Origin of the sequence: Nocardia sp. NPDC058705 (assembly GCF_042749305.1) — a bacterium.
GTDB lineage: Bacteria > Actinomycetota > Actinomycetes > Mycobacteriales > Mycobacteriaceae > Nocardia.
Genome location: NZ_JBHYRN010000033.1, coordinates 1 through 57671 on the forward strand (window position 1 = coordinate 1; position 57671 = coordinate 57671).

Annotated in this window: 50 protein-coding genes, 1 tRNA gene, 1 pseudogene and 1 CRISPR repeat array (1 of these 53 running past the window's edge); of the genes and pseudogenes, 21 read left to right on the forward strand and 31 right to left on the reverse strand. The window is 65.5% G+C overall.

The annotated features are described in order from the left end of the window. The coding region (locus tag ACFW6D_RS27830; protein ID WP_379332906.1) for a transposase family protein at positions 1-213 on the forward strand (213 nt) is incomplete at its 5' end. Positions 214-719: 506 nt separating this feature from the next. Beyond that, positions 720-875: pseudogene (locus ACFW6D_RS27835) on the forward strand (ATP-binding protein); the annotation flags it as partial. Between the two features lie 802 nt (positions 876-1677). Here the strand turns inward: ACFW6D_RS27835 and ACFW6D_RS27840 are convergent. Genes ACFW6D_RS27840 through ACFW6D_RS27855 form a run of 4 tightly spaced genes read right to left on the reverse strand, consistent with a single transcriptional unit; the run spans position 1678 to position 5435 of the window. Continuing rightward, positions 1678-2577, reverse strand: a complete 900-nt coding sequence (locus ACFW6D_RS27840) for an NmrA family NAD(P)-binding protein (protein WP_379332908.1) — start codon at positions 2575-2577, stop codon at positions 1678-1680. Next, the gene (locus ACFW6D_RS27845) at positions 2574-2849 is read right to left on the reverse strand and encodes an acyl carrier protein (RefSeq protein ID WP_379332910.1); all 276 of its coding nucleotides are present in this window, start codon (positions 2847-2849) and stop codon (positions 2574-2576) included. The genes ACFW6D_RS27840 and ACFW6D_RS27845 overlap by 4 nt, the downstream gene beginning before the upstream one ends. A gap of 43 nt (positions 2850-2892) precedes the next feature. Continuing rightward, entirely contained in the window at positions 2893-4167 is a 1275-nt protein-coding gene (locus ACFW6D_RS27850) for a ketosynthase chain-length factor (RefSeq protein ID WP_379332912.1), read from the reverse strand. After that, entirely contained in the window at positions 4164-5435 is a 1272-nt protein-coding gene (locus ACFW6D_RS27855) for a beta-ketoacyl-[acyl-carrier-protein] synthase family protein (protein ID WP_379332914.1), read from the reverse strand. Before ACFW6D_RS27855 ends, ACFW6D_RS27850 begins: the two co-directional genes overlap by 4 nt. A gap of 362 nt (positions 5436-5797) precedes the next feature. Between ACFW6D_RS27855 and ACFW6D_RS27860 the strand changes: the two genes are divergently transcribed. Then, a complete protein-coding gene (locus tag ACFW6D_RS27860) occupies positions 5798-6256 on the forward strand; it encodes a MarR family winged helix-turn-helix transcriptional regulator (protein WP_379332916.1) in 459 nt (152 codons plus the stop codon). 87 nt (positions 6257-6343) lie between these two features. Next, complete coding sequence (locus ACFW6D_RS27865) at positions 6344-6787, forward strand: nuclear transport factor 2 family protein (RefSeq protein ID WP_379332918.1); 444 nt, start codon at positions 6344-6346, stop codon at positions 6785-6787. A 43-nt stretch (positions 6788-6830) separates the two neighbouring features. On the opposite strand, the gene ACFW6D_RS27870 is transcribed toward ACFW6D_RS27865, so the two are convergent. The 10 genes from ACFW6D_RS27870 to ACFW6D_RS27915 form a co-directional block, all read right to left on the reverse strand. Then, positions 6831-7712: a BTAD domain-containing putative transcriptional regulator gene (locus tag ACFW6D_RS27870; RefSeq protein ID WP_379332920.1), complete on the reverse strand. Its 882-nt coding sequence runs from the start codon at positions 7710-7712 to the stop codon at positions 6831-6833. 1059 nt (positions 7713-8771) lie between these two features. After that, on the reverse strand, positions 8772-9014 hold the full coding sequence (locus ACFW6D_RS27875; RefSeq protein ID WP_379333015.1) for a VOC family protein: 243 nt from the start codon (positions 9012-9014) through the stop codon (positions 8772-8774). A 693-nt stretch (positions 9015-9707) separates the two neighbouring features. Further along, positions 9708-10151 carry an ESX secretion-associated protein EspG gene (locus ACFW6D_RS27880; protein WP_379332922.1) on the reverse strand — a complete coding sequence of 148 codons (444 nt, stop codon included), beginning with the start codon at positions 10149-10151 and terminating at the stop codon, positions 9708-9710. Next, positions 10148-10333, reverse strand: coding sequence for a hypothetical protein (locus ACFW6D_RS27885; protein WP_379332924.1), 186 nt, complete (start codon positions 10331-10333; stop codon positions 10148-10150). The genes ACFW6D_RS27880 and ACFW6D_RS27885 overlap by 4 nt, the downstream gene beginning before the upstream one ends. A gap of 988 nt (positions 10334-11321) precedes the next feature. Further along, positions 11322-11735 carry a hypothetical protein gene (locus tag ACFW6D_RS27890; protein ID WP_379332926.1) on the reverse strand — a complete coding sequence of 138 codons (414 nt, stop codon included), beginning with the start codon at positions 11733-11735 and terminating at the stop codon, positions 11322-11324. Then, positions 11736-12296, reverse strand: a complete 561-nt coding sequence (locus tag ACFW6D_RS27895) for a DUF3558 family protein (RefSeq protein ID WP_379332928.1) — start codon at positions 12294-12296, stop codon at positions 11736-11738. A gap of 88 nt (positions 12297-12384) precedes the next feature. Then, the gene (locus tag ACFW6D_RS27900) at positions 12385-12753 is read right to left on the reverse strand and encodes a hypothetical protein (protein ID WP_379332930.1); all 369 of its coding nucleotides are present in this window, start codon (positions 12751-12753) and stop codon (positions 12385-12387) included. Between the two features lie 87 nt (positions 12754-12840). Then, on the reverse strand, positions 12841-14127 hold the full coding sequence (locus tag ACFW6D_RS27905; RefSeq protein WP_379332932.1) for an alpha/beta hydrolase: 1287 nt from the start codon (positions 14125-14127) through the stop codon (positions 12841-12843). A 54-nt stretch (positions 14128-14181) separates the two neighbouring features. Then, positions 14182-14709, reverse strand: a complete 528-nt coding sequence (locus tag ACFW6D_RS27910) for a hypothetical protein (protein WP_379332934.1) — start codon at positions 14707-14709, stop codon at positions 14182-14184. After that, positions 14706-15011 (reverse strand): hypothetical protein, encoded by a 306-nt coding sequence (locus tag ACFW6D_RS27915; RefSeq protein WP_379332936.1) that lies wholly within the window; start codon positions 15009-15011, stop codon positions 14706-14708. The genes ACFW6D_RS27910 and ACFW6D_RS27915 overlap by 4 nt, the downstream gene beginning before the upstream one ends. Before the next feature lie 100 nt (positions 15012-15111). Here ACFW6D_RS27915 and ACFW6D_RS27920 point away from each other — a divergent pair, with 100 nt between their 5' ends. From ACFW6D_RS27920 to ACFW6D_RS27940, 5 genes are all read left to right on the forward strand, one after another. Then, positions 15112-15726: a hypothetical protein gene (locus ACFW6D_RS27920; RefSeq protein WP_379332938.1), complete on the forward strand. Its 615-nt coding sequence runs from the start codon at positions 15112-15114 to the stop codon at positions 15724-15726. Between the two features lie 72 nt (positions 15727-15798). Further along, a complete protein-coding gene (locus ACFW6D_RS27925) occupies positions 15799-16212 on the forward strand; it encodes a hypothetical protein (protein ID WP_379332940.1) in 414 nt (137 codons plus the stop codon). Between the two features lie 134 nt (positions 16213-16346). Further along, a complete protein-coding gene (locus ACFW6D_RS27930) occupies positions 16347-17036 on the forward strand; it encodes an ESX secretion-associated protein EspG (protein ID WP_379332942.1) in 690 nt (229 codons plus the stop codon). Between the two features lie 92 nt (positions 17037-17128). Continuing rightward, complete coding sequence (locus tag ACFW6D_RS27935; RefSeq protein ID WP_379332944.1) at positions 17129-17293, forward strand: hypothetical protein; 165 nt, start codon at positions 17129-17131, stop codon at positions 17291-17293. Positions 17294-18759: 1466 nt separating this feature from the next. Beyond that, a complete protein-coding gene (locus tag ACFW6D_RS27940; protein ID WP_379332946.1) occupies positions 18760-19290 on the forward strand; it encodes a cytochrome P450 in 531 nt (176 codons plus the stop codon). A 1205-nt stretch (positions 19291-20495) separates the two neighbouring features. Here ACFW6D_RS27940 and ACFW6D_RS27945 read toward each other — a convergent pair. The 7 genes from ACFW6D_RS27945 to ACFW6D_RS27975 form a co-directional block, all read right to left on the reverse strand. Further along, positions 20496-21530 carry a hypothetical protein gene (locus ACFW6D_RS27945; protein ID WP_379332948.1) on the reverse strand — a complete coding sequence of 345 codons (1035 nt, stop codon included), beginning with the start codon at positions 21528-21530 and terminating at the stop codon, positions 20496-20498. After that, positions 21530-24334 (reverse strand): type I-U CRISPR-associated helicase/endonuclease Cas3, encoded by a 2805-nt coding sequence (cas3u, locus tag ACFW6D_RS27950; protein ID WP_379332950.1) that lies wholly within the window; start codon positions 24332-24334, stop codon positions 21530-21532. The genes ACFW6D_RS27945 and cas3u overlap by 1 nt, the downstream gene beginning before the upstream one ends. Beyond that, positions 24327-25877 (reverse strand): type I-U CRISPR-associated protein Csb2, encoded by a 1551-nt coding sequence (gene csb2, locus ACFW6D_RS27955; RefSeq protein WP_379333017.1) that lies wholly within the window; start codon positions 25875-25877, stop codon positions 24327-24329. The genes cas3u and csb2 overlap by 8 nt, the downstream gene beginning before the upstream one ends. Continuing rightward, the gene (cas7u, locus tag ACFW6D_RS27960; RefSeq protein WP_379332952.1) at positions 25874-27064 is read right to left on the reverse strand and encodes a type I-U CRISPR-associated RAMP protein Csb1/Cas7u; all 1191 of its coding nucleotides are present in this window, start codon (positions 27062-27064) and stop codon (positions 25874-25876) included. Before cas7u ends, csb2 begins: the two co-directional genes overlap by 4 nt. Positions 27065-27244: 180 nt before the next feature. Then, a complete protein-coding gene (locus tag ACFW6D_RS27965; RefSeq protein ID WP_379332954.1) occupies positions 27245-29050 on the reverse strand; it encodes an IS481 family transposase in 1806 nt (601 codons plus the stop codon). Positions 29051-29687: 637 nt separating this feature from the next. Beyond that, positions 29688-31252: direct repeats of the CRISPR family, unit length 36 nt; unit sequence CCCGCAACGCCTTCGGGCGCTGCACTTCATTGAGGC. 179 nt (positions 31253-31431) lie between these two features. Continuing rightward, positions 31432-31791 (reverse strand): hypothetical protein, encoded by a 360-nt coding sequence (locus ACFW6D_RS27970; protein WP_379332956.1) that lies wholly within the window; start codon positions 31789-31791, stop codon positions 31432-31434. A 44-nt stretch (positions 31792-31835) separates the two neighbouring features. Then, positions 31836-32501, reverse strand: a complete 666-nt coding sequence (locus ACFW6D_RS27975) for a helix-turn-helix domain-containing protein (protein WP_379332958.1) — start codon at positions 32499-32501, stop codon at positions 31836-31838. Positions 32502-32830: 329 nt separating this feature from the next. On the opposite strand from ACFW6D_RS27975, the gene ACFW6D_RS27980 reads away from it, so the two are divergent. Together ACFW6D_RS27980 and ACFW6D_RS27985 are read left to right on the forward strand one after the other, a co-directional pair. Beyond that, positions 32831-33067: a helix-turn-helix transcriptional regulator gene (locus ACFW6D_RS27980; RefSeq protein WP_379332960.1), complete on the forward strand. Its 237-nt coding sequence runs from the start codon at positions 32831-32833 to the stop codon at positions 33065-33067. 338 nt (positions 33068-33405) lie between these two features. Then, complete coding sequence (locus ACFW6D_RS27985; RefSeq protein WP_379332962.1) at positions 33406-34737, forward strand: hypothetical protein; 1332 nt, start codon at positions 33406-33408, stop codon at positions 34735-34737. A 104-nt stretch (positions 34738-34841) separates the two neighbouring features. Here ACFW6D_RS27985 and ACFW6D_RS27990 read toward each other — a convergent pair. Further along, a tRNA-Lys gene (locus ACFW6D_RS27990) sits at positions 34842-34914 on the reverse strand. Between the two features lie 314 nt (positions 34915-35228). On the opposite strand from ACFW6D_RS27990, the gene ACFW6D_RS27995 reads away from it, so the two are divergent. After that, positions 35229-36437: an Ig-like domain-containing protein gene (locus tag ACFW6D_RS27995; RefSeq protein ID WP_379332964.1), complete on the forward strand. Its 1209-nt coding sequence runs from the start codon at positions 35229-35231 to the stop codon at positions 36435-36437. 70 nt (positions 36438-36507) lie between these two features. Here ACFW6D_RS27995 and ACFW6D_RS28000 read toward each other — a convergent pair whose 3' ends face one another. Both ACFW6D_RS28000 and ACFW6D_RS28005 read right to left on the reverse strand, forming a co-directional pair. Next, the gene (locus ACFW6D_RS28000) at positions 36508-36840 is read right to left on the reverse strand and encodes a hypothetical protein (RefSeq protein WP_379332966.1); all 333 of its coding nucleotides are present in this window, start codon (positions 36838-36840) and stop codon (positions 36508-36510) included. Between the two features lie 110 nt (positions 36841-36950). After that, positions 36951-37121, reverse strand: coding sequence for a hypothetical protein (locus ACFW6D_RS28005; RefSeq protein WP_379332968.1), 171 nt, complete (start codon positions 37119-37121; stop codon positions 36951-36953). 25 nt (positions 37122-37146) lie between these two features. On the opposite strand from ACFW6D_RS28005, the gene ACFW6D_RS28010 reads away from it, so the two are divergent. From ACFW6D_RS28010 to ACFW6D_RS28025, 4 genes are all read left to right on the forward strand, one after another. Beyond that, complete coding sequence (locus ACFW6D_RS28010; protein WP_379332969.1) at positions 37147-37683, forward strand: CGNR zinc finger domain-containing protein; 537 nt, start codon at positions 37147-37149, stop codon at positions 37681-37683. A 168-nt stretch (positions 37684-37851) separates the two neighbouring features. Further along, positions 37852-38238, forward strand: a complete 387-nt coding sequence (locus ACFW6D_RS28015; RefSeq protein WP_379332970.1) for a hypothetical protein — start codon at positions 37852-37854, stop codon at positions 38236-38238. Further along, a complete protein-coding gene (locus ACFW6D_RS28020; RefSeq protein WP_379332972.1) occupies positions 38239-39177 on the forward strand; it encodes a hypothetical protein in 939 nt (312 codons plus the stop codon). Then, positions 39174-43943: a tetratricopeptide repeat protein gene (locus ACFW6D_RS28025; protein WP_379332974.1), complete on the forward strand. Its 4770-nt coding sequence runs from the start codon at positions 39174-39176 to the stop codon at positions 43941-43943. Before ACFW6D_RS28020 ends, ACFW6D_RS28025 begins: the two co-directional genes overlap by 4 nt. A gap of 73 nt (positions 43944-44016) precedes the next feature. On the opposite strand, the gene ACFW6D_RS28030 is transcribed toward ACFW6D_RS28025, so the two are convergent. Beyond that, a complete protein-coding gene (locus ACFW6D_RS28030) occupies positions 44017-46755 on the reverse strand; it encodes an AAA family ATPase (RefSeq protein WP_379332976.1) in 2739 nt (912 codons plus the stop codon). A 162-nt stretch (positions 46756-46917) separates the two neighbouring features. Here ACFW6D_RS28030 and ACFW6D_RS28035 point away from each other — a divergent pair, with 162 nt between their 5' ends. From ACFW6D_RS28035 to ACFW6D_RS28050, 4 genes are all read left to right on the forward strand, one after another. Continuing rightward, positions 46918-47742 (forward strand): alpha/beta fold hydrolase, encoded by an 825-nt coding sequence (locus ACFW6D_RS28035; RefSeq protein ID WP_379332978.1) that lies wholly within the window; start codon positions 46918-46920, stop codon positions 47740-47742. A 31-nt stretch (positions 47743-47773) separates the two neighbouring features. Further along, entirely contained in the window at positions 47774-48478 is a 705-nt protein-coding gene (locus tag ACFW6D_RS28040; RefSeq protein ID WP_379332980.1) for an alpha/beta fold hydrolase, read from the forward strand. Positions 48479-48526: 48 nt separating this feature from the next. Next, positions 48527-49327 carry an alpha/beta fold hydrolase gene (locus ACFW6D_RS28045; RefSeq protein ID WP_379332982.1) on the forward strand — a complete coding sequence of 267 codons (801 nt, stop codon included), beginning with the start codon at positions 48527-48529 and terminating at the stop codon, positions 49325-49327. 145 nt (positions 49328-49472) lie between these two features. Beyond that, a complete protein-coding gene (locus ACFW6D_RS28050) occupies positions 49473-50231 on the forward strand; it encodes an alpha/beta fold hydrolase (RefSeq protein ID WP_379332984.1) in 759 nt (252 codons plus the stop codon). On the opposite strand, the gene ACFW6D_RS28055 is transcribed toward ACFW6D_RS28050, so the two are convergent. From ACFW6D_RS28055 to ACFW6D_RS28075, 5 genes are all read right to left on the reverse strand, one after another. Then, a complete protein-coding gene (locus tag ACFW6D_RS28055) occupies positions 50210-52237 on the reverse strand; it encodes an ATP-binding protein (protein ID WP_379332986.1) in 2028 nt (675 codons plus the stop codon). The two genes, ACFW6D_RS28050 and ACFW6D_RS28055, sit on opposite strands and share 22 nt — an antisense overlap. Before the next feature lie 70 nt (positions 52238-52307). Then, positions 52308-53138 carry a BTAD domain-containing putative transcriptional regulator gene (locus tag ACFW6D_RS28060; protein WP_379332988.1) on the reverse strand — a complete coding sequence of 277 codons (831 nt, stop codon included), beginning with the start codon at positions 53136-53138 and terminating at the stop codon, positions 52308-52310. A gap of 4 nt (positions 53139-53142) precedes the next feature. Beyond that, entirely contained in the window at positions 53143-53958 is an 816-nt protein-coding gene (locus tag ACFW6D_RS28065; protein ID WP_379332990.1) for an alpha/beta fold hydrolase, read from the reverse strand. Then, complete coding sequence (locus tag ACFW6D_RS28070) at positions 53958-55367, reverse strand: NAD(P)/FAD-dependent oxidoreductase (protein WP_379332993.1); 1410 nt, start codon at positions 55365-55367, stop codon at positions 53958-53960. The genes ACFW6D_RS28065 and ACFW6D_RS28070 overlap by 1 nt, the downstream gene beginning before the upstream one ends. 114 nt (positions 55368-55481) lie before the next feature. After that, a complete protein-coding gene (locus ACFW6D_RS28075; RefSeq protein ID WP_379332995.1) occupies positions 55482-56009 on the reverse strand; it encodes a MarR family winged helix-turn-helix transcriptional regulator in 528 nt (175 codons plus the stop codon). A 133-nt stretch (positions 56010-56142) separates the two neighbouring features. Between ACFW6D_RS28075 and ACFW6D_RS28080 the strand changes: the two genes are divergently transcribed. Continuing rightward, positions 56143-57075 carry an NADP-dependent oxidoreductase gene (locus ACFW6D_RS28080; RefSeq protein ID WP_379332997.1) on the forward strand — a complete coding sequence of 311 codons (933 nt, stop codon included), beginning with the start codon at positions 56143-56145 and terminating at the stop codon, positions 57073-57075. A gap of 106 nt (positions 57076-57181) precedes the next feature. On the opposite strand, the gene ACFW6D_RS28085 is transcribed toward ACFW6D_RS28080, so the two are convergent. Continuing rightward, a protein-coding gene (locus ACFW6D_RS28085; RefSeq protein ID WP_379332999.1) for a LysE family translocator crosses the window boundary here: on the reverse strand, positions 57182-57671 show its 3' portion. 140 nt of this gene lie beyond the right edge of the window; only the last 490 of its 630 coding nucleotides appear in the window; its start codon lies beyond the right edge, outside the window; it ends in the stop codon at positions 57182-57184.

Below are 57671 nucleotides of genomic sequence, written 5' to 3' on the forward strand. Positions count from 1 at the left end.
ATTATCCCGCACCGCCGATCACCGGGTGTCGAGCTGGCGGAATGGAAACAGGCCCACAACAAGTCCCACCGCAAGGTTCGTGCCCGTGTCGAGCACGCTTTCGCTCGAATGAAGACGTGGAAGATTCTGCGGGACTGCCGTTTGCGTGGCGGCGGGGTGGGTGTCGCGATGGCTGGGGTAGCGACGCTGGCCAACCTCGCCCACGCTTACTGATTCCTGGCGGGTGGATCGCTCGCCGTCGCTAATTCAGACTTACGGGACATCCCTTAGGTTGACACCACGCCGGGCCGGGGAGTTTAGCTGCGAAACAACCTATTTCCCGCTCGGGCATATCTGCACAATTCATCGTGTTGCTCGATCACGGCCGCGGATTCTCCCGAACTCGGTGGTGGTTGTGCCAGTGAATTCTGACGCCGTTTGTCGATGATTCTGCCGTCGCGTGTTGGCGAATCGCGACGATCGTGACGGTGAAATTCGACGTCACTGCCGGGTGGTTCTGATCGCGAACCTCGGCGTCGCCTGATCGCGAATCTTGAGACCACCTGCGAAGCAAGGAACTTCGGGTCGCGAATTTCGGCACCACCACCGAGGCCGCGGTGGCACACCATGGTTGTGCGTCACCGCGCAGACCGCCCGGCTGAGCGGAGGAACCTCAGAATGAGGAATCCCGATGGCGGTGGTGTCGCGAGCTGAGCTGTTCGCCGCGATTGGTCGCGACGCTGCTCTGCATCGACGAACTCGGCTACATGGAACTCGACCGCCGCGGCGCTGAGCTGTTGTTCCAGGTCCTCACCGAACGGGAGGAGAAGAACTCGGTCGCGATCGCGTCCAACGACAGCTACTCGGGTTGGACGAAAACCTTCACCGACCCGCGGTCAGTCCCACCAAACGACCGAAATGAGCGGACCGAACCCACAGGGTTTGACGGGGAGGACGACAACATGGCTCAAGACGCGGAGCAGTTCCGCCGCAAGGTCAACCACTTCAACAAGGTGATCATCAGACTGCACAAGATCGGCATCGCGTTCGGACCGCAGCACCTGCTCACCACGACCGGACATCGATCAGGGCAACAACGAATCGCGCCGATCGCGGTAATCCCGATTGCTGGACATCGCTACATCTTCCAGGCATATCCGAAGGCCGCCTGGGTCGCGAACGCTCGCGCGTCGCATACCGCCACACTGACTCGGGGGCGCCGGTCCAGCGCAGTGGCGTTGATCGAGCTACCAGTTGAAGAACGCCGACCATCGCTGCGGGAGCACATCGCGAACAGTCCCGAACGCGTCGGCAAGATGCTCATCACAACTGGCTTGGTTCCCGAGCCGACCCCACAAGCCGTCGCCGATGCTGCAGATCGGATAGCGGTGTTCCGCATCGAGACCCAGCCCTAACCCATCCAACGCCCGGCCGAGGCCAAGCCATGTCGAACACCGCTCGACCGACACGCCGGTCGAGCGGTGTTCCTTTTCGCGACCAGAATCCGACCGCGACACATCGAGCTGATGCCCAGATTCGCGATCAACGGCACCCGAATTCACGACTGAAGCCAGTCGGTGAACGTGGAGCTCGCCGCTCAAGAGTTTCGGCGCAGAAAACAACGAGGTTCGTGTGGCTGCTGGTCAGGCGATGTCCTCACCGCCGACGATGCCGTACGGATACGCTTCCAGCAGCCAATCACAGCAGGTGCGCGAACTGACCGCGCGCCGACTCTGCCCAGTCGCCGAAGGTCCGCATCCCGCGGTGCAAAGTCCTTGCATGGGCCACGTCGGCGGGGGTGACGTCAGGATGGCGACGCGTGAACTCCAACATGTCCGCGATGGCGTGGGCGTGGGGCAGCGGCAGCTCCCGGTATGTGTCGTAGGGCACGTGCCGGTAGACGACCGGGACGCCGAGCACTCGCGTGAGGTCGGCGGCGTAGGCGGCTGCCGGTCGCAGGTCGCCGACGACCTTGACTACTTCTCCGTGCAACGTGTGTCCGGCAGCCATTACAGCAGCGACCACCGGCCCGAGGTCTGCGACCGAAACGGCGGGCAGCGGGGCATCCCCGTGTGGCAGCGCGAAGGCCAGCGAGCCGTCCGGCTCTCTGCGCAGCCGGCGGGTGGGCCAGTTCTCGTAGTAGGTGGACAGGTGGACCGTGACGACCGGCGCGCCACGCCCGCGCAGCTCCGCCTCCAACCGAGCCTTGCCGTCATGGTGCGGCAGGGACAGCGCACCGCCACTGCGGTGGTGCGCCTCGGGGAGACTGCTGTGCACCAGCGTCTCGGCACCGGCGGACAGCACGGCGTCGGCCACCGTCCACGCCACCTCGTACTCGCGCTCCTTGAGGGACCAATAGTCGGTCACCAGGAACGCGGCCCGGACACCCGCCGCCGCCCGGCGCACTTGTCGGCCGTCGGTCAGGTCACAGGCGACGACGTCGGCCCCCAGGGCGGCCAGGGCGCCAGCGGCCGCCGACCGCGGATCACGGGTCACGGCCCGCACCGCCCAGCGACCGGAGCGCAGCAGGTGGCGGGCGACGGACCCGCCCTGGGCCCCGGTGGCTCCGGTGACCAGGACGAGAGGTCGGTCGGTCATCGTTCCTCACTTACAGTCGGCTCACCGTGCGCGGGGGAGTTGACGATGTCCAGCAGCATCCGGGGGGTCTTCGCCTCGATCAGCATTTCCTCCGGCACGCTCAGACCGCGTTCCCGCTCGATCCGGGTCGCCGTTTCGAGAAGTGCGAGCGAGTCGTAGCCGAGGTCCTCGAATGGCGCGTCCAGAATGTCGCCGTTTAGATCGACACTCTCGTCCTCCCCGGCACACTCCCGCATCACGCGCTTCAGGTCGTCAAGGGTGAAATCAGTCATGGTGGTCACCTTCCGGTGGGGTCGTGGGAGATGGGAATGGTGGTCACGGCTTGGCGCGGCGGACCACGACGGCGCTGTTGAAGCCTCCGTGCCCGCGGGCAAGCACCAGTGCCGCGGTGCTAGCGAGCGGACGCGGCCGTCCTGTCACCAGGTCGATCCTGTAGGAAGCTGGTATCCGGCCCACGTCCGCAGTCGGGGGGATCAACCCGTCCCGGACCGCGAGCAGCGCTGCCGCCAAGTCGAGCGCGGAGGCCCCCGCGCCGGGTCGGCCGGTCAGGGAAGTGATCGCGGTGACCGGGACAGCGTGTGCACCGAAGATCTCGGTGATCGCCGCAGCCTCCTGAGCGTCCAGTTCCGGTAGGGCCGCGCCCTCGGCGAACACCGCGCCGATCGCCGCCGGCTCGATGCCCGCGTCCATCAGCGCAGCCCGTGCGGCCCGGACCAGTCCACCGCGATGCCTGGAGCCGGGCGGGGGGTCGAAGCAGGCCGCATAACCGGCCAGTTCGCCGTAATTGCGGGTGCGGCCCCGGTCGCTGGCCGACGCTGCGCTCTCCAGAATCAGCAACGCGCCGCCCTCGGCAGCGACCTGTCCGGTGGCGCGCTCCCCGAAGGACAGGCACGCATCCTCGGGGCGATCGGCAGCGCTCAGCCGGCTGCCGGTCAGTTCCGCCACGTGCCCCCACGGGCACAGCGCCGATTCCATCGCCCCGGTGAGGACAGCAGGCGTCCCCTTGCGCAGCATCCTGCGCGCGTGTCCGACCGCGTCCAGCCCGCCGGTCTGACCGGTCACCAGAACTCCGCTGGGGCCGCGCAGGCCGTGCCGAATGGAGATCTGGCCGGTGTTGACGGCATAGAACCAGGCGAAGGACTGGTACGCGCTGACATACCGCGGCCCTTTCGACCACAAGCTCTCCAGCTCCCGTTGGCCGAACTCGAACCCCCCAGCGGAATTGGCGGTGACCACACCGACGCCGTACTCCGGGAGCACGGCCGGATCCAGACCGGCATCCTGCAGCACCTCGGTCGCGGATGCCAGGGCGAGTTGGGTGACGCGGTCGGTCTGCGGCAGCAGTCGGCTGGGCAGGCTGGCGACCGGATCAAAGGCGTCGATCTCGCCGGCCAAACGGCTCGGGTAGCCGGAAGCGTCGAAGCGGGTGATCGGGCCGATGCCGCTTCGCCCTTCCAGGGCGCTCTGCCAAAAGGCCTCGGTTCCGCTGCCGTTGGCAGCCCGTACATCGAGGCCCGTGACCAGGGCCGTGTCCCTACGGCCGTCAGTTGGTCCGGCCGGTGAGTCGGTCAGGGGGGCGTGGGTTGTCATCGGCAGGTCCCTTCGGGCCGGATGAGCACCATGGCGCTCTGGAAGCCGCCGAAACCGCTGCCCACTGTCAGGACCGCGTCGAGGTGCTGCTCCCTGGCGGTGAGCGGTACGTAGTCGAGCGGACATTCCGGATCCGCGTCGTGCAGGTTGGCGGTGGGCGGAACGACGCCATGCTCCAGGGCGAGGGCGCAGGCGGCGATCTCGATGGCCCCGATGGCCCCCAGCGAATGGCCGATCATGGACTTGATCGAGCTGACCGGGATGGTCCGGGCATGCTCGCCGAGAGCGCGCAGGAAGGCGGCGGACTCGTGCCGGTCGTTCTGTTTGGTGCCGGAGCCGTGCGCGTTGACGTAGTCGACGGCGGTTGCGTCGAGCCGGGCCTCGTCCAGCGCGCGGGCGATCGCCTCCGCCATCTCCTTGCCGTCTGGACGCAGTCCCGTCATGTGGTACGCGTTGCTACGCGCTGCATGACCGCCGATCTCGGCGTACACGTGGGCACCCCGGGACCGGGCGTGTTCCCACTCCTCCAGTACCAGCACGGCGGCGCCCTCGCCGAGAACGAAGCCATCTCGGGTCCGGTCGAAGGGCCTGGAAGCGGTGGCCGGGTCGTCGTTGCGCGGTGAGGTCGCGCGGATAGCGTCGAAGGAGGCCACCGTGATCGGCGAGATCGGCGCGTCGCTGCCGCCGGTGAGCATGATGTCTGCGGTGCCCTCACGGATGAGTTCGCAGGCATGCCCTACGGCGTCGAGACCGGAGGTGCAGCCGGCCGAGATCACTGCGGCCGGCCCGAGGGCGTTCGCCGTCCACGCCACCTCGCGGGCCAGGCTGCTTGGTACCAGGTAGTCCAGAAGCTGCGGTACGGCGAGCCGGTGGTCGACGAGCCAGTCCTGGCCCCCGTTGCTGACGACGGTGTACTCCTTCTCCAGGCTCATCGTGCAGCCGACGGCGGTGCCCATGGACACGCCGGTCCGCTCGGGCACTGGGGTCGTGCCTGAGGCAAACCCGGCATCAGCCAGCGCCTCCCGCGCGCAGGTCACGGCGAACTGTGTGGCTCGGTCCAGGCGTTCGGCCTCCTGCGGTGAGAAGCCGGCGGTCAACGGGTCGAAGGCGCACTGTGCGGCGATGCGCGAGCGGTAGGGCGTGGCGTCGAAGAACGTGAGGGGTCCGGTCGCGGTCCGCCCGGAGGTAATCAGTGACCAGAACTCCTTCGTTCCGTTGCCGCCCGGCGCGACGACGCCGATGCCCGTGACGGCGACCCTGCGACTCATCGGAACCCGCCCGTGGTCCGGGCGGTGGAATGGCGGGATCCACACGTGTCGAGAGACCCCGACAGCGGGAGCTCCGGCCGGTTCCGTGGGGGTGCCGCCTCGTTGCGGAACGTCCCTGTCAAACGCTGTGCGCTGTCCATTGAATCGACCCTTTCCCGGGCTCGGCCGGTGGCGTAACGCGTCACCCGTGGATGGCCAGGGGGACGTGGATCATCCTTGGCCGCGTCGCTGGAGCGGGACTAGGAAGCCGGTGGAGCAGGGGCCGGACCGGGCTGCGGGACGCCGCGTATCATGGCCGCTGGCGACCGGTCCGCCGCGTCGTCGCCCTGGTATACCCTCAGCGACCCGAAGGTCATAGCCGCATGACCACTCAGCCCGCCCTGTCTTTGGCGGACTTCAGCACCCTTTTCGCGCTGGCGGGGCGTTCCGCACGTATCCGCGCGGAACGCGTGCTCAACGATTTCGGCCTGCATGCCGGCCAGCAGTTCTTCCTGCGCTGCCTGTGGGAGATGGACGGGAGCACGATCGGAGATCTCGCCCGCTATGTACGGGTCGAGGCACCCACGGCGACTCAAGCCGTTAAGCGCCTGGAGGTCGCTGGCATGGTGCGCCGCACCCCGGACGATCAGGACGCCCGGCGCAGCCGGGTCTGGCTGACCTCGGCTGGTCGACGCACCTGGCCGCAGGTGAGCGCCGCTCTCGCAAAGCTGGAGCAGGAACTGCTCGCCCCGTTCTCACCGGAGGAACGCGAACAGCTCATGTCCCTCCTACTGCGGCTGTATGAGACCTCCCTGGCGACGGACAGGTCCGGGGGCGGCTGAGGAGCCGTCCCACGGTTCCAGTGCGATTCGAGCCGCACTCCAGACGGGGGCGACAGGCTGAGGATCCCTACGCGCAAAGGAGATCCGATGTCGCACACCGGTACCGCATCGCTCGATATGGAGCGTCTGTACAACGAGGTCTTACACTTCTACGCACGGCAGATGCAGGCGCTCGACGATGGGCGGACCGAGGACTGGGCGCAGACCTTCACCGAGGACGGGGTCTTCGTCCTGCACGGCGGACACGATCGGGCCGTCGGTCGGCAAGCCCTCGCCGCGAGCAGCTCCAAGGCCTGCGCCGCGCTCGACGAGCAGGGCATCAAGCATCGGCACTGGCTCGGCATGCTGACAGTGGATTCCAGACCGGACGGCAGCGTGGCGGCCCGGTGCTACGCGCTGGTCGTCGCTACTGCCCTCGGCGGTACTCCCTCGGTGCACCGCAGCACGGTCTGCGAGGACGTGCTGGTGCGCGAGGGCACTGGGCCGTGGCTGGTGAAGCACCGTCAAGTCAGCAGGGACGACCTGAACTGACCCGACGCCGGTCAGTCGGGGGACAGCTCGTACAGGCCGCGGCTCATAGGCTGGTGTTGGGGTGCGGTGTGCCGTAGGTCCTGGTACTCGCAGGTCGAGCGGCTGTGGCATCGGCGGCGCTCCGAGTGCACCCACCGGTATCTGGGAGTTCCTGACAGTCAAAGGATTCCGGGTCTGAGGGGGAAAGTATCGCGCTCTGCAACTCTTGGACGAACCAGGCAGGTTCCATGCCGAGTTCCGTGGCGAGGGACCGGCGCAGCCGCTGGTATACGTCCAGCGCGCAGGAGCGCCGCCCAGACCGCCACAGCGCCCGCATGTATTGGGCGTGCAGATTCTCGTGGAAGCGGTGGTGGGCAGCGAGGGTGCCGAGTTCTCCGAGCAGCTCCTGGTGCCGGCCGAGCCTCATCTCGGCGTCGATGCACATCTCGAGGGTGGTCAGCCGGGTTTCCTCCAGCCTGGTCACGTGAGCGGTGACCAGATGGCCGGCGTCCACATCTACGAGAGCCTGCCCCCGATACAGGTCCAGTGCCTGGCGCAGCGCGATTACGCCCTTCTCGTCGTCGCCCTGACCGATCGCCTCCCTGCCCTGTTTGGCGAGCTGGTCGAAGCGATACAGGTCGAAGGCCACCTCGGGCACCTTGAGGATGTACCCGGACCCGACCGTCACCAGGTGCTCACCGCCCCCGCTCTTCGCGCACTGCAGCAGTTTTCGGAGCGTCAGGATGTATGTCTGGAGCGTCGTCCTGGCACTTGCTGGCGGCCGGTTGCCCCACAGCTCCTCCACTAGGACAGACACCGGGACAATCTGGTTTCGATAGAGAAGAAGAAGGGCCAATATCTTCTTCGGTTTCGGAGCACTGGGAACGCAAGATATCGAATCTATGCGGAATTCCAATGCCCCCAGTAAAACCACGAAAATATCCATTATTTCCCCCAAATCTACCTCGCCGTGTGCCGATGGCGACACACCCCCGCCTTGGTCGGGGTTATTTCACGATTCCCCCAGTCCACGGGGGCTCCCCGAATAGCGCCCCGTGGACTGGGGGACTTCGAACCACTCGCTGAGATGCGCAGTGATCAACGAATCATGTTGAATGCTAACCGGTTTCGGACATTTCCGCTAGCGCTGAGACCGCCTGCGGCAGGTCGTTATCGATCACGAAACCCGCCGTTAACCGTCGTGCTGACATCAAACTCGCTTGCTCGGAAACTCAACAGTTGCGTGCTCGCGATATCCATCTCGGCAGCGAATTAGCCAGGAAATACAGTGCGGAGGCGGTGGCGATGCGGGTGGGCTTCGAACCATGCCCTGTCCATTGCAGATGCTTCTTCGACGGTTCCCATATCGGCTTGGCTGCGCCCACGGGCAGCTCCGAAAGCTAGGTGTGTTCCGCCACTATTTCGCCTTCCCATGTTTGTGATCGATACAGGTCTCCCGGGAACGTTGCGGTTAGGCGCGCCCCGCGTCCCATTCCACTGCTGGCGACGGGACGGGCCATGGCGACTTCCGGCCGCGATGGCTGGCGCTGGCCTTACCAGCTCTGCTCCGCAGCAGGACAGCAGTGCCGCCTGTGGAGGTCGGATTCGATGTGGAGGGGCTCCTCATAGTTCTCCGGATCGACGAGGACGGTCCGAGCGCGAAAATCGACGCTGACCGGCAACCAGAGACCGTCCTGACCGCCGCGCCCGAGATCGTGGTCGGCTACGTTGCCGGTGCCCACTCAGAGGACGAGGCCCTCGCGCGGGGGGACCCTTCTCGGTAACGCTGATGTTCTCCGCCGAGCGTTTCCGTTAGGGAGTCAGCCACAAAACCTGCGGCCGGTTGCCAGTCGGTAGCTCCTCAGACCTACAGCCTAGGTCCGGCGTTCGGTGTATCCTGTGGTGTGATACGAAGTCGGCATCCAGTTGGTAGGCGAACACCATAGTGTCCGACGAAGGCGACATCCGATGTCGAACGAGACCGGCACAATCAAGCCTCCTGCCGTCAGCCGACGACCAGGCAGAAGGGGTGACCGGCCGGATCCAGCAGTACTCGCCATCGGTCGCCGCCCGGCTGGTGGTCCGGCCTGACCACGCCGAACCTCAGTGCCATCTTCTCCGCCGCGTCGAGGTCCTCGACCCTGAGGTCCAGGTGCAACTGCTGCGGTGCGTCCTGACCTGGCCACCGCGGGGCCCGGTATCCGTCGACCTGTTGGAAGCCCAGGTCGCAACCCGAACCACCGGTCAGGGCGACGAACTCGTCAGCGGCTTAGCCGAGCCGCATGCCTGACAACTCTCGGTAGTACCGGGCCAGAGCCCGGGGATCGGCGCAGTCCAGAGTCACGCCTCGCCGCACGGCGATCGGCATCGTCCACTCCTCGGTCATCCATGTTCGCGGACCACGCGACGGCCCGCCGCGGACTGTCATCCGACCGCACTGTCGTGGCCCGGCTCCACTCCCTATTCGGGCCGCCGACGGCACGCGTCTCGGGTTCGGTCGTGTGCGCCGTTGCGTCACCACCCCGACAGGGACAACCTGGTCCGGTTCGCGGGCGACGGCGAGCGGGACGCGCGTGGAGCCGAGGTTGGATATCCGTGTTGGACAGGGTGTTTCATCGAGCGAACTCGCCCAAATCCTCGAGGTGTTCACGGTATTCCTCGAGCGCCTTACTAACTTCGCGGGCAATGAGACGCGCTAGCGTCGCGGTGTTGGCGGGGGCCACTGTTCGGGCGCGGGTTCCGGTCTCTAGATAGCGGCCATCGGGGCGGTCGTGCCATTGGATCGCAGCGATGCGGCGCGGTGGTTTGCCCTGAGTAGTGCGAGGTCCGCGAAAGACCTGGATCACTCCGGCCGATGTGCACGGCTCATCGCGGAATCGGCGGTAACGCTCACGCGGGTTCGGTCCCTCGATGAGGGTGACCGCAGTCCGGTCTTCTGGCCCTAGATCGTGGACATCGAACCGTTCGGCCGGTCGCTTACCGCCGGGGTATCCGGGAGAACTGCGGCGGTTGCAACCGGAAGACGTTCGGCAGCAACGATTGTCACGCGCACTCTGGCACCGTCTGCGGACTGTTCGGCGATCACCGCGTGTTGGTCGTGCCGCGCGGTGACGGCGCGTAGCGGGCCGCGCTTTTCGCGTCCGTGGATCTCGGTCCACACTTCGGGATCGGCCAGGACCGCGAAGGCACGCTCCAGTTGCTCGGCTGAGTCCCAGTCCAAGCGCCCCTGCTCGGACCAATCACGCCGGACTGACGACCGGTACTGCTCGAGCGCGTTCATGTGGGTGAAGCAGCTCAGATAGTGCAGCGGAAACAGCATGCGGTCGGCGGCCGGGCCGTACCAGAGCGCGGCGAACTCTTCGATGTCGAAAACCCACGCCGTCATCGCTCACCCAGCACGGGGGGTACGGACTTGATCACGCCGAGTAGTTCGGTCGTGTGGTCGCCGTGGTCGAGGTTGACCTTTTTATCGGACTTTTCCGGGTCGTCGCCCTTGCCGCCTGGGCGCCCGGCGCCACCGGGCATGCCGTGCATACCGGTTCCCGCCGCGTGAGCGGCGGCGGGCATCGCGGTTCGGGTACCGGGCGTGGATCCGGCATTCGAACCGGGTTGGGCAGCTCCAGGTGCCGGGGCAGGCGAACCGGTCGAAAGCCCTTGTCCACCAGGCGAACCAGATCCACCGCCGGAGCCGACCGAAGTGGTGACCCTGACCGGGTCGAGTCACTTCCGCCCGGCGATGTCGGGGACGGGCTGGTGGGCGCATCGATCGCGGAGCTCGGCGAGGCCGATGCGGCCTGAGTCGAGTCGCCTTGTGTCGAGTCCTGCGAACCATTCGATGCTGAGTCGTCTTGTCCGGCAGTGCTGCCCGCGGTATCGGTAGGGGACTCCGTATCCGTGGGATTCTCGGCAGGTGACTCGGGCTCGCCACTCGGCTGAGCGGTCTCACCAGGATTATTCGTCGCGGCTGTCAGGTTCGGCGTTCCCGATGTAGCAGGGCCTGCGGGTGATCCACCGGTGTCCGTGCCGGGGGCCGCACCCATCGCCATTGCCTGCGGGAAGGTGGGCAGCTTCTTGTCATGCTCTTGGAAGCCGACGACATAGCGCTCCTGCATGATCCGTCGGGCTTCGGCCTGCGCGGTGTCGGCTTCGCGCGTCTGCCGGTCGTAGCCCTCTGGGTCGGAGTTCTGGTCTGCCGTCACCGGAACTACTGGCGGCAGGAACGATTTCGACATGACCGCCGTCATCGCTGTGTTGCCGACGACCTGGGATACCTCGTCGAACAACTCATCCAGCTCGGCGGAGTCGTTGCAGTACTGGGCGATCGTAGACACTGCGGCGTCAGCTGCGGCACCAGTCCAGTTGCCGTCCACCGCTTTTCGAACTCCGGCGAGCAGGCTGACCGTGGATTCACGGAAGTCGGCGTGACCCTGCTTCCACACTTTGATCATGCTGCTCGTGGAGTTCGCGACCGAGTTGAAAGCGTCGATTATCTGTTGGTGAGTGAGGGCATCGACGTTCTCCGGGTCCGTAATCCCTGGCGGGTCGTATTCCTTGGTCATCGATTTCCCCCGGTGTCCAGACCTTGCGCGGTTGCGAGTTCTTTGAACTTCGCTGCGAACGCGGCGTCCGTTTCCTCGTAACGTTGGCGGATGGTGCGGATGAGAACGAGAAGGTCGTCGGCGGCGTCTCGGTGGCTTTGCAGGGCTGCGACCGCATTGTTCGGCCCCGCGTCCGCCTTCTCTTGAAACCGCCGCACGAGCGTTTGTGCAGATGTCAGAACGGCGGATGCTTCACCGAGTCTCCACGTTTCCTGCTCCGCCACTGCCCGGATATCTAGCTGTATGGTGACGATTCGGTCAATTCGATCGATCAGTACTTTTTCGAGGGAAACGAAAGCATCCGGCGTTGCGGTAAGTGAAAGATTTCCGGCTTGGGCCTGAGTGATGAGTTCTTTGATAGATGACGTCATTCAAGCACTCTCTGGAATCAGTGGGACGATCTTGTTTGTCAGGTCAGTGGCGAGCTGGCAAGTATCGAGATTGCCAGTCTTGCTTGCTGTGGCTGGATTGCGAAGGTCAAACTCTAGGCTCCCGGTATTCATTGCCACGTTTATGACGCAGCTCCGATCTCCATACTGTGGAAACAGGGTGTAGTAGGCGCCTTGTCTGGATCCGAATTGCTGTTCTCGATAAGAGTCTGGGAACTTGGCCTTTATGTCTGAAAGTGATACCGACGTGCGGACTATTCGCACATCGTAGCCTTGCAGCATGAAATAGCCGCAGCCGTGAGTTTTTACTCCCGCGGAATCGCTGTTCTCGGGGCGTGTCTTTCTGAGCTGCTCAGACGTCAGCACTACATCCGGAATATCGGTGCAGGGATCGAAATCCGCCGGTTTGCTGACCGAAGTTGCCTCGGTTGGGCTGGTTGAAGGTGGCTCAGTACCTGGATCGTTGGTGCAGCCGACAGCTACCAGCGCGAACGCGCAGGCGAGCAGGAGCCCGGGCTGTACCGTACGTCGGGTGCTGTTCATCGTGTTTCGCACGCTGCCGTGTTCTCCCTACCTGTTGCTGAGTGCTTCATCGTGTCGGCGAATGGTCAATTTCCCGTAAGTTCGGAGATCATTGGTAGACCGTATTTCCAGGCCGTAAATATTCCGGCTGTCCCAGTATGGCTACGGGGAACATCGGCCAACGGCGCAATCCTAAAAAGATGGCAACAGCAATGGCAAGGGCGGCTGAGATCGCCCCACTGCCGAGCATGATCGTCCGTCCCAGTGCTGGATTTACATTGCAGGGCGGCTCGGCGCGACAGGTGTCGTTTGAAACCAGCATCCATGGAAGCATCCACAAGGTAAACAATCCGAGGACGATCGGGACGATGGTGATGATGGCTGTCGAGACGACGATGTCGGTGATCTGCAATCCACTCAGTCCCTGCCGTGCGGGCTGCTGAACCGGTGAGTTTCCGCGTGGCGCATAACTATTCATCGCTCGGTCCTTCCATGCAGTCGCTGCGCGTACCGCACGGGTCGAGCGTGCCTGCGGCAACTGCTGACGTGACTACCGGGCGAATGATCATGATGGCGCCCTGATCACGTTCTCCGGGAGGCCCGCGATAACGGCTGCGGTGTTGTAAGTGCTGACGCGAGGAATCTCAACACCGTCAACATAGCGGCCCGTTCCGCGTGGATAGTCGCTGTGGCCATGTGCTCCGGGTAGTGAGTGGCCGGTGCCGTCGGTGGCTATCTGGTCTCGGGTGTCGAGTTGGACGAAGCTCGGATTCCGGGCGGGATCGCTGCCGAATCCACCGTTGTTGTTGTCCTGCCAGGAATCAACTCCGACGCCGACGCCGGCCAGTCCACCTGCGGCCGCGTCGGATCCCGGTATCGGTACGGCCGAGGCCAAAGGTGCGGCGGCGGGTGCCCACTCTGCGATCCTCGGCCCGTCCTGGGTCCACTTGATCGGGTCGTCGTCGGCGCGCATGACGTAGGCGCGGCCGTTGTCCAAACCGAGCTCGGCGGGACTGTTCGCCCCGATGCCCGGCGAGCCGTAGACGACCATGTCGGTGACGGGATGTTCGCCGCCTTGGAGCGCGAGCCCGGTAGTCAGCGACCCGTAGGAATGTCCGACTGCGGTGATGTGTGGTGCTTGGACGCCCTCGTGTGATGCTTCGAGTCCGTTGTAGAACTGGTTGAGCGTCTTCGCGCCCTCGGCGGCGCGGTCGGTGGTGCCGGTATCGACACCGGCGTCGATGATGTCGCCGATACCGTCTCCCTGTGGGTCGAGCGGCGGGTCGTACCCGATCCAGGAAATCGCCGCGACCGAGTCGTCTTTGCCCTGGAGATCGAGCTGACGTCTGGCCTCTGACTGTAGGTTCTCGGCCTCGCCCACCATTCCGGGAAGGCTGCCGACCGTCGTTGTCCGACCCGGCGTGGTCACCGAGACGTGACTGGACTTGTCGGGGTTTCCGACCGAGACAGCCGCGCGGGTCTGACGGCCCGTCGTTGTATCGACCATCATCAGGTAACGCCGCTGATCGGGTTTGACGCCTTCGGGGTTCTTGGCGGCTTCTTCGACCTTCTTCAGTTCGTCCAGTTTGAGCGTCGCGGCCTTGTACTGGTCGCTGTTGGTGCCGTACTGCGCGGCAACGGTCTGCTGGTGGGTCTCGGCGTCAATGATCATGCCCGGCAGTCGATTTCGATTCGCCGCGTCGCGCGCTTCGACCGGTACCCCATCGCGGTTGCCGATCATCTCGGGGTATTTGGCGATCACCTCCTCGCGCTGCGCGGGGGTGAGGCTGTTCCACCAATGGCGGTTCGTTTCCACGCTGGCATTCGCTGGCGGCGCGTCCCGTTTGGTCATCGCCCCGCCCTTACCGGGTATCGGCGCGACATCTTGGAATGCTTCGAGGATCGCCTACTCGCCGCGCAGGTCGGCGGCGAGTAGGTCTGCCAGTGCTTGTTTGAGGGTTGTGGTGCGGTCGGCGGCCGCTGTGACCAGCTTCTCCCAGTGTTTGTTGGCGAGAGCGGCACCGACACGGGCGACCAGAGTCGTGTAGAGAGCTTTGCTGGCAGTGACTGTGCCGTCGTCGGCGACGTCGAACTTGTTCGCGGTGGCGTCGTCGGCGTACTTGACTACGACGAACCGGTGCGCGGAAATGTCTTGTGCGGCAGTGGCAGCCGCGGTGGCTGCGGTGTTCAGCGCGTTGACGAGTTTGGCGGTTTCGGTGCTGAAGCCGCGGGCGCGGGTGCGCATGGCATCGCCGGATTCGCGTTGCCAATAGGCGTCGGACTGCACCGCGTCGGAGACGACGATGATTCGCTCGTTCTCGATCTTCTGTGCCGCTGCCAGCCAGGCCCCGGCATGTTGGCTGAGGGGTTCAGTGTTCCAGCTGCGTGCTCGCGAGACCGTGATGGGCGCGACGGCGCCGGTGTTCGGGCTCACTGGATGGCCTGCGCTTGTTGGGCGATGTCGTCGGCGATGGTTTCGTCCTTGCCGGTGACCTCGCTGACCGCGACCAAGCTGAGTTGGCCGATCGAGCGCACGTCAGCGGTTGCAAGTTGTTGGGCGTTGGCGGCGATCTCATTGACCGTGGTGCACATCGCGGCTGTCAACGAGCCCGGAAGTGCGGCGCCGAGCAGGTCGGCATTGCCGTCCACATCGACCAACGCGACGGCATTGGCAGCTTGATGAAACCCCTGCCCGAGCGTGCGCACCTGGTCAGGATCAAATTCGAACGACGTCACGTGATTCCCCTTCAACGAAGCAAGCCGTCTCCCATTCGGGCTGCTTGCGGGCGATTCTGCCATACTGTTTGCACACTAGTGGTGGGTCGGAGACCGGGGGATGAGTATGTCTTCAGACGCGAATCAGGTGGATCTACTCACCTTCGCGCTGAGTGAGCAGCGGACGATCATGACCGATCCGACGAACTCGGTCACGGTCGAGTTGACCGGCGACGGCTCGATCAAGGCGATCCGGTTGTCCGAGGCCGGTCATCGGATGGCTGCGGCGATGGTGGCTGAGCTGGTCGTTTCGTTGCATACGGCGGGGTTGGCGCAGGCTCAGCAAGCGATCGAGGCAGCTCTGTCAGGCGACATGGGCATGCTGTCGGAATCGAGTAGTTCGGGCTTGCTGGCCGATCCGCCCGCAGTGCCTTCGGCTGACGTCGTCACTGCCAATGATGTTGCTGCCGTAGAAGATTACCGACCTGCCGGTGTCTCGCAATCGGCGCCGACGAATCCGCCACCTTGGCCGGTCCCGGTGGAGCGCGACGTGGAGGTACGAACAGCCTCGAATCCGCCGCCGACATCGGTTCCCAGCCCGCCGACTGGTCCGGTACAGCAGCCGTCGAGTCCCCCTCCGTCTCCTGCGCGCCGAACCGACGAACTCGGCGACGAAGACGAGTACTACCGCAATTTCAGCGTGTTCGAACACGACGACCATCGCCCTCGTGGGTGATCCATTGGTGATGGGTCCAGACGCGAATGCTGGAACCCTTGACATTGCAACAAGATTGGACGGAGTCGCGGAGTGGTCGATCATGGCCGGATAGCGGACGTTCCAGCGCGCGCCAGACGAGCCGAGGGCACGGTATACGCAGTCAGCATCGCGGTCATTGTCGGATTGATGGGACTGTTGACCTGGAAGTCGATCGATACCGGGATAGATGCTCCGTCGCGGGTTCAGGTTGCCTTCGTGACGATTTCCTTGATCACCGTTGCGGCATCGATCTTCGCCGTCGTCGTTTTGTGGACGGGGCAACGCATGCCACCACTGGTTCGCTTCGCCGCAATGTCGATCTTGGTGCTGAATACGTCGGTCTTCCTGACTTCCGGCGGCTGGTTGGCCATCGATACCGGAGCAGCGGGTCTGCTCATCGTCCTCGCGCCGATCGGTCTGGGGATGGCCAGAGTGATCAAATGTGTACCCGCAACTGCGCGTTGATGTTTCGACGACAACAAGCACCGATCGCCCACGTGAGCGATCGGTGGCGTTGGATTACTAAGGATCACTGCGCACTGCTCGGATAGGGCCCCGTCCCGCGGCCACACCTCGCACGTACGCGTCGCCTCAATGAAGTGCAGCACGAGATCGGCAGCGACCGCATTCCGGCGCCCCTGGTAGTAATCGCGTCCGTGAGCTGGCGTGACGAGTGGGACCAGATCCAGGCGCGGTTGCGGCAGAGTTTGCCGGTGCGTGAGGACCCCGACTTGTCGGCGGTACTGCGGTTAGCCGCTGATCCCGATACCACCGCCACGGTGATCGGCGCGGGCAAGGAACCGATCCGCTTGTATTGCGCACTGACCCAGCGGAATGCGGTAGCGCTGGCCCAAATGCCGGGCCCGGCAGACGAATCCGGTGGCAACGTCATCGTTCGGACCGGCACGCATACATCGGTGGCGACGTGGGTGGCACGCTTTGCCGGGGACCAGCCCGCTGGTAGCGCACCTCCCATGTCGGAATCGGTTGCCGCACTGAACACCCCAACCCAAGCACTCGGCCTGGACTACGGGGAGGTATCGACGGGCGACCGCATCCACGATCTACTGAATGCCGCCCGCACCGGACAGGGCTATATCGAGGTCGAACGCGGCCGCCACCACCCCGACGGACCGACCCGCAAGCATGTGAGCTGGTTCGATGTCGAGAACGACGGCCGGTACGTGTACCGGTACCGGCACGCCGAACTCACCGTCGAACCGTGCTCACCGACGAGGTTCGGCAATATCGTCTCACGCATGGTCGGCAGCACCGTGAATAGTCGTTGACGCCGGGCCCCTACAGTGCGCTCCTCCGCGCCGGTCCTGCCCGATGCACCCGAGCCCGGCTCGTGCGAAGCGCTGGCTGCGCGGTGTGGTGCGTGACAAGTCCTCACGCACCACCCAAGCCCGCGCCCGAGACCGCTCATCCCGTCGAATCCGGCACCACAACCCGCACTATTCGCCCCCGCACCCCCCAAGCCATCACCGAAACCCTCGCCATCCACCTCCGCGAGATCCTTGACGAACAAGCGGCGTGGCAATAGAGGCAGGGCGAAAGCAACGGGCCTTACTATCGCGACTAGTTTCCATCGAAACGTATGTAGATTATGTCAGGGCCAAACCGTTGCCACAGTTTGCGAATAACTCTAAAGCCAACACAGATACTGAAGAGTGCGGCACCGCCAACGGAGGAGTAGTTCGTCACTGCCTGCAATGGCGGCGATTGTGTACACATATTCGTAAGTATAGAGATTGTCATTGCGGTGCCGATCAGCCTCTCGCACTCGTATCTACCCCGGATTTCCGTTGCAGATAATGATGCCGTTTGTCGAATCATCATAACCCTCTTACCATCCAGGATTTCGCCCGTAGCGATTATCGTATCTAAGTAATTCATGCCTGTCCGCGGTCCACTTGAGATCAGCAATCGCGCGGTACTCTTCAGCTATATCAATATGCGTAACCGGCTCGGGAAAGTCGCACAGAACTGGCCAAATCTTGGCTGGCCGAAACGCCTTAGAGCGCCGACCATCTCGAGGGGTGTGTCCGAATTCAAATCGGGCCTTCACCCAGGATCTGATTCCTTCAATAACCACTGCTGGGTGCCATCCGTCGGAATGTTCCCATGCCCAGATCGGATCACCGGGTTCGTAACTCGACCCGGTGTTATATGCTGCTATGTATCGCAAGCCGGGACTCCAAAGCTTGATCCCCGGAACGCCGCCAATGTGTGCATACTCTGGCGGGGTCATGAATGGCTGAATCCGATATGGGTCCCAGGTTGAATCTCGCTCCACGAGCTCAATCTGGGCATCGCGAATATAACGATGGCCGAGAAAGATATTCGCTATAGTGGGGGTTCCGGGTGGTATCGACCGGTGGTTAGAGCTGTATTTATTCATAAAGGGGCTTGAGTACGCAGCGCGAACTCTGTCCGAAGCGGAACCAATGACCCGCGCAGGAATCCAAGGGTGTCCAGGGCGAGTTTCAATAAGTATCTTGTCCCCTCTGCGGAAGTCGCTGGCGCGCAAATCGCTCATCGGGCTCACTCCTCGACATCGAACAACCGAAGGTCTGTCGAGAACAAGATACTCCAGTAAATATTAAATCACGGCATGTGGATTATCGGACATGAAATGCCAAAATGCCTGGTAGCGCGATTATGTGCAGCAGCTATAACTGAGTGTGTGGGTTTTCTGGCCGCGCAGGGATGCCTGATCGGGACGGGCGCTGCGATGCCAGGTTCGCGTTCGGTCCGCTGTCACAGGTCAACGAGATGTGAGGTAGGGGTGAGTAGGGCGCCCGGAACTGTCTGTAACTGGGTGACTGGTAAGAGGACAGTCCGAGGCGAGACAGCGGCAACATTGTTTTCTCTTGAAGGGCGGAGGATTACGATCCAAGTTCAGAAAGACAACGCCTCGTCGCGGCCTACATCTGGACCCTGTTCTATGCCTTGTGCCTGATCAGGGGCCCATTCGACAGGGAGGCTCACCGGCCTGGCAATCACGGCATGAAGTGGGCGCACTTCCTGGCCAAAGACCCGGAGCTCGCCGCACGGGTACGAGCTGAGGCCGCCGCGCTGACCACCAACGGCAGCATCGCCTACGACGACGTCGCCAAGCTCGAGGTCACCGACGCGGTGATCGCCGAAGCGCTACGGCTCTGGCCTGTGGCACCGGGATTCTTCCGCGAAGCGCGCCAGGACACCACGCTCGGCGGATACCCCATCGCCGCAGGCGAGTGGGTATTCGTGCTGCTGTTGGCCGTGCACCGCGATCCCTCCGTATGGGGGGACGACGCGGAGGAGTTCCGCCCCGATCGGTGGTTGGGCGGGTTCCGGCCCAAACCTTGGGCATATCGACCATTCGGCACCGGCCCCCGCGCGTGCATCGGCCAGGCATTCGCGCTACACGAAGCGAAACTGCTGATCGCCTCACTGGTGCGCGATTACGAACTCACCGCACATGGTGAACTCGATGTCGAGGAGAACCTGACGTTGCGTCCCGCGAACCTGAAAATCGGGTTCCGTCGCGTCGACTGACGCGGGCTAGGGCCTGATTACTGGCGTGTGCGCAGGAGCGCGCGGGGATCAGCTCTCTGGGCGTCTCGTGTCTCCGCCGGACTGGATATGCTTTTTTGCCTGAATGAAGTGCAGCGCCCGAAGGCGCTGCGGACTTCCAGCCAGGTGCGCCCGGACTGGGACAGAGTCTCGCCTCAATGAAGTGCAGCGTCCGAAGGCACTGCGGGTCTTCGTCGGCGGTTTCGACCTGCTTGCCGATCACGCCTCAATGAAGTGCAGCACACGAAGGCGCTGCGGGCCTTCGGCGCGGTCATCACTCGCCGCCTTCGGGGAGCAGGCCTCAATGAAGTGCAGCGCCTGAAGGCGCTGCGGGAGGTCCCGAAACACTACCTGCTGACCAGCACGAACGTGAATCCCTGCGACTGCTCTGTCCGACACGCTCATGGACTGCGTGTTGGACCATCATCCACGGGCAGGGTATGACGTTGACCAGCGGATTCGTGCCGCGAGGGCTCGCCGGGAAGTGCAGCGCCCGAAGGCGCTGCGGGCAAGCCGTGCGGGAGAAGATCGCAGCATGGGAGCGCAAGCCTCAATGAAGTGCAGCGCCCAAAGGCGCTGGGGGCTGCACCCGCTGCGGGTGGTGGTCGACGCCCTGGTGCCTCAATGAAGTGCAGCGCCCGAAGACCCTGCGGGAGACAGTATTTCGTGTCGTTGGGCAGCTTGGTGTCGAGCCCTCTATGAAGTGAGGCACCCGGATACGCTGCGGGGTCGCCGGCCTGGTCGGTCTGCACGAGCAGCACCGAGTCGCCTCTATGAAGTGCGGCGCCGAAGGCGCTGCGGGTGCGCTACTGGCCTACGTCGACACTCTGACCGGCGCAATGCCTCAACGAAGTGCAGCGCCCGAAGGCGCTGCGGGTTGTGGGACGACATCGTTCGCAGCATCGACGCCGGGCCTCTATGAAGTGCGGCGCCCGAAGGCGCTGCGGGGTCGTCGACTCGACAAACTCAACCTTCAGAGTCTCCGTGCCTCAATGAAGTGCAGCGCCTGAAGGCGCTGCGGGGTGTCCTCGATGAGCGTGTACTGGTTGGACTGGTCGAAGCCTCAATGTAGTGCGGCGCCCGACGGCGCTGCGGGCTGTGGGGCCGGGTTCTTCTTGGCCGGGCGGTTGACGCCTCAATGAAGTGCAGCGCCCGAAGGCGCTGCAGGCCGACCTACGGTTGGTTACTCATGTGGTGGCCGCCTGAATGGGGATCGGTTCCCCGTTCAGTGCGCGCCGCTCGGGTGCGTTATCGCTGCCGAATCTGCCGACCGGGAATCGTATGATCCCTCGAACACCTCGTGCCCGCAACCAGTCTGATGCCGCCGAGCGTTTGACATCATCGGTGTCCAGATCGCTGATACCGGCCACGGCAGCGTCCCTCAGTTGCGCGGACGCGAGAATGGTTCGTAAGCGAGGCACCCACCAGCGGCCTTCCCAGACTGGGACATAGAACCATTCGCGGCGTGGTTTGCTCACGGCCAGGTGGCCGCTGGTCACCGCGTTGCCCGTCAATCGCGGTGCGATCGGGAATTGGCCGATGCCCCATAGCGCGCACCACACCAGGGCATTGTCGATCGCTCCGGGGGTCGTCATCCCGGTCGCGGAGACGCTGTCTGGGTTCCCGCCGAGTTCATCGATTGCCGATTCGCCGGTGAGTCCTGCGGCCAACAAGCCCGGTTTCCGGGTCGGGAGTTTCTCGCTCAGCGGGCGCAGTCGGTTGCCCACGAACTCCGACCCGCGGTTGCGGGGTTGCATTTCGAACCGGCTTGCACCCGCATCCTGGAGCACGACGCCCTTGAAATCGCGGTGCCAGTAACTCGGCTCGCCCAGCGCCGCCACGTAGCGCAGATCGTCCCAAGCGCGAGATTCGGTAACCGAATCGAGGATCTCCTCACGATCGTTTTGGTGCGCGCGCCACGCCTCGGCCGACTTGAAGGGGGACAATCGAGGGCTCATTGTGGCGCGTTTTTCCGGCCCGCTTGTCTTGTCAACCCACATCCTGCGTTCCGATAAACACTCGCGGATGGTCTTTTCAACGATTTCTGGCGAGAGGCCACCTGCTTCGATGCACGGCTTGCCCGAATCCCACCGCAGCGTCACCCCGTCCATCTGCGTGTGCAGGATGTCGCCGAGGCCATAGAAAGCCATGTGGTGGATGAGTATTCGCTGGTCCGCCCCACTCATGCGGAATCGGACCGGGTTCTCCTCGAGGTTGACCATCAGTGTCCTTCCGCTGACACGCAGCCGTCCGCAGCGCGGAGAACTGCTTCCAGATACGCACACACCCAGACGCCGTAGCGACGTTCGGTGCGTTCGATGAGGTCGTCCCAACCGCCCTCATCGAAAAGCACGCTGGCGATTTCGGTTGTGCGCTCGTCCGCGTAGCCACCGACAAGTTCGGTTGCGCTGTGGGGGAAGGACATGCGCCCGTGCCCGTGCGTAGTGCCGATCAGTCGCGCTGTGAGCGCGCGCGATGACCCGATCGCGTCCCATGCGTCGACGACGGACCGCTGTTCATGTCGCCAGCCCGGTGGGAGCCCGCTTCGGTCGCGTGCTCTGCGTACGCCTTGCGGAGTCGAGTTCGTGCCGCTTTTGGCCAACGGGACACCAGGCTTCGCACCTAAGCGGATCTGGAAACGCAGATCTAGTTTGCCGTCGTCGTGATGCAGAGCGGCTTCACGGAGTGCACTGACCAGGACCGCGGGTAGACCGAGAGCAGTCGCGAGGGCGACGGCGCGGCGCGCGACATCTTGTTGATGAGCGCCCAGGGTGACTGGTTCCGGGTTTGCCGTCCATTCCTGACGCATATCCTCGTCATCGACCGCGCGGCGCCCGTCGACCACGAGCACCCGGATCACGACATCGTTTGCATCGCGTTGGATGATCACGTCAGTCATGCGCGGGTAGTCGCGAAGGAGTTTCGCCGCTGGTAGAGCCATCGGGCTGCCGTCCTGGTTCCTTTCCAGCCATTCCGCGACCAGCACCTTGCCCGCACTGTCCCTCTTGTCGCGGGCAAGTTCGGCAAGGGCGTCTAACCGATCCCTGAGCTCGGCGTGCTCAGGCCGATGTGCCGGGCTCCCAGTCAGCTCGATTCGGTGGACGATCTCGCCAGCGCGCAGTTCACGTTCCAATTCCGCAGGTGCTTCGAGGACGTCGTCAGCAGCGTGACCTTCCATGTCGACGGTTACCACAGGCGGCCACTTGCGGTTTCCGGATGCGGTGAACAGCGGGGCGTCGGTGTCGACCACAATAAAGTCACTGGGCCGGACGACAGGTCTTGTTTCTCCCCCCTCGCGTCGCCATTCCAGTGGCTCGACGTCCTTACCCCGGACGCGGACGGTTCGCTGGGCGATCTCGGGGTGCGTTTTGTGTAGCCGAGACAAGGCGGTGCGGGCCGTCTTGATCGGAACGGGGAACGTTTCATGCCGACGTGGGCCAACCGCACGGAGGTAATCGAGTGCGTCGGCGGGATCTTCGGGTAGTGCGCGCACGGCGATGCCGACCCCGAAATCGGGGTCGCGATCATCGCTCAACCACAGGTCCAGCGAGGGATCGGCCGCGAGCTGGTCACTGGACCGCGCCCAATGCCAGGCTTGCCCGAGTTCTGGCCGTTGCAGCAGAATTCGCCGCGACGCGGCCGCCGGCGGCCGGTTGGCCTCGCGCAACGCCCATGGCGCGAGGCCTTCGGTCGTGAGTGCGCGGGCAGTGAGCCAATTCCATGCGTTGAGGAGGTCTTCACCGGCGTATGGGCCTGATTGTGTCTTCGCGTCGGGCGGTGTCTCGGGTCCGATCACCATGACCGGGCCGGAGTCGCGCCGACCTCGTCGATTCACCCGACCGGCTCGCTGTGCCGTCGCTGAGCCGGTTGCTAGCTCGGTGACGATTGCACTGAAATCCAGGTCAGCGCCCACCTCGAGTGACTGCGTCGAGACGATGACATCCACATCAGGACAGCCTTCGGGACTGAAGATGCTCGGAAAGTCGATCTCGAGTCGCTCGAGGTCGATGGTGCGGAGCTGGCCGCAGATCAACACCACTGTCAGTTCGCGGCCGTCGGCCTTGTGTTTCCGTAGCCGTTCGGCAACGGCTACGGCCATCGTCACGGTATTGACGAAGACTCCGACGGTGGCGTCGCCGAGCAGCCCCACGGTCTGGTTGACGATGGTCGTCGCGGTCTCGGCCGGTTTTCGCGGCCATCCCGGAACCGTCACCAGCTGGACTGGTTTCGGTCGGGTCAGCTTGTCCTTGAGCACCGGCGATTTTTCGATGTCGGTTTTGTCGACTTCGACTCGGTGACCCGAGGTGCTGTCTGGGGTCGCGGTGGTCTCGACGACTCGCAGCGGGCGCGGGCCTTCCCACGTCTGCTCCGCTACAGCGGCGAGTTCACTGACGCGTCGTGCGGTGTGGAGCAGCTGTCGGCTCAGATGCGCCTCGTCGATAACCGCCACGGAATCGATCGCGAGCAGTCCCGCCGCGCGGGCCCACGAGCGCGGCGAGGAACCATACCCACGGAACAACAGTCGACTGCCCCACATTTCCGGCGTCGCGCACAGCACAGCGGGAGCGTTCGGGTAATCGACCCAACGCTGTGAACTCGGGAGACCGCCACGAATGCGGGCCACCAACAGCGGCGACTCACCCGCACGTGCGTTTCCGTCCCGATCGCGCAGCCGCCAGAGTAACTCCGCGACAGTCGACAGCATCGGAGTCCGCGGCGCGATCAGGCGCGCCGCGAGCGCGCGGGCGTGAGCGTGTTGGTCGTCGACGAGCGCGCGTCGGTCGACAATCATCGACAGCCGTCGCGGAGGTAGTCGTTTTCCTTGCGCGACAGCCACTGCCAGCGCGAAGACATGGATGTCGATCACCGATGTCTTTCCGGCACCCGTCGGTGCGGCCAGCGTGCTGGGCCAGTCCTCGTCCACGACCTTGGCAAGGAGGCGAGACTGCCATGGGAACGGTGTGTGGTCTGGATACAGTTCGCTGAAGAACGCGCCGAAATCGTCGACGCTGAGCGCGCTAGTCATCGAAGCCCCCGAGGAATGTCTCGCCCTCCGCGTAGTCCTCGGGCACGAGCAGCCCGCCGCCCAAGTGCCGACTCTGCCCCAGGGCGATCAGAGTCGTCGGCGGGCACAGGTCGCCGAGCGATAGAACCGCACGGTAGGGGCGCACGACAGCGTTCCGATTCATTTTGTGTACGTAGTTGTGCACTCTGCTATCGGCAAGGGGCTCGGCCGAAAGCACCACCGCGCCAGCGGCATTGGCGGCGTCAACGAGCATGTTCGCCCGCGCCGAACCGGTGTCGGCGACCGCGCCGATCTGGCGCGTGCCTTGCCAGATGTAGCCCAGCGACAGCAACACCGCGTGCGTGAAAGTCCAACCGCGATAGCCGCGCATATCGGGGACAGCGGCAGGATCGGTCCGCCACAGCCGAATGGTGCCGGATTCCGGCTCCCGCCAAATCTGGTCTCCACCAATGACATCGGTCGGGCCGCACACCTCGATGGGGAATCCGCCCTTGCCTGCTGGACGTAGAATTCGCAGCCCGCTCACCGCCCGTCGCACCCCGACAATATCGGCCGGGCGCGCGCCCGAGGGAATCATGACCGCGAGTGAGGAGCGTCCGCCATTGTTGAACGCGGTCGGGGCCTGACCATCGATGATCTGGAGGGCGACTCGGTTCGACGGGCGTGACGCGCCGTCGGCGTAGTCGCCGGTGAGGATCGGCGGCGAGTCGCGGTCAAGGATCTTGATCAAGGTGCGATGCGCCGCCACCGCGACCCGCACGCGGTCCTTATCCGGGACGCGTCGAGAAAGCGGAACAACCAGCACCTCGGGCCACGGAACTTCCGCAGTACGCCGCCGAATGGCCCGGTAGCGACCAGTGCGGACGCTGCCGCTGGGCAGCGGACGACTGTTCGACCGCTCGTCGGTGCCAGCTTTATCGCTGCCGACCTTGCCAGTGCGCTCGATCAGGTGAGCGGCAGTGAGCTCGTCCAGGCGGCCCGGAGTCGGGATCTCGACATCATGACCGGGGTCGACCGCGAAGATGTCGGCATCCGGGTCGAGTTCATGCGTCGCGGCGGGTGCCTTCTCAGTGATCTCCAGCAACACTGGTGAGTCCGCCGTCCCGAGGTGCGGCACGTCGGAGCAGAGTTCACGCAACGCGCTCGCGACGTGATCGGGCGGAGGCTGCGACCACGACCAGACGAAGTCGCCGTTGACTGCGACGACACTGTCTTGCTTGCCGATCTTGCGGATCGCTTTACGCCCCGCCGCTTTCCCGATGGTGCCGTCATTCCGGTAGGCGATGGCGTCGCTCATCGTGATATGGATGGGCGGGATCGACACACTGGTCGGTGGGTTGTTCTCCAGCCACCGCAGGGCTTGGGCGTCGGTTTCGCAAGGCACCCAACCCGACTCGCCTGCCGTGGCGCGAGGACCGAATCCCGCGGCTGCCAGCAACGCCGAATACAGACGGGCCACCGACGGCATGCGGTCGACCGTGCCGTCGGGTCGACTGCCCCGGTACGTCTGCAAGGGGTAGCTCGCGACAATGGAGAACGTCATGCGGCTGACCCGTCGCCCTCGCCCGCACCCTGCACGATGGCCGGATCGCCGTCGATCCGCAGCACGACCCCATTCCACACAACATCAGCGGTCTTCTCCGCGTGTGCCAGCGCATCCGCGAGCAGCCGGTCAGCGGCGTCGACCGTCAGCGGCGCGTACTCCACAGTCGACCCGCCGCGCCCGTAGATGACCACTTCTTGTCCGTCGGCCTCCACGAGATCGCAGTTCGCCCGCAAATTCAATTCGGCGTCGGAGCGGGCGAGCCCGTTCAACGCCAGCGCTGCCAGCAGTGCCCGACAGGCCGCGTCGCCTTCGGTACCCGATCCGAACCTGATCTGGCGAAGAGCGGCGAAGCTGAGCACGTGACTGCGGATGATGCGACGGCATGCAACACCCGCGAGCGCTCCGAGATTCGGGGCGATCGCACCCAACCCGGCCGCGGACGCCTTCTTCGCCTTCTCGTCGGCGCTCGCACCGCCCAGCCCTTCGCGCTGGCGCTCCATGAGGGCCTTCAACGCTGCGGCGCTCAGCTCAATCTTCGCGCCCAGCGGATCGATTCGGCCTCCGCCCTTCATGATCTCTTCTCCGACCTTGTTCGGCGGGGCGCAGAATCCGATGATCTCGCCGGTTACGATGCTGCGCCACCTGCCTTGCTGCGCTTTGCGATGCGAATCCCACGAGCCGAAGACGATGCTGATCGGGCTAGCGTCGAACAGCGCTCGCGCGTCGCTGGGAGACGAATCGCGCAGCGAGCGATAGAAGTCCAGCTGGGTGGTGGGCGTTCCATCGACGTACCCCGCACGGAAGTGGGCATCGAACCCGCGGTGCGGCATTTCGACGTCAGACAGTTCGATCAGTTTGCCCGCGCGGTCGTAGCTCACCAGCAAGCGCGGCATCCGCGAGAGCGTCTCGTGGCCGTCGTGGATCGCTTTGGCCAACTCGGCTTCAAACCGATTGAGTTGACTCTGTTTTGAATCGATGAGAACCACGTCGGCCAACTCGCCGTCGTCGTAGCGCTTCTCATAAGCGTAGGTGCCGTAGTCGCTCTTCGACGCGAACTTCGCGGGGGCCACGGCAGCATGTGGCCCGGCCGCTGGCAGCAAATCGGTGTTTGAAGTGAGACAGCCTGCGCCCCCGGCTGATACGGCCTCGATCAGATCGGCGTGCTCGATCGTTTTCCTTGTCATGTCCCCTGCTTTCGATGGTTTCGCCCAGCTTGGCGGGCTTTACAAGAGGCGACTCCGTCAGTGTCTGGAGTGCAAAGCGCCCGATCTCCCGCCGAGCCCCACGGGCTCGCTGGACACTGTGCACCACGGCACCGACAGGTTGTCAGTGTAAGGAATCAAGACATACTTGACCCTCTGCTATCAGGTGACGCTTGACGGATCAGGTGGTTTGACGCCTGCGCCGGTGACGTAGAAACGAGTGATGGGTTTGAGGTTGCGTCGCGGTCGAACGGCGATCTCTTCCTCGCCGAGCAGGATGCGATAGTGGGTGTCCTCGATGACGACGGTGACGGTCTGGCCGCGGTAACGCGGCCCGCGTTTGATGTTCTGTTTGGCGACCATGATGTTGCCGCTGGCATGGACTTTCCGCTGCGCGCGTAAGCCTCCCGGCGCTATCGGAGGTAGCGGTAAGGGGTGCGTCGCGCTGCGGGTGCCGGGTAGCTGGCCGAGTCGGTCGATGGTGATCGGGCATGGCCATGTTCCGATCAGAGCGTGGTCGGCGATGGCATGCATCAAGTGGCCGTCGAGGCGTAGCGTGACCCGCTGCCCGCAATGGGCAACTCCGACGAGATGCTTTGTGTTAGCGATGGATACGAGCCCGTTGCGATCAACGGTGCGATCGATCTCGATGGCCTCGCCAGCGCGGACTGTTGCAACGCCCTTGCCGGCGGTGCGCCGTAAGGCGGGATGGCTTGGTTCTGGGCCAGCCCGTCGAGCTCCTCGCATCGCGAGATGTTGCAGGTCCTGTGCCAGCAGCCGTGATCCGAGCGTTCGGATGACTTCGCCATCGACGCTGACGTGGATGCTGCGCAGGTCAACCCATACTGTGACCGTTCGCCCGGCCATGCTTCGATGCAACGCGACCGTTTGTCGTCCGGAACGAATTTGGATGCTGCCGCTGGCCGTAACACGGGCCTCAAACTCCACCGCCGTGGCGTCGCCGGCGAGGCGAGGCGGTTCGATCACCCCGACGACCAGTGACTCGGCGGACTCGTCGACCGGCTCGGCCGCGATGCAGGTATCGAGGCGGGTGGGACCGTTGGGACGGAAAAGCTGTGAGGGTGTGGCCATGTCGATGCCTTGGTGGGGGCGGTGTTGGTTGTAGGCCTGCACCCACCCGTTGATCGAGTGTTGGGCCGCGTCGATCGATTCGAACGGTGCCGTGTCATCAAGGAATTCGGTGCGAAGCGTCCTGTGGAACCGTTCGATTTTGCCTGTCGTGGTTGGTGATCGGGGCTTGGTCAACCGTTGCTTGATGCCGTTTTCCCGGCAGATCCGCTCGAACAGGACCTCGACTGGTTGGGGTTTGAGGTAGCGGCCGGTGAACTGGCCGCCGTTGTCGGTCAACACTTCCGCGGGCACACCGTAGCGACGCATGGCCGCGAGGAACGCTTCGCTGACCTCACGCGCGGAGGGTGTTGCCAGCAGCGCTGACACGACGACGAACCGTGAGTGATCGTCGATGCCGGTCAACAGTTTGCACTCGCGACCGTTTGCCAGTTGTATTCCGCCGACGATGTCGAGCTGCCATAGATGCATCGGTGCCTCGCGCTGCCACCGCCGGTACTTACGTCGATGCTGCTGGGTTTGATTGTTCACCAATGCGTTTCGGACCAAGACCCGGTGCACCGTGGGACGTGAGGGTGGCGCGGCGATCCCGCGGCGAGCGAGTTCGTAGCTGATCCGGCGCGCTCCCCACCGGGGATGCTCACGGCGCAGAGCGCAGATCACTGCTTCGATCTCGGCCGATATCTTGGTCGGGCTGTGGTGCGGGCGCCGGGAACGATCGGCCAGCCCGGTCATTCCTTCGTCTTTGAACCGTTTGCGCCAGGTATCCACAGATTGGCGTGTGGTGCCGTAGCGGGCTGCGACCTCCCCGATCGGTGAACCGCCCAACACCTCGCACACTGCGCGGTACCGGTACTCCGCTGTTGTCTTCTGATCCACGAGCGCCACCCTCGGCTGGCGTTGACAGTGGAAGCACCACACCACGAGGTTGCCGGAACGTCAAGCATCAGTTGATAACACGCAGTCAAGGAAGTCCTGAGTCCATACATCGACACAGGTTTGGCCGAGCAAGCTCAGGGCCTCGGCAAATGCAGGACTTGCGGGCGCTCGGGTAGATCCGGAAGAGGCGTTCCCTCCTGGCCTCTTTCGGTCGAGGAGACACCGCAATCTGTCACCCCTATCCGCAGACAACCGGTTTGTCCGCCAACCCAGCGGGAGATCGCGGTCAGCCAGACCGCGTCGCTCGAACCGCCCGACGGCACTGCGTCTGGCCAGACCCGTAGCGCCTTCGAGTGCGCCACTTCATTGAGGTGCCTTAGACGCGGACCGTTACAGCAGAATCGGCGGCGCGCGTGAGAACACCAGATGATCTGGCTCCGTGATCATCTGACCCTGAGCCTTCGCGAGAGCTAGCCCAGACCGCAAAGCCCGGCGAGCCCTCGCGGCACGAACCCGCTGGTCAACGTCATACCTAGCCCGTGGATGATGGTCCAACACGTAGTCCATGAGCGTGTCGGACGGAGCGCTCGCAGGGGTTCACGTTCGTGCTGGTCAGCAGGTAGTGTTTCCGGACCCTCCCGCAACGCCTTCGGGCGCTGCACTTCATTGAGGCTCAAGCCAACACGCCGAGCACGCGATCGAGTCTACCCGCAACGCCTTCGGGCGCTGCACTTCATTGAGGCGCGGCTGCCCCTGGCTCCGACCGGGGAGGGGGGTCCCACCCGCAACGCCTTCGGGCGCTGCACTTCATTGAGGCCAGTTCTAGAACTTCCGTTCGGGTGGTTCAGTGCTCGCCCCGCAACGCCTTCGGGCGCTGCACTTCATTGAGGCCCTCGACCGCCGGTACGTTGACCCGAAGATCGGTCGCCCCGCAACGCCTTCGGGCGCTGCACTTCATTGAGGCCTGGCGCGTTGACTACACCCCCCTAGGGGGGTACGGTCCCGCAACGCCTTCGGGCGCTGCACTTCATTGAGGCCCTCCCGGTCAGTAGCCGGGGGGGCAGGGGATACCCCCGCAACGCCTTCGGGCGCTGCACTTCATTGAGGCCGCGACCCCACCGTGAAGTTCGGCGGCCAGGAAGTCGGCCCGCAACGCCTTCGGGCGCTGCACTTCATTGAGGCGCCGGATAGTGGGGGAGTCCTTCTTAGCGAACCGAACCCCCGCAACGCCTTCGGGCGCTGCACTTCATTGAGGCCCGGTGATCGTACATTGTGACCCCGTGACCTAGACCCGCAACGCCTTCGGGCGCTGCACTTCATTGAGGCAGACATCCGTGCACGCCCCGGATCTGCTCCCTCGCTGCCCGCAACGCCTTCGGGCGCTGCACTTCATTGAGGCTCTGGATTGCCTGCCATGTGGCCCCCTTCGTCCGGGCCCGCAACGCCTTCGGGCGCTGCACTTCATTGAGGCTGGATACTCAAGGGCCGCTGGGCTACCGGCTTCTCCCGCAACGCCTTCGGGCGCTGCACTTCATTGAGGCCTGGCCGACCGGCGCGGCTGAGGTCGCGAAACCGACGCCCCCGCAGCGCCTTCGTGTGCTGCACTTCATTGAGGCGCAATGGCTTCGCCACCTTGGCCCGGTCGACACCGGCCCCCGCAGCGCCTTCGTGTGCTGCACTTCATTGAGGCAAGCACTGGCTACTGAAAGACGAGTTCCTTCGGATCGCCAGCAGCGCCTTTGGGTGCTGCACTTCATCGAGGCATGGTCGCATCGTCGGCGCCGAGGGTGACGACGAGGCCCAGCAACGCCTTCGGGTGCTGCACTTCATTGAGGCTGTTCGGACGCGACAGGGCCCTGGCGGATAGATGCCCCAGCAACGCCTTCGGGTGCTGCACTTCATTGAGGCATCGACAACGACCCGCTCGTCGCCGTCTTCGCGCGCGCCAGCAACGCCTTCGGGCGCTGCATTTCATTGAGGCTGGGGCCGGTCGACGTGGGTGAGCATCCGATGTTTCACCCAGCAGCGCCTTCGGGCGCTGCACTTGATTGAGGTTGAGGCGGCAACCCTATTTACGCGGCAGCTTGCTTTGCGCCAGCATGCGCCATCTGGCGCTGCACTTCATCGAGGCGACCCGCGCGATACCGACCTCGGGTTCCACCTCGCCCAGCAACGCTTTCGGGCGCTGCACTTCATTGAGGCGAGGCCGACAACGCGGCGGCGGTGATCCACTAGGCGGGGCGGTCCGCAGTGAAAGACCGCGCTAGAGGTAACGTCTCGTGCAGGTTGGACACAGTGGCCTTCGTTGCACACGCGGCTGTGGCTCCTGGGCGATCAGTTGAGGTAGCGAGCGCGCCGTAAGCGTCTCGGCCTTCGGGCCGTTACTGGGTCCGGGCGGGCAGTGCGCGTAGGTCTGCGATCAGCTCCCTGAGCTTCTCGCGTGTCAACGCTCGTGCCGCAACATGCTGCACCCCGCGATCACGCGCCAGAGTCCATAGCTGTAGCCGTAGATCGATATCGACATCCTCATCGCCAATGGGCAGCAGATAGGCCACGTCGGTGACCCCGCAGATGGCGCACAGCGCTGCGGCGACATCCCGATCGATCTCGGTTGTCGCTCCGCTGCGCAGGCTCTTGACGAATGAGGGTTCGACGGGGCGGCCAAGCTTGTTGGTCAGCTCGGCGGCGATCTGGTCTTCGCTCAGCGCCGGTTCGTCCCAGCGGTGCGCGAACTCGATCATGCGCTCGAGTTTGGCGGACAACAGCAACGACATCGGGTTCTTCCTCACTGGTTGATCCCGCGAGGGGCGGCGAACATCTGCTGTACGTGCGTCCACCGCTGCGCGAAGCGTTCTTCTTGATCGGCGGGTGTGGAATCGGGGAGTCGACCCAGGAGCCAGCGCAAATACAGTAGTTCCTCGTTGTCCTGGGCGGTTGGTGCGTCGGGAGTCCGGCGCATGTAGTGACCAAGCAGCATCTCGATGGTGGCTGGACTGAGAGTGCCGTCGTAGCGCTGCCGCTCGACATCAGCGATTGTCCAGGCACGCAAGATTCGATCCGCGACGGTGTCCATGCTGGCCACGACATCGGCCAACCGCTCATCTCCACCGGCCATCGAGGATACCGTCTCGGCCAGCTTGACGGTGCTCTGGATCAGATCAGGCGGGAACGGGATGTAGAGCACGCTCGGCGCGCGTTGCGCAGTGGCGGTGGCCTCCACCGGAGGCCGCCGAGCAGTAAACGCGGCCTCGGCCGATCCCTTCTGCCACTGCAACGCGGTGTCGAGCTTGTTCAGCGTGTCCTTGCGAATGCGCCCGGCCTGGCCGTCTTCGATCTTGCTGAGCGTCAACGGGTTTAGCCCAGAGATCGCATGAACCGCCGACTTGGACAGGCCCAGCTCGTTACGCCGTGCCTGTACCGCCTGGCCTAGGTACTCGGGATGTTGTGTCATCGCCTCGACTCTGTGTAGAAGTCCTTGCAGAACGGGCTGTTATACCCAGCTTTCCGTCGATACTACCTGACTTGACTACACAATTTCTACCTGGGCATCAAGTAGTTGCCGACATCATGTCGAGCCAGGTTGAAGCCTAAGTAGCTAGATGAACTACCGATATTAAGCAGCGAGACTGTTGAAATTAAGCAGTCAACTATGTACAGTATCGAGTGCATCGCAGGTAGGCGCAGGTCACGCATGTGATTCGCTGCCCGCATCGCGGAGCTGACCACGCACGAGCTGGCCCACAGAACCCATACAGCGGGCCGCTTCATCTAAGGAAAATCATGGACAACACCAACGACATCTGGCTGACGAGCAAGGAGGTTGCTCTACGCCTCAAGGTCGAGGTCTGCACTCTGGACAGTTGGGCCTACACCGGCACCGGGCCCGACTTCATCAAGCCGGGGCGCATCCGCCGCTATGCCCTCGCCGACATCGTCGCGTGGGAGGACCGGCTCCGCGCCGAGGCGAGGCTCCGGCGACAGATGGCCCAGGCCAACATTCGGCGTCACGTCGCCTAGTTCACGTCAACGCCTCAGACAGCTAACCGCTAGCGATCACGAGCTGGCTGGACTTACCGCACGACCTCGATATAGGAATCTCATGTCCGACGAAAACGATCTAACAAGGCTCGGGTTTGATTCCCAAGATTTGACATCACCGTGGCTCACGCGACGGCAGCTCGCCACACGCTTGGGATATTCAGAAAAGACCCTTGCCAACTGGGCCAGTCTCGGAGCCGGCCCAAAATACACGATGGCAATCGGAGGTCGCGCTCGCTATCACATTAGCGAGGTTGTCCGCTGGGAGATATCCGCCTTAGACGAAGCTTCCTAGCGATTCCCCAAGGAGATAATCAATGGCTCGCGGGCGTCCGCCGCTTCCCGAGGGAGTCCCCACCAAGCCGACGTACGTCGCTAGCAGCAACGGCAAAGGTTTCGTGGCGTGGGGCCGAATGCGCCTGAACAAGAAGACGTCGACCTTGAGCGGCACCGGACCTACCAAGTCCCTCGCCTACGCCGCGTACCTGGAAAACGCCGAGGAACGTAAGCGCGCTCCCGTCCGCGCCGCGACTCCCGACGAGCGTTCGCTCGATACGAAGTTCGGTGTCGTCATCGACGAATGGAAATGTCGAGAGGAGGAATTGAATCCCCGACGCCGGTCGAAGTCATCGCTCGGCATTTTCATGAGTGAGGTCTTCATACCGGACAGCAAGAAGGATGCGAACGGCAAGCCCATTGCGGGCTACAACGTCGTCAAGATCGAGGACCTTCGGGAGCGCACAGTGCGCGAACTCTCCGTACCGAAGCTGTTCATCGAACACATCAACAAGATCCTGAAAAGCGAGATGAACGCGAAGGCGCAGCGTCAACGCCAGATCCTCATCGAAATGATGGAAATCCCCATGCAGTGGGGCGTGATCACCACCAACCCCGCTGAGGTGATTCCCGACATCCTCGATCCCGTCGTCAAACCGAAGTCGCTCGCCGAAGACGGCATTGCCGTCGTACGGGAACGGATTCGAACCTGGGCTGCTGCCGACCCGAGGCGAGAGCAGAAGCTTGCTGACATGTTCGACGTCGGCTTGGCACTGACGACACGCACCGGCGAACTGCTCGCGCTCGTCTGGGAGGAGAACGACCGCGACGACGGTCTTGTCGGAGGAATCCATCTCGACGCAGTGGATGTCAACGGTAACCCCGCGCCGTACGTCTGGATCACCGGCAAGATCGTCCAACCCAAGGGCGAAGGCCCGATCCGTATTCCGCACACGAAGACCGGCGAAGACGGAATCCGGCGCGTCGGCGTTCCACTGTGGGCGCTACCCATCTTCCGGAGGCTTCGCCAGGAGTGGCTCGACTCGCCACTGGACAACCCGCTGACTCTGGTGTTCCCCTCGCGCAACGGCACTCCGCGGAGCGACAAGAACGTCAACAGGTCTTTCCGCGAGGTCCGAGGCGAAGGTCTCGAATGGGTCACAATCGGTGGCACCACCCGCAAGACCAGTGCCACGGCCATCATGCGAGAACTCGGTCCTGAAGCGACAGCCGAGCAGCTCGGCCACACGACGACCAGGAACGTCAAGTACTACGCTGTCTCGCCTGGGCGCATCGTGAAGCACTCGAACGCTGCCGCGTTGGAGTCGCTGGCACCGAAGCCTCGCGACCGGAAAGATAGCGAAGTTGCATAACCGGCCACTGTGGAGTCAGTTCGTTTCCGCCTGATTTTCCGCCTGCAAGAACGAGAGAGGCCCCTGACCTTGCACGATACGTGCTGGTCAGGGGCCTTCTTCTGTGCGCCATCAGGGACTTGAACCCCGAACCCGCTGATTAAGAGTCAGCTGCTCTGCCAATTGAGCTAATGGCGCATGTTTTGTTCTTTGCCCCGTCTCCGGTGCGGAACAAACATTAGCAGGCCTCGTGCCCGAAAGTGAAATCGGCCGCTGACCAGCAACAATGCGGCACTCCGCTGCTTGTTAACGCCGACGGCCCTCGCGCGTATCTAACGATTGTGACTTGGTCGTGTCGCGGGGGCTTCCCCGTTGGAACCGGCCGGACTAGCTGGCAGAATGGGCGAGACGTCGAGTTCGTAACGCCCCCCGCCTACACGGATGGCATTCGCGATTCGGTTGGTGGGATCTGCGGCGCACTGTAATCGCGTCGGTACGGAAACGGGGTTGACATGGGTAAGAAGCGGGGGCGACCTCGGTCGCTACGGACGATCGTTCCGGTGGTGCTGCTGGCGGTGTTCGCCATGGGGGCGTCGGCGTGCTCGGCTGCGGAAGGCGCCGGCGTGGAGGTGGCGATCGATCGCAACCCGCTCGCCGAGCTGATCAAGCCGAAGCTGGTCTCGACCGTCAAGGACGGGCAGGTCGGCGTCTCGCCCGCGATGCCGTTGGCGTTCCAGGTCGAAGACGGCAAGTTCACCGACGTCACGCTGACGAATCAGCAGGGCACCGCGGTGGCGGGGCAGCTGGCCGCGGACGGGCGTTCCTGGTCGACCGCCGAGGTGCTCGGTTACGGCAAGACCTACAAGCTCACGGCCGCGGCCATCGGGCTCGGTGGCGCGAACTCCTCGACGCTGAGCTTCACCACCAGCTCGCCGAAGAGCCAGACCAAGCCGTATCTGCTGCCCGGTGAGGGTGAAGTGGTGGGTATCGGTCAGCCGGTGGCGATCCAGTTCGACGAGAACATCCCCGATCGCAGGGCCGCGCAGGAGGCCATCAAGATCACCACCGAGCCTGCCGTCGAGGGTGCCTTCTACTGGGTGAACAATCGCGAAGTGCGGTGGCGCCCAGAGCATTACTGGACGCCGGGCACCAAGGTGACCATCGATGTGAACGTCTACGGCAAGGACCTGGGTAAGGGTCTGTACGGCCAGGACAACATCCACTCGTTCTTCACGATCGGCGACGCGGTGATCTTCACCGCCGACGACAACACCCATCAGGTGACGGTGGAGAAGAACGGTCAGGTGATCATGACGATGCCGACCTCGATGGGTAAGGACAGCACGCCCACCGACAACGGCGTCTACATCGTCAGCGACCGGCACGAGAAGATCATCATGGATTCCTCGACCTACGGTGTGGCGGTGAACTCGTCCGACGGGTACCGCACTCCGGTGGACTATGCGACGCGAATCTCCTACAGCGGCATCTTCTTCCACTCGGCGCCGTGGTCGGTGGGGCAGCAGGGTTATTCCAATGCCAGCCACGGCTGCCTGAATCTGAGTCCGGCGAACGCGCGCTGGGTGTACGAGAACGCCAAGCGCGGCGACATCACGATCATCAAGAACACGATCGGCGGCACCCTGTCCGGGGTCGACGGGCTGGGTGACTGGAACATCGCGTGGCCGGAATGGAAGGCGGGCAACGCCGACGCTCCGTAATCGCGTCACGCACGAAAAGCGAAGGGGCACCGGGTATTCCCGGTGCCCCTTCGCTGTCTGTGTGTCTTTGTCAGGCGGCCGGCAGGTTCCGGCAGTCCATCATCGCCTCGCCCGCGAGGGCCAGCGCACTGCCGAAGGCGCCGCACACGATGCTTTCGCCGAGCAGCATTCGCTCCAGGGTGGGCATGCCGAACGAGCCGTTGCCGTAGGAGCCGGTGGTCTCGCTGCCCCCGGTGGCGCCGAGCTGTGCCGAGCCGGACCCGGGCGTGGTCGGCAGATCACCGAGCGGGCCCTCCCCTGCGAACTCGGTGAGGGGCAGGCCGGGCGCGGCCGCGGCGGTGCCCGCGACGGGGCCGAGTACGAGGGTGGCCGCGAGGACCGCGACGGCGGTGGAACGCTTCATCAAGGGGTCTTTCCGGTCGAGCGCTGACGCGATGGCGAGATCTGCCCCACAACTGGGCAGCGGTCCAAAGTGTAGCGGTCAAACGTGATGTTGGTCATGGTGGTGACGAGTCAGCCGGCGGCGGCCAGACCTGGTTCGTCGCGGTGGATCTCGGACGCGCCGCTCAGGTGGTCGACGACCACTCTGCGCGCACCGCAGCGGCAGCGTTGATAGGCGACGAAGCCCTCGCTGGTCCGGTGGCGCGATTCGATCTGCCAGGTGTGTTCGGGGTGGCTGCTCATGCTTCGAGTCTGATGTAATGGCATTGTGCATTACAACCATTACGGACGAGAGCCGGTGCTGCTCGGCGTCGATCTGCTCAACAGGCCGTGTGCGAGTGCCGAGGAGTTGGCGCGACGCTGTGCGGATGCCGGCCTGGTGTTGAGCGCACCAGTGTCCGCGAGCGATCTCGCGTCGGTGACGGCCTTTCTGGGGCGCTGGCGCGGGGTGGTGGAGTGCGCGGACCGTGCCGAACGGGCGGCGCTGCTCAATGTGCTGCTGGCCGAATACGCGTCGCCGCCCCGGCTGACCGACCACGTGGGCGACGGCTGGCATCTGCACTTCCGGCCCCCTGATGTGCCCACGGACCGCCAGATCGCGGCGATGATCACGGTGGGGACGGCCTTGCACCTGACCGGCCTCGGCATGGACCGCCTCGGCGCGTGTGCGGCGGACGGGTGCGCGCAGGTGTACGCCGACATCTCCCGCAATGGCAGGCAGCGGTTCTGCAGCCCGGCTTGTGCGAACCGGTCGGCCGTCCGAAGGCACCGAGCAAGCCGGGTGGTCGATGGGCGGCGTCCTTAGCCGCCGCGCACATCGCGCGCCGGTCTCGTTGGTATCGCAGGTCGATGCCCTTCGGGTGGCTTTCGATTCCCTGTGACACAACGGTTTCCGCGTTACGATCAACGTCGGCCGCGGTAGTGAAAGTCGCGGTGTTGTCGGTCGAATTCGCTGGTACGCGGGGAGTTTCAGTTGCAGGCAGCACCAGACGCGGGACGAACTGCCGTCGGCTTGGCATACGTCTGCACGCATTGGGACGAGCTGCACAGCCTGCTCGGCGACAATCGGACCGACCCGACCACCGTGCTACAGCGCCTGGCTGGCATCGCCGAATCCGGCTCCGCGGTCGAGATCGCCGCCGCGCTCGACGCGGTGCACCACGCGCTGCGGGCTTGCGGCGACGCACGGGGCGTGTACGAGAATCAACGGGATGCCGCGGTGGCCGGGGTCCATCGCCTCGAGATCGTCTACCGCTGTCCTTTCTCGCGGTGCACCGGCCTGCCCGCTCACGAGGTCCGCGTCGACCGCCCACACTGTGCCCTGACCGGACGAGAGCTGGTACGAGAGAGACTTTCCTGAATGGGCGGGCTGTGGAGCGAACTCGCCAAGAAGCTTGCAGAGAAGTGGTTTTCGCTGCTGGTGCTGCCGGGCGCCCTCTATCTGGCGGTGACGGGGGTCGCGCTGATCCTGGGCCACACTCATGCGCTCGACGCGGGTCGGCTCACACGTGAGATCACCGCCTACGCAAAGAATCCCACCGCGACGAGCACCGGAGGGCAGGTGGTCCTCCTGGTGGCAGCCCTGGTCGGCGCGGGTGCGATAGGGCTGGTGGCGCAAGGTGTCGGCACATTCATCGAACGAGGCGTGCTTGCTTCGCAGTGGCAGCGCTGGCCGCTGCCGTTGCGGTACGTGGCGCGGCGAGCGGTCTCCCGGCGCAGACGGCAGTGGGACGCCGCGGACGCAGCCTACGTCGGGGAATTTCGGCAGGCGCTGGCACCGGATCCAGCGGACAGGCCCGATCCGGGGCGGCGGCACCGCGCGGCGGGTGCCCGTTCCCGGGTCGCGGTCGAGCGTCCGGACCGTCCCACGTGGAGCGGTGACCGAATGCACGCGGTGGCGACCCGCCTCGATCGTGATCACCATCTCGACCTGGCCACGGTATGGCCTTGCCTGTGGTTGACCATTCCGGACGCCGATCGCGCTCAGATCTCCGATGCGCGTAGTGCTTTGTCGCGGGCCACCACGCTGGCCGCCTGGTCGATCCTGTATCTGGCCCTGACGCCGTGGTGGTGGCCCGCCGCTGCGATGGCGGTCGTCCTCGCGGTGTCCGCACGCCACCGAATGCGCTCCGCCACAGACACTTACGCGACTCTGATCGAAGCGACTACTCGCCTGTTCGCGGTGGCACTCGCCGAGCGCCTCGGCCTCGACCACACCGGACCGCTGACCACCCGACTCGGTCGCACTCTCACCGACCACCTCGACTCGCGTTCCCGGCCGGGCAGCTCGTCACCGTGACATCGGGTGACCTGGGTGGACGGTCCCAGGACGAGGAGTACCGGGCCGCTCTGCGCGCCGCGGTGCTCCGCAGACTGGAGTGCGCCGACGATGCCGAGGCGCCGGACCCGGCAGTGCTCGAACTCGAGGCCGATGCGGAGGCCGACCGGCTGTCCGCAGTCCTTCGCGACGGGGACGGTGATCTCGATTCGCGGGTGGCACTGAGTCGGTTGCACGCCTTCCGCTTCCTGATCGGACCCGCCGACCGGAGGGAACAGGAGGCGCTGACCGCCGTCGAAACGCTCATGTCCGGGTTCGTTCCCGCGGCGGACTACGTCCGGCTCTCCGACGGATCGCGCACCTTTCTCATCGAGAGCGCGTTCACAGTCGCGGGCATCTTCCTTCCCGCCCTGCCGACTTTCACCGCCGAGACACTCACTCGCACCGCGGAACTGTGGCACAACGTCCTGACGGCCACACCAATGGAACATCCCAACCGAAGCACGACGCTGTACGCCTGTGGCTGTGTCTTCGCGGCACGGTTCGAGCGAACGGGGGCCACGCTAGACCTTCACCTAGCTGTGGAGTCGGGCCGGGCGATGGTCGCCGCGACCGCCCGGAACGACCCCGACCGAGCGACATTTCTGTACGTCCTGGCGAACTATCTTCGAATCAGGTTCGAGCATGCCGGTGCTGTGGTGGATCTCGACGAGGCGGTGGAGCTCGGTAGGCAAGCCAGCCGAGTCGGCGCACCCGACGCTCCAGCACGCGGCGGCGCTCTGTTCACTCTCGCGGCCGCGCTGATGCTCCGGTTCGGGCGCGCTGGTGCGATATCGGACCTGGACGAGGCGGTGCGGATGAGCCGAGCAGCGCTGCGGGTCACTCCGTCCGGCCACCCCGATCGGGCGACGTTTCTCTCGTTGCTGGGCGAGCTACTACGGACGCGCTTCGGTTGTCTCGGCGAACTCGACGATCTTCACGAGGCAGTCGAACTCGGCAGACAAGCTGTGCACATCGTCGGACCCGACCATCCCAGTTCGGCGATGTGCCTGAACAACCTCGGCATCGCGTTGTCCTTGCGGTTCGACCAGACGGGGACGGACTCGGACCTGGACGAGGCAGTTCAGGTGACTCGTCGAGCGGTGCAAGCCATCCCGGCCGGGCATCGTGACCGCGGGATGTACTTGAACAACTTCGCGAACATTCTCGGATCATGGTCGGTCAGAACGGGCTCGATGACGGAGTTGGACCGCGCGGTGGAGATCGGTCGCCGGGCGGTACAAGCAACGCCACCCGGCGATCGTTATCGCGCGAAAAGCCTGACCAGCCTCGGGGGCAACCTCCGAGCACGCTTCGAGCGAACCGGTGCGCCGTCGGACCTGGCGGAGGCGATCGAGAACTTCCGGGCCGCGTCGCAAGCCACCCCGATCGACCACCCTGACCTGGCTGATCGGTTGAACTCTCTCGGGAGGACGGTGTTCGACCGGTTCGAGAGCACGGGGGACGTCGCGGACCTGGACGAGGCAATTCAGGCGACCCGCCGGGCGGTACAAGCGACTCCTGCCGACAACGCCGTCGTGGCGGCACGGCTCGACCGGCTCGGGCGGGCGCTCTGTCGCCGATTCGAGCTGGCGGGCGCTGTGGTGGACATCGACGAGGCCGTGGATGTCAGCCGTCGAACGGTGGCGGCCACTCCGGTCGACGACCCCGACCGGCGAACGGGTCTCATCAATCTCGCAATCTGTCTCGATCGGCGATTTCAGCGGACCGGCGCCCGCTCGGACCTGGACGAGGGGATCGAGGTGAGTCTGGCCGCACTACGGCTGAACCCCATCGATACCGGCCAGGGCCCGCTGTTGAACGACCTCGGGCTGCTGTTCCGGCGCCGGGCCGAGCTGACCGACTCACCGAGCGACTTGAATGAGGCGGTGGAGCTGGGTCGTCGAGCAGTGGACGTCGCCGTCGATGACCTCGCCCGAGCCACGTCCCTCAACAATCTCGGGATCGCGTTGCTCACCCGGTTCGAACGCACAGGCAAGCTGGCGGACTCGGAGGAATCCGTCGAGGTAGGCAGGGCGGCGGTGCGGTGCACGCCCCCGAGTGACCCGGGCATGGCGGTGCGCCAAGGCAATCTGAGCAATGCGCTCATGCTCAGGTTCGTCCGAACCGCCGCGCTGCCGGATCTGGAGGAAGCGGTCGAGATGGGCAGGGCTGGGGTCGACGCGAAATCCCCCGACGACCCCGATCACGCGCGCCAGCAGACCGCCCTCGTGAACGCTCTGCGGGTTCGGTACGAGCGAACCGGCGCGCCCGCGGACCTGGACGAAGCCATCGGGGCAGGTAGGGCGGCCGTGCGGACAACGCCGCCCGGCAGCCTGGAGCGGTACACCCGCCTCCACAATCTCGCGACCACTCTCCGAATGCGGTTCGATCGGACCGGCGCGCTGACGGACCTGGACGAAGCGATCGCCTCGCTCCGCCTCGCGCTCGACGGACTTCCTTCGGCCCACCCCTACCGGGCGATGATCTCGAGCGGCCTAGGGGTCGCGCTCCTGTCCAGGTTCGACAGAACCGGTGATACCGCGGACCTGAACGAGGCAATCGAGCGGGGTGGGGCGGCGGTAGCGGGCACCCCCGCTGACCATCCGGCCCTGCTCATCCGCCTGAACAATCTCGGAAACTCCAGGCTCGAGCGATTCCGGCGAATGGACTCGGTCGCGGATCTGGACGAGGCGGTGCGAGCGGGACGCCGTGCACTGCTGGAGGTCCCCCGTGACCACCCCGACCGAGTGCTACATCTGGCCAATCTCGGCACCCTCCTCTACCACCGATTCGAACGACATGGCGCGACAGCGGACCTGGACGAATCCGTGGCGCTGATCCGGGAAGCGGTGCGAGCCACGCCGAACGATCACCCTCACCGCGCCCAGCGGCTGTCCAATCTCGGGATCATCCTTTTCGTGCTGGCGAATCGAACAAGGCGCTCGCGCGACCTGAACGCGGCCTTCTCCGCGTTCGAGGAAGCGACTCGCAACCCCCTGGCAGCCCCCTCGACCCGCATCATGGCGGCTCGTGCCGCCGCCACGGTGTCGTCGTCGCGGCCGGACTGGATGCTCTGGTTGGAGCAGCGTGCCCGGCGATGGCGCCGGGGGCGCGACAAGTTCGAGAACCGAGCCGGGTACGCGGTTCGGCTGCTACAGGATGCCGTTCGGCTCCTGCCGGAAGTCGCACCCCGGGAATTGCGGAGAACCGACCAGCAGCACGCGCTGGGCAGCTACGCGGACTTGGCCGCCGACGCGGCAGCACTGACTCTGCGCGACCCCGAAACCCCCGATGCCGACGAACGGGCGCGGGTGGCGTTGCAGATGCTAGAGGCGGGGCGCGCGGTACTGCTCGGGCAAGCTCTACAGGTCCGCGGCTACACGGCTGACCTGGACGAACAATATCCCGACCTGGCACGCGAGTTCGTTCGGCTGCGCGATCTTCTCGACGACACCGCCGACCCCGATCCGGACAGCGGTGCGAAACAGGCCACGGCAGACGATCGACGACGCCTGGCACGAGAGTTCGATGACGTGCTTGCCCGAATCCGAGGCCGACCGGGCTTCGCATCGTTCGCTCTCGCGCCGGCGATCGACCAGTTGGTCGAACAAGCCGCTCGCGGACCGATCGTGGTGTTCAACGTCAGCGACTACGGCAGTGATGCGTTGCTGGTCACACCCGCCGGGGTTACGGCATTGCCGCTGCCGGGATTGGCGCGCGCGGTCGTGGTCGAACGGATCACCGACTTCCACCAGGCATTGACCACGGCAGTGCACGGAGCCACCGCTGCCGACCGGCAAGCCGCGCAAAAGCGCCTGACGGCGACCCTGGAATGGTTGTGGGACAACGCCACCGGGCCGGTACTGGACGTTCTCGGTTTCCGGCAACCCTTGGCGGTGGAGCAGCAGGAGCCACGGGTGTGGTGGGTCCCCGGCGGCCTGCTCGGCCAGCTACCCCTGCACGCGGCCGGATACCACACCGCACCATTCGACGGATCCTGTCCCCGGACCGTGCTGGACCGAGTCGTGTCCGCTTACACCCCCACGATCACCGCTCTACGCCACGCCCGTCGGCGCCGAACCGGCATCGACACCGACCGGGCGCTGCCCGCCCTGGTCGTGGCGATGTCCACGACCCCCGGCCTGCCGGGACAACTGCGCTCTGTCGCCGCCGAGACCACCATGATCGCCGCCCACCTGGCCGAGACGATCATCCTCAGCGAGCCCGATTCACCCGATGAGCAGGCCGACGCGACCGACCTACCCACCAGAGACCGCGTCCTGGATCTCCTGGAAGAGTGCGCCATCGCGCATTTCGCCTGTCACGGGGTCAGCGATGCCGACGATCCCTCCCGAAGCCGGTTGCTGTTGCACGACCACGCCACCGCACCGCTCACGGTCGCCGCCCTCGCCCCACTCCATCTCGACCACGCACGTCTGGCCTACCTGTCCGCCTGCCGGACCGCGGCCACCACCGACTCCCGGCTGATGGACGAGGCGATCCACCTGACCTCGGCCTTCCAGCTCGTCGGATATCCGCATGTGATCGGCACGCTGTGGACCGTCGATGACGAAATCGCGACCACCATCGCCGAGACCTTCTACGCCACCCTCACCCTCGGCGGCACCACAGCTCCTGACACCGCACGAGCGGCGTACGCCCTGCACCACGCGATCCGCGGTACGCGCGACGCATTCCCGGCCACGCCGTCCCTCTGGGCCGCGCATCTGCACGCCGGAGCGTAGTCAGCGAGCGATCATGACCAGGTCGGAGGGGCGATGCGCGACCCGGAAAGCAAGAAGGTCGCTTGCCGTCGGATCAGCTGATCGCTGAGATGGCTCCGGCGAGCTCGACTCGGCTGGTGATGCCGAGTCGGGGGTAGATGCGGTAGAGGTGGGAGCCGACAGTGCGGTGCGAGAGGTAGAGCTTTTCCGCGATCTGACGGTTGGTGAGGCCGTCGGCGGCGAGGGTGGCGATCTGGAGTTCCTGGGAGGTGAGTTGGTCGCGGGCGGTGGGGGAGCGGCGGGTGCTGGTTTCACCCGCGGCGCGCAGTTCGTTGCGGGCGGCCTGCGCCCAGGGATCGGCTCCGAGGGCGTCGAAGGTGTCGCGGGCCGCGCGCAGCGGTTCGCGGGCTTCCGAGGTGCGGCGTAGGCGGCGTAGGCGTCGTCCGTGATGGAGTTGCAGGCGTGCGCGGTAGAGCGGCCACGCGCCGACATGGCCGTCGAGCGCGGCGGTGTAGGCGGGGTCGGCGTCGGCGTCGTCGGCGAGTACCGCGCGGCTGTATTGGTCGACGACGAGCAGCATCGGGGCGGGTAGCCGCTGCGCCAGGTCCGGCAGGTCGGCGAGCAATTCCCTTGCGGCATAGATGTTTTCGGAGGCGACGGCGGCGTCAGCGAGTTCGGGGGCGATCCACCAGCGTCGCATGGGGTGGCTTACCGGGTCGGTCGGATCGTAGACACGGGTCAGGGCCGCGAACGCGTCCTCGGCTCGTCCGTCCAGGAGCAGGAGCATGCCGCGGGTCTGCTGGGCGGCGACTTGGATGCATCGCATCCCGGTGGCCAGCGGGCTGGCGCCGATCGCGCGTAGATGATCGGCCGCCAGTTCGGATTCGCCACGTAACGCGGCGATCATGGCCAGATTCGTACGCCCGGCAACGAGATAGAACTCCTCGCCGGTCTCCTCGGCGAACGCGCGGGACTCCTCGGTCTCGGCGCGGACCTTGTCCCATTCGCCGAGCCAGATGCGGCTCCAGTTCCCGGCGCCGAGAATGCCCGAGAGCAGTCCGAGCCTTCCCTGGCTGCGGCCGATTCCGGCGGCGTTGTCGATGTAGGCCGAGCCGCGGCGGAAGTCACCGAGGAAGAGCGCGGCGTAGCCGAGGAAACGCATGGCGTCCGCGTCGGTGCGATCGGGGTCGAGTCGCGCGATCTGCTCGAGAACATCACTGCCGCGTTCCCACGGCATGCTGTAGGCGCCGATGGCAAGTACTCGGGGGTCGTCTGCGGGCAGGCCGAGGGTATCCAGTTGGGCGGCAATGGCTTTGCGTGACTCATCGCAGGCGTCCTGGAAGAAGCAGCGTGACGCGGCGCGCCACAGCATGTCCGCCGCCAGGTCGGTATTGCCCGCCGCGTGTACGTCGGCCGCGATGTCGACGAGCTCTCTGATGCGACGCTCGTGGTCGTCGTAGCGCTGGAACGCGACAACTTCCTCGACGCCTGCCAGGCGGGCCCGCTCGGTCGGTCCCAACGTGCTGAGGTCTGCTCGATCGAGCAAGTCCTGGGCCTCGCGGCGCGCGCCGGTCTCGCTGGCCAGTTCCGCGGCGTGCAGGAGCAGGGCGGTGGTGCGGTCGGGTCGCTCGGACAGTTCCGCCGCGCGGTGCAGAGCGGCGACGGCGGCCATGATCGCGCCGCAGGCACGCGATCGCTGGGCATAGTGTTCGAGTTGCGCGGCGATGGTGTCGTCGGCGCCGAGCGTGGCCGCGGCGCGATGCCAGAGTTGTTTGTCGGGGAAGTCGGCGAGTACCTCGGCCAGGATCGTGTGCGCGCCGAGCCGTTGCGCCAGCGGTGCCCGGACGTAGGTCGCCGAACGCATCAGCGGGTGCCGGAAACGCAGGACCGAACCCGCCATCTCGACCAGGCCGACGTCGATGGCTTCTTGCAGGTGCGCGGTGCCGACCGGTGTGCCTGCGAGTTCGGTGGCCGCCCGCAGGAGCCTGCCCGCGTCGCAGGTGACATCGGCGGCGAGGACGACGAGCAAGGTTCGGGTCGGCTCGCTGAGCTCGGCCGATCGCGCGGCGAAGGCGGCTTCGAGACGTGCGGTCAACGGGAAATCCTCGACCACCCGATCCGTCGACTGTCGCATCGCGCGCGGTAACTCGGTGAGCGCCAAGGGATTTCCTGCGGCCTGGCTGAGCAGCCGCTGTCGCATGTTGCCGGACAGCGTGGGCGCCTGCGCTTTCAGCAGCACGGCGGCGGCTTGTTCGTCGAGCGGTTCGACCATGATGTCGGGCAGCCCGGCTCGTCGCGCGGAATCCTCGGATCCGGTTCGGGTGGCGCCCAACACGAGGACCGCGTCACTGCCGATCCGGCGCGCGACGAAACTGAGCACGTCGGCGCTGCAGCTGTCGAGCCACTGCAGGTCGTCGAGGATCAGCACCGTCGGACGTACCGCGGCGGCCTCGCCGACCAGTTGCAGCGCAGCCAAGGCCACCGCGTACAGGTCAGGGGACCCGTCCTCCTGCCCGAACGCCGCACGCAGGGTGCGTTGCTGCGAGACCGGAAGCTTGGCCACGTCGGACTGCAGCGGTCGCAGAAGTTGGTGCAGGGCGGCGAAGGGCAAGCCGGCCTCGTTCTCGACACCGACCGCGGACACCACGGTCAGGTCTTGTGCGGTCGCCATCTCCCGAATCGTGCTCAACAGAGCCGACTTTCCGATACCGGCCTGCCCGCGCAGGACCATCGCCGATCCGTTTCCGGCGACCGCGCGATCCAGCAGGTCTCGCAGCATGTCCACATACCGTTCCCGACCGATCAAAGCTGACTGCGAAATCTCACCGCTCACTGCCCGATCCTGACAGAGAACCGATGGTTCCACAACGCGACGACGCAGGTCGGTGCGGTAATCGGGCCGATGACTGAGTCATCGGCGGCCACCATGACTCAGTCACTGATGCAGTCATTCGACTGATTCGCAGGGGGTGGGTCCGCTCGTAATTTTATCGGCATGACAAACACCTTCACCACCACCGACGGCGCCGAGATCTTCTTCAAGGACTGGGGCACCGGGCAGCCGGTGGTCTTCAGCCACGGTTGGCCGCTCAGCGCCGATGCCTGGGACGAGCAAGCCCGCCTGGTCGCCGAGCACGGCTACCGCGCCATCGCCCATGACCGCCGCGGTCACGGTCGATCGAGCCAGACCTGGGACGGCAACACCATGGACCGGTACGCCGACGATCTGGGCGAGCTGATCGAGCACCTGGACCTGCACGACGCGGTCCTGGTCGGCCACTCCACCGGCGGCGGCGAAGTCGCCCGCTACCTGGGTCGACACGGCAGCGCCCGGGTCGCCAAGGCGGTGCTGCTCGGTGCGGTGCCTCCGGTGATGGTCAAGTCCGACACCAATCCCGACGGTACTGCGATGGAGGTCTTCGACGGGATCCGTGCCGGTGTCGCTGCCGACCGCTCGCAGTTCTACTGGGATCTGAGCGAGGCGTTCTACGGTTTCAACCGGCCCGACGCGACCGTCTCCGAAGGTGCGCGCCGTGCGTTCTGGCGACTCGGCATGCAGGTCGGGGTGCGCGCCGCCTACGAATGCATCGCCCAGTTCTCCGAGACCGATTTCACCGCGGACCTGCTCGGGATCGACGTGCCGGTGCTGGTCGCCCACGGTGACGACGACCAGATCGTCCCCCTGCACGACTCGGCGATGAAGTCGGCCGAGCTGATCAAGAACGCGACGCTGCGGGTGTATCCCGGCGCACCGCACGGCCTCTACGGCGAATTCCGTACCGCGTTCGAAGCCGACCTGCTCGCCTTCCTCGCGCACTGACCACCTTCAGCACACCTTTCAGGAGCCCATCATGAGCACACCCACCGTCATCCTCGTCCACGGCGCCTTCGCCGAGTCGGCCAGTTGGAGCGGCGTCATCAGTCGCCTGCGCACCGTCGACGCCACCGTCATCGCCGCCGCCAACCCGCTGCGTGATGTCGATACCGACGCCGATATCGTCCGCGGCATCGTCGATTCCGTGGACGGTCCGGTCGTCCTCGTCGGACATTCCTACGGCGGCCAGGTCATCTCCCAGGTCCACGACCCCAAGATCGCCGCCCTCGTCTACGTCGCCGCCTTCGCCCCCGAGGAAGGCGAGACCATCGGCGAACTGTCCGGGAAGTTCCCCGGCAGCACCCTCGGCGAAACGCTGAACCAGGTGGTGCTGCCCGACGGCAGTACCGATCTCTACATCCAGCCCGCCAAGTTCCACCAGCAGTTCGCCGCCGACATCTCCGCCGCCCAGGCCGCGATCGACGCCGCCGCCCAGCGTCCGCTCAACGACCGCGCCCTCAACGGCAAGTCCGGCGCACCGAGCTGGAAGACCGTGCCGTCGTGGTTCGTCTTCCCTGACGCCGATTACAACATCCCGGTCGCCGCGCACCGGTTCATGGCCGAACGCGCGGGTGCCCGCGCCACGATCGAGATCGGCGGTGCCTCGCACGCGCTGCCCGTATCTCAGCCCGCCGCGGTCGCCGAGGTCATCCTCACCGCGATCGAAGCCGTCGTCGGCTGACACAGCCGAACATCTTCTCCCACAACACCACTGTCTCGAGGAACTGCCATGCGTATCAACTCCGCCGTCAAGCTCGCCGCCGTCGCTCTCGGCCTCACCGCGACCATCGCCAGCGCGGGCTGCGCCACCGCCCAGCCCGCGCCCTCCGCCACCGAGCCGACCATCGTCCTCGTCCACGGCGCCTTCGCCGAATCCAGCAGCTGGAACGGGGTGATCGACAAGCTCACCGAGCAGGGCCTGCCCACCATCGCCGCGGGTAACCCCCTGCGCAGCGTCGCCGGCGACGCCGACTCCGTCCGCAGCGTGGTGGCCTCGATCGACGGGCCGGTCGTCCTGGTCGGGCACTCCTACGGCGGGCAGGTCATCTCCCAGATCCAGGATCCGAAGATCAAGGGGCTGGTCTACGTTGCCGCTTTCGCTCCCGAAGAGGGTGAGACCATCGGGGAGCTTTCGGGCAAATTCCCCGGCAGCACGCTCGGAGACACCCTCGACAAGGTGGCGCTGTCCGACGGCAGTACCGATCTCTACATCCAGCCCGCCAAGTTCCACCAGCAGTTCGCCGCCGACGTCCCCAGCACCAAGGCCGCCGTCGACGCCGCCACCCAGCGCCCGCTCAACGACCGTGCCCTCAACGGCAAGTCCGGCGCACCGAGTTGGAAGACGGTGTCGTCGTGGTTCGTCTTCCCTGACGCCGATTACAACATCCCGGTCGCCGCGCACCGGTTCATGGCCGAACGCGCCGGTGCCCGCGCCACGGTGGAGATCAAGGGCGCCTCGCACGCTCTCACCGTCTCCCAGCCCGGCCCCGTGGCGAAGATCATCGTCGAGGCCGCGACCGCGGTCGGCTGACATCCGCCGAACCACCTGTGCCGCGTGGATAGCTCCACGCGGCACAGTGGTTTTTCGGGAAGTGAGCAGTTTTCGGCCTGGCAGATGAGCTGCGCCGACGCCGACACTCGTGCCACACAGGAACTTTCCGCCGAGAGGAACTCACATGACCGTCGTATTCGTGCACGGCGCCCCCGAGACCGCCGATATCTGGGACGGGGTGCGAGACCATCTCGCCACCGACAGCGTCGCGTTGCGTTTGCCCGGATTCGGGTCCGATCGCCCGGAGTCCTTCGGCGCCACCATCGACGAGTACACGCAGTGGCTGATCGAGGAATTGCGACGTATTCCGGGTCCTGTCGATCTTGTCGGCCACGACATCGGGGCGATGCTGACCTACCGCGTGGTCGCCGAGCCAACCGTCACGGTACGAAGCTGGGTGGCAGACGATGCGAGTGTCCTGCATCCCGACCACCGCTGGCATGAGCTCGCCAAGACTTGGCAGACAGTCGGTGCGGGCGAGGAGTTCGTCCGCCAGGCCGTTGTCGCACCGAAAACCGTTGTGGCGAAACTACGTTCGCTCGGATTGCCGGAAACGCACAGGGCCCATGGGCACTTCGACCTCGAGATGGGCAGGGCCATCCTCGACCTCTACCGTTCGGCGTACGAAAGCCGCTACCGGGCATGGGGACCCGCGACGCGAACCAGTACCCCGGGGTTGGTCATCCACCCGGTACACGACGCGCTCGATGACTACGGTTTCGCGAGCGACGTCGCCCGCCAGCTCGGCGCCACGTTCTATCTCATGCCGGGGGCCGGGCACTGGTGGATGCTCGACGATCCCGCCGCTGCCGCACAAGCCCTGTCGGATTTCTGGGAGTCACTGTTTCCCACCCGGGGTGCTCAGTGGCCGTTCAACTCCTGATGCCAGAGCAGATCCCCGATTCGCTCCACCGCGGTGGACAGGTGGCGGCGGTAGGTGCTGAACGGCACGCCGAGTAGTTCGGCCGCCACCTCCTGGGTCGGCGCGCCCTTGAAATAGGTGACGTTGACAGCGCGGTAGAGCTTGTCCCCGCCGCGCTCTCCCTGGAGCGAAAGCGCTGCCGCCGTGAGGAGTTCGGTGAGGTCACGACCGCTTTCGAGAACCAGTCGGCTGCGATTGAGCGGGTTGTCCGACTGCGCCACCGGTTGCCGAAACGTCCGCAACGCATCGCGCACAGCGGCATCGAATTCCGGGCGCGACAACACCACCAGCTCGCCGTGCCTGCGAGCCGAGCTGTCGGCCATCGTGGTCCCGGACAGCATGGCGTCGGTCTTTTCCTGCAGCCAAGGGCCCGCGGGTTGCGCGCGCCAATCGTGGGCGAACAGCGCGTACCGGTGCTCGCCCACGGAGGGTGGTGAGTCGATGGGGAGCATATTGATGTCGCCGAGGTGGGCATTCCAGAAACCGTCGTCGCGCATCACCACGAAAGACCATGCGATCCGCTCGCCGCGGATCATTTCGCCGGTGGCGCGCCACTGGGCGAAGGTGGTCGACGGTGCGGGTCGCTGGTAGGCGGCCGGGTCGACGGTGAAACGGGCCAACGCCAGATACTCGCCCGCCCGCAGCGGTGCGTTCGCCCTGACGTGGTTCCACGCGGCCGCGACGACGGGATCATGGTCGGCCCCTTCCGAATCGGTCAGTTCGAGCCATGCCGAGAAGGCGACCGGTTCGCCGGTGAGTGTCGAGTGATAGACCCGGAATCCTTCGGGCTGCCGGTCGAGCCAGAAGGCGGCGACCGCCGCCGAGGCGGGTCCTTCGGTCTGCTCGGCCAGTTCCAGCACCCGCGCACGATGTTGTGGCCGGTAGGGGAGATCGTCTACGACGCCGACCTCGCGCCAGACATTGAATTCCGACATCTGCCGATCGGTGCGGAACACGAAGATCAGCGCACCGGTGGCCTGAACCAGCTGTGACTCCGGGACGGACCGCACCTGCGCGAGCAGCGATTCGCGCATCTGGTTGTGCATATCGGCGAACCCTTGCGGGTCGCGCCATCTCAGGTCGGCTTCGAGGGTTTCCCTGACCACGTCGTGCGGGAACAGGCCGGTGTCGGTCGCTTCGATGAACGGCTGCACGCGCAACCACGCGAACAGCGCCGCGGCCTGCTCGCCCATCAACGACCGCAGCAGCGACTCCGAGGTGATGTAGGCGTGCGCGCAGATCTCCAGAGCTCGGCGATGTGCCGGGCTGGGTGTCTCTCCGACCAGTTGGCGAAGCAGGGTGGCGATCGTGTCCTGGCTCGGCGCCCACATCGATTGGCGCACAGCACTGTTGGCGGCGACAGCCGCGGCGAGCGCGAGGGCGAGCGGGTTGCCGCCGGTGAAGCCGAGCAGCGCCTGCTGCGCGCTGGCGGGCACGTGGCGCGCGTGCAGGAACTCCGCGGCCTCCTGCGGTGCCAGGTTGCGCACCGCGGTGACCGACAACAGGTCGACCCAGCCCGGATCGGAGGCCCACAGCGGGTCCGGCGCGGCCCGTCCCGCGACGACAACGACCGCCCCGACCGGCAGCTGCGGCAGAAAACGCTCCCACAACCACCCTTCGAGACCCTGACACTTCTCGAAGGTGTCGACGAGCAGCACCACACCGGGTTCGTGGACGGCGACCCCGGCGGCGGCGACGAAACCTTCCGGCGTCGGTGTCACCGTGCGTCCGTCGACCTCGACGACCGACCGACCACGCTGGCGCGCCTGCCTGGCGAAACGGCGCAGCAGCGTGGACTTGCCGATCCCGCCGGGACCGTGCAGATACTGGACCGGGTGCGCACCGGCCCCGCCGTCCAATGCGGCCTGGAACTGCGCGAGCTCGTCGTGGCGGCCCACGAAGGCGCGATCACGGCCCATCGCCAAGGTGTCCGCGAGCACACCGCGACCATCCTCGGTCGGACTCATCAACTCTCCCTCTCGACGTGTTCGCCTCGAGCGAGGCGGTACCGGCACCGAACCGGCCTCGTCGGCCAGGCTATCTGTCGTTGTGCTGTCGCGCCGCTCGCACCGGCGCCGGTAGGAGCAGGTCCGGGTCCTGCCGGAGGATCCGATGCTCGAGGGTGCGCAGTGACAGTCGCGGCTCGATGCCGATGTCGTCGATGAGCCTCTCGTGGATGCCGCGCAGCGCCGCCAATGCCTCGGTTTGCCTGCCGCTGCGGTACAGCGCCAGGGCGAGGAGCTCCCATCGACGTTCCCGGTAGGGGGTCGCGACCACGGCTTCGGCGAGCGCCGCGATCGCACGGGCGGTTTCGGGACCCGCGTGCGCGGGATCGTCGAGTGCCAGGCGCGCGGCCTGCAGCTCTTCGACGGCGACGTCGTGGAGCTCGGCGAGGTGAGCCCGGATCCCGATCAGCTCCGGTGCGGGCCCGAGTTCCTCCCACGGCTCACCCCGCCACAACGCCACAGCGGCCGCCAAATCCGTTGCCGCCCAAGAAGGATGGCCGTCATCGAGATGGCGCATCGCACCGGCGACCCGAGACGCCAGCTGCCGATGATCGATCAGCGGGCCCGGAATCACCAGCGCGTATCCGCCCGCGCCGCGCCGCAGATAGCGTGGGCCGACCTGCGGGCCGAGTGCGGCCCGCAGTCGCCAGATGATGCCGCGCAATGCCGAGGTGACATTGCCCGGCGGGACATCGCCCCAGATCTGTTCGATCAGATACTCGTCCGGGACGACCGCGCCATCAGCGGCCGACAGCGCCGACAGCGCTCTGCGCGACCGGGGACCACCCAATTCCGCGGGCACGCCGTCGATTTCGACGACGATCGGCCCGAGGACACGGCACAGGACTGTTGGCGAGTCCAACCGGTCACTTCCCGGTGAGGAAGTCGAGGAGCAACGCGTTGATCCGGTCGGGTGCCTCGAGCTGCAGCCAATGACCGAGCCCGTCGAGTCGCTCGTACTGCCACGTTCCGTGGACATGCTTCTCCGTCCCGACCATTGATTCCTCGGTCAGAAAGTGATCCTCGCTGCTCCAGATCCCCATCACCGGCGCGAGCACCGGCGGAAGTACCGGCGGTTCGACGAGCACCTGCGCCCCCGCTCCGGTGCGATACAGCCCGAGTGAGGTGCTCAGCGCCCGCGGATCGCGCAGTCGCTCGATCACTTCCGGCAGATCCGGATGGGAGCCGAGCCACTGCCTCGTGTTGGCGAAGTCGTCTTGCGACAACCAGCGTTCCGCGATTCCCGGGAACTGGAAAAGCAGGAAATACCAAGACTTTTCGCGCTGGGCTATGCCCGCTTCCACATTCGCCGCCGGACTACCCGCCGAGAGCAGGCTGACACTGGCCACCCGATCGGGGACGGTGGCCGCCAGCAGCTGGACCAAGGGCGACCCCCAGTCGTGCCCGACCAGATGTGCGCGCTCGACGCCCAGCTCGTCGAGGACGCCGACGAGGTCGCCGACGTAGTGCGTGAGCTCGTAGTCCGCCAGCTCCACGGGCTTGTCCGAGGCGCCGAAACCGCGCAGATCCGGCGCGATCGTGCGGTATCCGGCCGCGTTGAGGGCGGCCACCTGATGGCGCCAGACCGCGTGCGTGTCCGGATATCCGTGTACCAGAAGGACATCGGCGCCGGTGCCGCTGACCTGCACCTCGAGTTCGATTCCGTTGGTCTCGATTCGCATCAGCGCGCACCCTTCAGCGCGGCGAGCAGGTCCGCACGCGAGGGTCCCTGCGTCGCACCGGCGCCTGCGAGTTCGATGATCCGATCGACGACACCGGGCCTGGACAGGGCGTCGTCCGGGCTGGTGAGCATCGAGCCCACATCGCCGAATGCGCGAAGAACGTCAGGGTCACCCAGCTTGGCGATCTCCAGCGCCTGGCGCAGCGTCCAGTCCTGATCATCGGTTTCGTACGCGACACCGGTGATGGAGCCGTCGGTCTGCGCGAGCCGGTGCAGGTCCCATGCGGCCGTTGCCTCGTAGGCAGGGCCGAGTGTCGACTCGGTGGCCTCGTCGAAGCGCAGCGCGAGCTTGTCGAGGTCGCCGATGCCCTGCTCCCGCAGGACATCACGCAGCAGCAGCGCATGCGACATGCCCATCGTGATCCCCATCCCGAAGGTGGGATCTGTTGTCGCCCAGGCATCTCCGATGCTCAGGATGCCCGTTGCCACGGGCAGGCCGTCGACGACGAACCGGCGATGACGAGCCTCCATTCCGGACATGGCGAGTACCCCGGTGATCGGCTCGCCATAGGTGGACCAGTGCGCCATCTCGGGATACAACGCTGCCACCCGCTGCCAGGCCGCCGGCTCGCTGAGCGCCCGCATTTCGCGATCACGCGCGGAGACGAACAGGGCGAGCGCCCAGGTGCCCGCATCGCCGGGGACGGTGGTCAGCGAGATACTGTCGTGGTGCTCCAACGGCCACGGTGACTGCGCGGGCATCGACCCGTCCGGCGAACGGAAGTAGCGGCTGTAGGCCAGGAATCCGGTGTCGTGCCGAGTGATGACGGGGGTGGCAGCACCGATGTCGACGAGCATGGTCGCCACCGGTGAGTTGCGGCCACCCGCGTCGACGACGAGATCGGCCGCGATCGTTTCGCCGTCGCGCGTGCGTACTCCGGTCACGCGTGGCCGAGTCGCGTGGCCGTCGCTGAGCAGTCCGGCGACCGCGACGCCTCGACGGACGGTGATCCCGGCAGTCTCGGCCGCGGTGTTGCCGAGCGCCGCCTCGATGACCGGGCGCCGAGCGGCGAGGGTGTCGAAACGCTCGTCGCCCTCGAGCCTGCCGCCGATGGCCGGGAGGTCATACGCCCCGGCCAGCATGTTGTGGGTCGTCGCTCCCAGAGCTCGCAATTCCGCGACGGCTTCCGGCAGTTCCGTGACGAGCAGCTGATAAGCCGCCGGGAGCATGATGTGCGGATGCCGGAACTGATTGACGCCCGGCCGCTGCCACTGCTCCCACGCCCCTTCGGCCCCATCGCCCGGATTCTTCACATCCCGGTCGAGCACCGTCACCTGCTGACCGTCACGCGCGAGCAACAGCGCCGCCGTCATGCCGGCCAAACCGCCACCGATTACCACGATATTCACTGCGAGACCTCCTGTTGCGCTTGCCTTACGGAGGTACTCTCGCCCTGATCACCGCTCACTTCCCAGGCCAGTTCCTGCCCAGTTCGTGCTCAATCGGGGGTCGGGCGATGCCGATCAGTCGCGGGCGGCCTTCCCGGTGGCGCGGGATTTGCGGGGCGCGGCCGAGCGCGGTGGTTGGGCGCGCATGTGGTCGCGGACGCGGGTCATGATGTCGCCGAGGTGGTCGACGTCGTCCTCGGTCAGGGAGTCGAACAGCAGGTCTCGCGAGAGCTGGACATGGCCGGGCAGCACACGGTGGAACAGCGCGCGGCCGCTGTCGGTGAGGGTGACCAGGGTGGCGCGTTCGTCCTCGGGTGAGGGGGCGCGGGTGATGAGACCGGCCTTCTCCAACAGTCCGGCCTGGTAGGTGAGACCGCTGCGGCTGTAGACGACGCCATCGGCCAGTTGGGTCATGGTGAGCGGGCCGGGGGCTTCGAGCAGGCGCGCCAGGAGCTGGAACTGCACGTAGCTGATGTCGCCTTCGGCGCGCAGTTGCTGCTCGATGGCGTGTTGGAGCAGGCCGACGGCTTCCAAGAGCGCGAAATAGGCCCCGAGCTGGCCGGGTTCGAGCGGCTCGACGTCGCTGGAGTCGTGGTCTGCCATGCCCGCACCTTACCTGCTTCGAATTTGAAACATAGTGACGACGATCACCGCATTCTCGGGTATTGCTTCGAACTCGAAGCAGGTTACTGTCTGTACATGCTTCGAATTCGAAGCAGCATACCGAGGAGAGATCATGAAGGCAGTGCGATTCCACGCCCACGGCGACAGCGAAGTCCTGGCCTACGAGGAGGCCCCCCAGCCTGTCGCCGCCGCGGCGGAGGTCGTGGTGAAAGTAGCCGCGACGTCGTTCAATCCGGTGGATGTCGCGATCCGTGCCGGCTACTTGCAGGAGGTGTTCCCGGTGTCCTTCCCGCACGTGCCGGGCATCGATGTGGCAGGCACCATCGCCGAAGTCGGTGCGGCGGTGACCGATTGGGCAGTCGGGGACGAGGTGGTGGCCTTCCTGCCGATGCACACCGACGGCGCGAGCGCGGAGTACGTCGCCGTCGCTGCCGACCTGTTGGCCGCGGCGCCCCGCAACGTCGAGCTCGCCGATACCGCGGCACTTCCCGCCGTCGGGCTGACGGCCTGGCAGGCACTGTTCGAACATGCGGGCCTCATCGCGGGTAACAGCGTCCTGATCAACGGCGCAGGCGGTGCGGTCGGCGGCTACGCGGTACAGCTGGCCGCCCGAGCCGCAGCCGTGGTCACCGCGACCGCGAGCCCGCGAAGCGCCGACCGGGTTCGCGCCGACGGTGCGGCCCGAATCATCGACTACACCGCGATTCCGTTGGCGCAGGCCGTATCCGGGCAGCGGTTCGACGTCGTGATCAACTTGGTCGCCACCTCGCCGGAGGAGACCGCCGCTCTGGTCGATCTGGTCGCCGACGGTGGAATCTTCGTCAGCACAACAACTCCCGGTGAACCCGACCCCGAGCGCGGCGTGCGCGCGGAGCGGGTGTTCGCCCGCAGCGACGCCACCCAACTCGCCGGACTGGTCGCGCTCGTCGACGCCGGTGACCTGCGCATCGACGTCGCCGCCCGCCGGCCGCTGAGCGAACTGGCAGCCGTCCACGCCGAAGCCGTCACCGGGCAGTCGCCCGGCAAGACGATCCTGCTGCCCTGAGCCACACCTCCCTATATCTCGCAGTGACACCTCACCCGGTGTCGCACAAGGAGTCCTGGCTTCGCTCTGAACGCCCGGCCGCGGCCGAGACTGCTCGCTTCACGGATCAGCTGCCGTCCGCGGCGAGCAGTCCCGCCATGCCCAAGAAGCACACACCGCTGCCGAGATCGATTCGGCGTGCAGTGCGTGTGGAGAAACCGGTCGAGCCGATGAGACCGCCGACGGTGACGTAACCAAGGCCGACGACCAGTTCGATGCCGACATAAGCAGCGCCGAGCAGGGCGATCTGCGTCCCGTATCCGCCCGCCGACTCGTCGGCGAACTGCGGGAGCAGCGCGGCGAACAGCAGTAACGCCTTCGGGTTGCTGATACCGACGGCGAATTCGTTTCCGACGACGCGCCACCGCAGCGCGCTCGCCGCCGGACCCGACGCCTCGGTGGTCATCGGCCGCCAGGCCCGCCGCAGGCCCTGGATCCCGATCCAGGCGAGATAGGCGACGCCTACCCACTTGATCACGGTCAGCGCGGTCGCCGAGGCCGCCAACGTCGCACCGAGTCCGGCCACAACCAGTGCGACGAGGACGGCGAAGGCGGCC

Excerpts from the sequence above, each read along its gene's own strand:
- ACFW6D_RS27840 (WP_379332908.1), bottom strand. The coding sequence starts at position 2,577 with ATGACCGACCGACCTCTCGTCCTGGTCACCGGAGCCACCGGGGCCCAG.
- ACFW6D_RS27845 (WP_379332910.1), bottom strand. The coding sequence starts at position 2,849 with ATGACTGATTTCACCCTTGACGACCTGAAGCGCGTGATGCGGGAGTGT.
- ACFW6D_RS27850 (WP_379332912.1), bottom strand. The coding sequence starts at position 4,167 with ATGACAACCCACGCCCCCCTGACCGACTCACCGGCCGGACCAACTGAC.
- ACFW6D_RS27855 (WP_379332914.1), bottom strand. The coding sequence starts at position 5,435 with ATGAGTCGCAGGGTCGCCGTCACGGGCATCGGCGTCGTCGCGCCGGGC.
- ACFW6D_RS27860 (WP_379332916.1), top strand. The coding sequence starts at position 5,798 with ATGACCACTCAGCCCGCCCTGTCTTTGGCGGACTTCAGCACCCTTTTC.
- ACFW6D_RS27865 (WP_379332918.1), top strand. The coding sequence starts at position 6,344 with ATGTCGCACACCGGTACCGCATCGCTCGATATGGAGCGTCTGTACAAC.
- ACFW6D_RS27870 (WP_379332920.1), bottom strand. The coding sequence starts at position 7,712 with ATGGATATTTTCGTGGTTTTACTGGGGGCATTGGAATTCCGCATAGAT.
- ACFW6D_RS27880 (WP_379332922.1), bottom strand. The coding sequence starts at position 10,151 with ATGACGGCGTGGGTTTTCGACATCGAAGAGTTCGCCGCGCTCTGGTAC.
- ACFW6D_RS27885 (WP_379332924.1), bottom strand. The coding sequence starts at position 10,333 with ATGCCCGCCGCCGCTCACGCGGCGGGAACCGGTATGCACGGCATGCCC.
- ACFW6D_RS27890 (WP_379332926.1), bottom strand. The coding sequence starts at position 11,735 with ATGACGTCATCTATCAAAGAACTCATCACTCAGGCCCAAGCCGGAAAT.
- ACFW6D_RS27895 (WP_379332928.1), bottom strand. The coding sequence starts at position 12,296 with ATGAACAGCACCCGACGTACGGTACAGCCCGGGCTCCTGCTCGCCTGC.
- ACFW6D_RS27900 (WP_379332930.1), bottom strand. The coding sequence starts at position 12,753 with ATGAATAGTTATGCGCCACGCGGAAACTCACCGGTTCAGCAGCCCGCA.
- ACFW6D_RS27905 (WP_379332932.1), bottom strand. The coding sequence starts at position 14,127 with ATGACCAAACGGGACGCGCCGCCAGCGAATGCCAGCGTGGAAACGAAC.
- ACFW6D_RS27920 (WP_379332938.1), top strand. The coding sequence starts at position 15,112 with ATGAGTATGTCTTCAGACGCGAATCAGGTGGATCTACTCACCTTCGCG.
- ACFW6D_RS27940 (WP_379332946.1), top strand. The coding sequence starts at position 18,760 with ATGAAGTGGGCGCACTTCCTGGCCAAAGACCCGGAGCTCGCCGCACGG.
- ACFW6D_RS27945 (WP_379332948.1), bottom strand. The coding sequence starts at position 21,530 with ATGGTCAACCTCGAGGAGAACCCGGTCCGATTCCGCATGAGTGGGGCG.
- cas3u (WP_379332950.1), bottom strand. The coding sequence starts at position 24,334 with ATGACTAGCGCGCTCAGCGTCGACGATTTCGGCGCGTTCTTCAGCGAA.
- csb2 (WP_379333017.1), bottom strand. The coding sequence starts at position 25,877 with ATGACGTTCTCCATTGTCGCGAGCTACCCCTTGCAGACGTACCGGGGC.
- cas7u (WP_379332952.1), bottom strand. The coding sequence starts at position 27,064 with ATGACAAGGAAAACGATCGAGCACGCCGATCTGATCGAGGCCGTATCA.
- ACFW6D_RS27970 (WP_379332956.1), bottom strand. The coding sequence starts at position 31,791 with ATGATCGAGTTCGCGCACCGCTGGGACGAACCGGCGCTGAGCGAAGAC.
- ACFW6D_RS27975 (WP_379332958.1), bottom strand. The coding sequence starts at position 32,501 with ATGACACAACATCCCGAGTACCTAGGCCAGGCGGTACAGGCACGGCGT.
- ACFW6D_RS27980 (WP_379332960.1), top strand. The coding sequence starts at position 32,831 with ATGGACAACACCAACGACATCTGGCTGACGAGCAAGGAGGTTGCTCTA.
- ACFW6D_RS27985 (WP_379332962.1), top strand. The coding sequence starts at position 33,406 with ATGGCTCGCGGGCGTCCGCCGCTTCCCGAGGGAGTCCCCACCAAGCCG.
- ACFW6D_RS27995 (WP_379332964.1), top strand. The coding sequence starts at position 35,229 with ATGGGTAAGAAGCGGGGGCGACCTCGGTCGCTACGGACGATCGTTCCG.
- ACFW6D_RS28000 (WP_379332966.1), bottom strand. The coding sequence starts at position 36,840 with ATGAAGCGTTCCACCGCCGTCGCGGTCCTCGCGGCCACCCTCGTACTC.
- ACFW6D_RS28005 (WP_379332968.1), bottom strand. The coding sequence starts at position 37,121 with ATGAGCAGCCACCCCGAACACACCTGGCAGATCGAATCGCGCCACCGG.
- ACFW6D_RS28020 (WP_379332972.1), top strand. The coding sequence starts at position 38,239 with ATGGGCGGGCTGTGGAGCGAACTCGCCAAGAAGCTTGCAGAGAAGTGG.
- ACFW6D_RS28035 (WP_379332978.1), top strand. The coding sequence starts at position 46,918 with ATGACAAACACCTTCACCACCACCGACGGCGCCGAGATCTTCTTCAAG.
- ACFW6D_RS28040 (WP_379332980.1), top strand. The coding sequence starts at position 47,774 with ATGAGCACACCCACCGTCATCCTCGTCCACGGCGCCTTCGCCGAGTCG.
- ACFW6D_RS28045 (WP_379332982.1), top strand. The coding sequence starts at position 48,527 with ATGCGTATCAACTCCGCCGTCAAGCTCGCCGCCGTCGCTCTCGGCCTC.
- ACFW6D_RS28050 (WP_379332984.1), top strand. The coding sequence starts at position 49,473 with ATGACCGTCGTATTCGTGCACGGCGCCCCCGAGACCGCCGATATCTGG.
- ACFW6D_RS28055 (WP_379332986.1), bottom strand. The coding sequence starts at position 52,237 with ATGAGTCCGACCGAGGATGGTCGCGGTGTGCTCGCGGACACCTTGGCG.
- ACFW6D_RS28065 (WP_379332990.1), bottom strand. The coding sequence starts at position 53,958 with ATGCGAATCGAGACCAACGGAATCGAACTCGAGGTGCAGGTCAGCGGC.
- ACFW6D_RS28075 (WP_379332995.1), bottom strand. The coding sequence starts at position 56,009 with ATGGCAGACCACGACTCCAGCGACGTCGAGCCGCTCGAACCCGGCCAG.
- ACFW6D_RS28080 (WP_379332997.1), top strand. The coding sequence starts at position 56,143 with ATGAAGGCAGTGCGATTCCACGCCCACGGCGACAGCGAAGTCCTGGCC.